A 56,307-nucleotide genomic window follows, 5' to 3' on the forward strand; every position below is an offset into this window, starting at 1 on the left:
TTTTCTTTATTTTTTTTGACAATTGTAAGCGCAATCGCTCAGGCTCGAGGAATGGCTGCATAGCATCCGCGACTGTTATTACGCTTGTATCACGATGCTCCAAGTTTGCCGATTCACACATGCCGGCCATCCACTATCAGCACATCGTAACTACCATTAAATAGCTTATTTTCCCACAACTCTTGAGCACGAATTTTTTCATGCGTCATTTTAAACAACTTCAAATAACCCTCAGTAGTTTGCCGCGACTCATGATGCATTCGCTTTTGTATGAAATCTATATCATCACCCAAATGCATTAGCCCATCTCCGATTAAAACCTGAAGACGCTGATATAGCTGGTAAGCAAAGGTTGCTCGCAACCAGTGGTAAGAAAAATCGTCAGGAAAACCTGCTGGTATGTTTTTTAGTAACTTACGCTTTATCGTCTCCGTCACCTGGCCTGTTTGAGGTGACTTAGTCATAAAATATCTAGGATCAGATTTTGCCATATAGTAGCTATTACATTGATCAGATAAAAATAGGTAAACGTCATCCTCCTCAAATGATTGATCAGGAAAGAGCGCTCGCAGTCCGGCCAAAAATATGGTTTGCCTCTTCTTCATCGTAGGGCTGCTGGCCAGCACCATCAATTCTTCAGCTAGCTCTTTGGGGAAATATAGAGTCTGTGCCTTATCGTTTTTCGTATCGATGCCAGTCGATGGTCCTGCGTGCAATTTATAGGCACCTTCCGACAACAGCTTGGTTTCTTCGAAAGCTTTTAAATGTTTTAGGCGCATCGTTAAAACTGTTTGCTTGCGCGCACCAGTCATCAAGGACGCGAGAAGTATCAATCTCTCAATCGTGGACCAAACAGCACCGCCATTAATTGTTTCTAATAGCAGACGAAGCTCAGTATTGGTAAGTGGCCTTAAGTCTTCGCCGCCGTCTCTAACATAACCAATTTGAATTGCATTACTAGAAGGCGTGCGTCGAGTCTGACTACGCTTCATAACGTCAATTACCCGGGCTCCCCGCTGGGTCTGAATAACGAACTTAACTTGCTTAACCGTATCCACTCGCCTTATATCGAGCTGATGCCAATATTGAGATACGTACTTGTAAAAGTGATATACCACCGAAGTATATTGATTTATTACGCCACCACTTCGCTTTCCCAAAATCACCATATTGTTGAAATATTTATAGGTCGGGCGAAGAGGGGGGCGCGAGCCAGAAAAGTCCAACCAATCCAAGTTATTGGTCTCACAGAACAGAAGGTAATCGAGTAATTTACTGCCACGACGCCGGACCTCATCAGTTCGCCGCTCTGAAGGGGATTTTTCGCGCATACACCATAGAAGGTATGAGTTTGCTTCATGCCAAGGCTTGCCATTCGGATGAAGCAGGAATGGAACGTGGTAGAGATCGTCCGTATCCTCAGCGCCTGCCTCATTAACCTTATACACAACCTCCGAAGTCCCCCCTTCAAGCATTGAGCAGACAGCGCCAGGGATTTCTCGCGTGTATAGATCGGCGAAAGCATCTCGCGCGAGGGAGATGATTATCAGACGGCCTTCAAGATTTGGATTGGTGTAAGACATTGCTCACCTCGAATATGGGTGAGTTAACGTTAAAGGTCGGGGCGTCGCGATGCATCCCAAGTCGTTGCAGATTGTCCATACCCCTTGATTTTCGGGGCGCACGCAACGAATTCGACAGGTATGTTTTTTATGCAAGCACCATCAACTCTGTCAATGGTGCTCGTTATGGGAGAGCTTTCTAGTGAAAAGCGTCAATCACTTTTTGTTAAGCGATTCGACCCAAGGGTCCAACTTATGGAATAGCTTCGGGTACCGCCCCTTCAAATCCTTCTTCACCTCGGCATAGGTACTCCGCCAGAAGTTCGCCAAATCCTGCGTCACCTGCACCGGCCGACGCGCTGGGGACAGCAGGTGCAGCTTCACCACCTGGCGTCCGCCGGCAATGCGCGGTGTATCCGCCAGCCCGAACAATTCCTGCAAACGCACCGCCAGAATCGGCGGCTGCTCGCTGTAGTCCAGCCGCACCGACGAACCCGACGGCACTTTCACATGCTGCGGCGCCAGTTCGTCCAGGCGCTGGGGCAGCGGCCAGGGCAGCAGGTTGTGCAGGAAGCTGGAGATATCCAGGCTGGCGAAGTGGCTCAGTCGCGAGACTTTGCCCAGGTAGGGCATCAGCCAGTGCTCGAGGCTGGCGAGCAACGTCTTGTCGCTGATGTCGGGCCATTCGCTGGTTTTACCGGCGTCCAACTGGCGTAGCAGCATGACGCGGGCCTGCCACTGGCGCAGCTCCGGCGTCCACGGCAGCAGTTCCAGGCCTTTGCGGCGCACCAGGTTGACCAGCGCCTGGCTGCGTGCGGATTCGTCGAGACCGGTCAACGGCTCACGGCTGAGCACCAATTCGCCGACTTTGCGTTGGCGTTCGGCGCGCAGCACGCCTTCGCGTTCATCCCAGTCCAACTGGTCGACGTTGCACACTTGTTCGGCGAGCACCGTGTCGAACAGCATCGGGTCAAAATCCGCCGCCAGGTAGATGCGTTCTTCACGCTGGCCCTGGCGACTGCCCAGGTCGGCGATGACCAGCCAGGGTTGCTTCATCAGGCTGTCAGCCTCGGCGAACACTGCAGCGCGGCCGTTGGCCAGGCGGTATTCGGCACCACCGGGGCGCCGTTGCTGGGCGACACGGTCCGGGTAGGCCAGGGCCAGCAAGGCACCGAGCCAGCGCGGGTGATCGGGGTCGGCAACGGGTTGAGCCGCCTGGCCTCTTAAGTAGCCACGATATTGTCGCGCCAGTTGCCTGGCCCGCTGCACGCCGCCTTGGGTGCCGCGTGCGCGCTCCTCGCCGGACAGAAGCGCCAGCCGACTGTGCAAATCCGCACCGCCACCGCGCAAGATATCGCGCTCTCCCAGCAAGGCGGCCACGTCGCATGCGGTCGTCGCCAACCCGAGATCTTGCCCCCGCAGCAACAAATGGGCGATACGCGGATGGGCCGGCAGCTCGGCCATCTTCTGCCCATGGGCGGTAAGCGTGTCGTCATTCAAGGCGCCGAGGCGCTGCAACAAATCCTGAGCCTGGGCATACGCAGCGGTCGGCGGCACATCCAGCCATACCAACTGCGCAGGCGTGACGCCCCAGCGCGCCAACTGCAGCGCCAGGCCGGCCAGGTCGGCCGCCAGAATTTCCGCACTGCCGTACGCGGCCAACCCTTCATGCTGGTCCTCGGACCACAAGCGATAACACACCCCAGGTTCCAGGCGCCCTGCCCGGCCGGCGCGCTGGGTGGCGCTGGCGCGGGAGATACGTTGGGTGTCGAGGCGGGTCATGCCGCTGCCGGGGTCGAAACGCGGCACCCGCGCCAACCCGGCATCGATCACCACGCGCACGCCGTTGATGGTCAGGCTGGTCTCGGCGATGTTGGTCGCCAGCACGACTTTACGTTTGCCCGCGGGCGCCGGGTCGATGGCGGCGCGCTGGGCGTTGAGGTCGAGCTCGCCATGCAACGGGCACAGCAGCACATCGGTGCGATCGCCCAAGGCATCGGCCAACTGCTGGTTGACCCGGCGAATCTCCGCCTGCCCCGGCAAGAACACCAGCACGCTGCCGGTTTCGTCATGCAGGGCTTCGAGGATCGTTTGCACCACACGCGGCTCGACGAATTCACCCGGCTGGTACGGCCGCCCCCAGCGCATCTGCACCGGGAACATGCGCCCTTCGCTGCGCAGGATCGGCGCGTCATCCAGCAGGCTGGCCAGGCGTTCGCCTTCGAGGGTGGCGGACATCAGCAGGATTTTCAGCGGTTGCTCATCGCGAAACAGCTCGCGGCCGTTCAGGCTCAGGGCCAGCGCCAGGTCGGCATCAAGGCTGCGTTCGTGGAATTCATCGAAGATCAGCAGGCCCACGCCGTCCAGCGCCGGGTCGTCCTGCAGGCGGCGGGTGAGGATGCCTTCGGTGACCACTTCGATGCGGGTGTTGGGGCCGACTTTGCTGTCCAGGCGGATGCGATAGCCGACGGTTTCACCGACCTTCTCGCCCAACTCGCTGGCCAAGCGTTCGGCCGCCGCACGGGCGGCGAGACGACGGGGTTCGAGCATCAGGATGGTCTGCCCGGCCAGCCATGGCTCATTCAACAACGCCAACGGCACACGGGTGGTTTTACCGGCGCCGGGCGGCGCTTCCAGCACGGCCTCATGGCGAATCGCCAAGGCGTCACGCAGGGCGGGTAAAACATCATCAATCGGCAACGAATTCATACTGGCTCCAAAGCAGAGCGGCGAGTATAACGGCGAACTGCCGAGTGCCGACGATGGTCTCAAGGCCATTGCCATAAGACCGTTGCTATATAGTCCCGTATCAACCGTGTTCAGGAGAGTTTCCATGCGTATCGCTTCCCGTGTCATCGGCGGTGTCCTCGCCGTCACCCTGCTGAGCCAACTGACGGCTTGCGGCTCAATTTTCTACCCCGACCGCCGTGGCCAGATCGACGGCAAGATCGACCCGACGATTGCCGTGCTCGATGCCGTGGGCCTGCTGTTTTATGTGATCCCTGGCCTGATCGCGTTTGGCGTGGACTTCGCTACCGGCGCAATCTATTTCGAACCGGGCAAGACCGCCCAGGTCGACCCGCAAAAACTCCACGAAGCCATTGGCGCCGACGGCAAGGTCGACAACGCCAAACTGCAAAGCATCATCCAGAAAGAAACCGGCCGCAGCCTGCCGCTCGACGACCCGCGCATGATCCAGTTCAAGGGCAGCGTGCAACAGCTTGCCAGCCTGGGCCTGCAACCCGCCGCTTAAGGACCGTCTATGACCATCAGCCCCGAACACGCCAGGCTCCTGCGCCTGGCCACCCGCGCGTCGGTGGGCGTGGCCTGTGCACTGATTATCACCAAGGCCATCGCCTGGTGGCTCAGCGGCTCGGTGAGCATGCTCGCCGGCTTGACCGACTCCCTGCTGGACGGCGTGACTTCGCTGCTGAACCTGGTCGCGGTGCATTACGCCCTGCGCCCGGCCGATGACGATCACCGTTACGGGCATGGCAAGGCCGAGTCGCTGTCGGGCATGGCCCAGGCGCTGTTTATCGGCGGCAGTGCGGTATTGATCGCGTTCCAGGCCTACGAGCGCCTGCAACATCCAGAGCCGGTGGGCGCGCCGTGGTTAAGCATTGGCGTGATCATCTTTTCCCTGGTACTGACGGTGGCGCTGTTGATGCTGCAACACCGGGTGATCCGCGAAACCGGCTCCAACGCCGTGCGTGCGGACTCGCTGCACTACCGCTCCGACTTGATGCTCAACGGCAGCATTCTCGTGGCACTGGTGCTGGCGGGCATGGGCTTTCATCAAGTCGACGCCTGGTTTGGCCTGGGCATCGCCGCCTACATTTTGTGGAGCGCGATCCAGATCGCCCGGGAAAGCTTTGCGGTGCTGATGGATGAAGAGCTGCCGCCGGACGTCAGCCAGCACATGCTGGAACTGGCCCGTGGCGTACCCGGGGTGTTGGGTGCGCATGATTTGCGCACGCGGATTTCCGGCAGCCACTGGTTTGTGCAACTGCACCTGGAACTGCCGGGTGAATTGACGCTGTCAGTGGCCCACGGCATCAGCGACCAGGCCGCCGATGCCATTCACAAAGCCTACCCGCGCGCCGAAGTGCTGGTGCACGCCGACCCGCGGGAAGTGGTCACGGGCAATAAAGCCTAGTACTGCACCTGATAACCGCGACTGCTCAGGCAGTTGCCCTGGGCCTGGCGGTAGGTTTGCACCACCGCCGGGTCGGGGGCGTAGGTCACTTGCTGCGGGTCGAAACCACTTTGCTGCACCGCCCAGCGATAACAGTCATAACCGTCCTGCTGCACCTGGGCTGGTGACTGGCCGTTGGCGGGATACGCCACCACGTCATAGCCATTACCTTGCGGCGCAGGCTGTGGCGACGGCACGGCGGTCGGCGGTTGCACCACCACGTACTGCTGGGAGCTGCTTTCGTAGGTGTAGTAAGAGCCCGCGGCGAGGAAGAACAGCGCACTGCCTATCCACACTTCACGCGCATAGTCCGGCAGGGAATGCACGCGGATGCCATACGGCGGCGTCACCACCACATAACGTGGGCCTTGCGGGCGGTACCAGTAGCCGCCCGAGTAGAAGTAATCCTGGCCACGGTAAGGCACGCGGTAATTATGATCGGGGAAGCGGTCGACCACGTAGCCGGGGCGATGTTGCGGGCCTGGGCCCCAGCCATTGCCGTGCCCGTCGGGGCGGCCTGGCCAGCGGTTGTCACCGGGGCGAGAGCCTGGGCCGCCGGCTTCCCAGTGCGAGTTGCCATCATTGCGTCGAGGGATGTCGCGGTAATAACCCTGCCGGGGTTCCTGGGTCTGGCGCACGGTGTCGGGGCGACTCTGGATCGGCAGGTTATTCGACGGTTGCGGTTGCGGCGGTTGCACCGGTCGCCCCTGCTCATTGCCTTGGGGGCGCCCCTGCCATTGGCCACCACCATTCTGGCCACCGCGATCAAAATGCTGATTCTGTGGGCGCGGCTGATTGTTTTCGGGCCGGGCCTGAGTGTTTTCCGGCCGTTGCGGGGCATTTTGCGGGCGCGGTGGGTTGTTCTGCGGACGCGGCTGTTCATTTCCACCAGGCCGACCGCCCTCCGGCCCTCTTTCATGCTGACCACCGCCGTCACCGCGCGGTGCGTTGTCACGCTCGTCAGCGACTGCCTGGGCGCCAACGGTGACCATCAGCAAACCTACACCTGCCAAACGCCAGATGCGCTTCATGCTATTCCTCACTGCGGATTAGGGCCTGTCCATGAGACTGGAAAAGCCAGGCCCGGTTCTCGCACAGGTTATCAGCAGGCAAAAGAAAAGGGGTGACCCGTCGGCCACCCCTTGAGAACTTCGTCCTGGCTCAACGCTTTTGACGTTGGCTCACCTCACGCCGTCTTGTGGACAGTGTGCAGCCTGGAGGCCGGCTCAACCCTGCTGGGGTGGCGGCCGCAGCAGGCCTGATTGGGCGAGCTGCTGTGGACTGTTGTCCAGGCGGTGATTCTGTTGATAAAGATACCCGCCTGCGCCCGACAGATGATTGCGAAGATTGCGTCAATAAACAGTGCTTGCGCAATTTTTAACCCTTCATGGATAATTCACCGCAATAGTTACGACAAAGGCCATCCCAATGAGCAAGCTTGACCGATACGACCTGAGTATTTTGGCGGAATTGCAGCGCGACGCGAGGATCTCCAACCAAGAGTTGGCCGAACGCATCGGCTTGTCGCCGTCGCCGTGCTCGCGCCGGGTCAAGCAGTTGGAGGACGACGGCTACATCTCCCGTCAGGTCGCCTTGCTCGACCGCAAGATGCTCGGGCTGAGCCTGACGGCTTACGTGCTGATCGGCATGGACCGCCACACCCCCGAGCGCTTCGAGAATTTTGAAGCGGCGATCCGCACCCTGCCGCAGGTGCTGGAGTGCAGCTTGGTGACGGGGATGGATGCTGACTATCAGTTGAAAGTGGTGGTGCCGGACATGGATCACTACCAGAAACTGCTGCTGGGGCATTTGACCCGCATTGAAGGCGTGACCAGCGTGCGTTCCAGCTTTGTGCTCAATCAGGTATTGAACAGCACCGAACTGCCCCTGACCCACCTGCGCACTTAAGATCGGTGAAGGTCAAATGTGGGAGGGGGCTTGCCCCCGATGGCTGAGTGTCAGTCAGTTATTTATCAACTGACCCACCGCTATCGGGGGCAAGCCCCCTCCCACATTTGGATTGCACTTCGATCCAGGTCAATGTTGCGTCTGTAACGCTGCCGTATACTTCCCGCCTGCCCTGTCGGAAAAATACCCCGTGAACAACATCGACCCCGCCCTCTTCGAAGAATGGATGATGACCGGCCTGGTCACGATCCTGATCATTTTCATGGGCTTTATCGTTTGGGACCTGGCGAAGAAGTCCAAGGCCGGGCGCTTTGGCTCGTTCATCCTGTTCTTCGTACTGGGCCTGGGCGTGGCCGCGTTCATCATCAAGAGCGTGGTGATCGGCCTGATCGAGTCCGGCGCTTTATAAGTGCGCCGGCACTTCTTTCCATTGGCCCTGATCCAGGCCATCGATTGTCCAATCGCCAATTCGTACACGCACCAGGCGCAACGTGGGCAGGCCCACGGCCGCCGTCATACGCCGCACCTGGCGGTTACGTCCTTCACGAATCACCAATTCCAACCAATGGGTCGGCACGCTTTTGCGAAAGCGCACGGGCGGGTTACGTGGCCATAACGCCGGTTCTTCCAACAGCCGCGCTTCGGCGGGCAAGGTCTTGCCGTCGTTAAGCGCTACGCCGTCGCGCAAGCGTTGCAGCTGCTCTTCGGTGGGCTCGCCTTCCACTTGCACCCAGTAGGTTTTCGCCAGTTTGTGCTTGGGGTCGGCAATCCGCGCTTGCAACTGGCCGTCGTTGGTCAGCAGCAACAGGCCTTCGCTGTCACGGTCCAGGCGGCCCGCCGGGTAGATACCGGGGATGTCGATAAAATCCTTGAGGGTCGCGCGCCCGCCTTCGTCGCTGAACTGGGTCAGCACATCGAACGGCTTATTGAACAGGATCAACTTCGGCTCGGCCGGTGGTGCCTTGGCGACACGCCGCGCAGCGGAATACGGGGGTTTCACACCAGGGCGGCGTGAATCGGGACGGGAGGGACGGGACATGGCAAAGGAACATCTAACGGTCAGGACCGACAATGCTAGTGGCCTGACCGTTAAATAACCATCCCAACCGCTTAGCGGAACGGCGGTTCGTCGAAGCTGCGCAGTTTGCGCGAGTGCAGCGAGTTAAGTTCGGTACGCAGCAAATCCACGGCCTCAATGCCGATCTTCAAGTGCTGGCTCACCGCACGCTCATAGAACGCGTTGGCCGAACCCGGCAGCTTGATTTCGCTGTGCAGCGGTTTGTCCGACACACACAGCAACGTGCCGTACGGCACCCGCAGGCGATAACCCTGGGCCGCGATGGTGCCGCTTTCCATGTCCACGGCGACGGCGCGGGACAGGTTGATCAGCGGGCGCTCCTGGGCCCAGCGCAGTTCCCAGTTACGGTCGTCGTAGGTCAATACGGTGCCGGTGCGCAGGCGTTTTTTCAGCTCTTCGCCTTTTTCGCCGGTGACATTGGCCGCCGCCTGCTGCAAGGCCATCTGCACTTCGGCCAAGGCCGGGATCGGGATATTCGGCGGCACCACCCGGTCGAGAATCCCGTCGCGGCGCATGTAGGCGTGGGCCAGTACGTAATCGCCGATAGTCTGGGATTGGCGCAGTCCGCCGCAGTGGCCGATCATCAGCCAGCAATGCGGGCGCAGCACCGCCAAGTGGTCGGTGATGTTCTTGGCGTTGGACGGGCCGACGCCGATATTCACCAGGGTCACACCGTGGCCATCAGTGGCTTGCAGGTGATAGGCCGGCATCTGGTAACGGTGCCACACCACGCCTGCGGCAATCGCCGACGCTTCGCCGTGGTCCATGGCCTTGTCGATCACCACGTTGCCCGGCAGCACCATGCGGATAAAGCGCGGGTCGCTGCGCAGTTGCTCCAGGCCATGCAGGATGAACTGGTCGACATAACGGTGGTAGTTGGTCAGCAGGATCCACGGCTGTACATGGCGCCAGTCACTGCCGGTGTAATGCACCAGGCGACGCAACGAGAAATCCACGCGGGCAGCATCGAACAGCGCCAGGGGCAGCGGGTCGGTGTTTTCCCAATCGTAGAGGCCATCGGCGATGCCATCGGTGGCGGCCGACAGGTCGGTGCTGGGGAACACACGCGCCAGGGTCGCAGCGGTCACGCCGGAGCCGGCCAGTTCGTCGCCCTGCTCCACCACGTACGGGTACGGGATGTTCTGCTGGCTGACGCCGACTTCCACCGTCACGGTGAAGTCGTGCATCAGCGGCACCAGTTGTTCCAGCAGGTACTTACGAAACGCTGCAGGATGGGTGACGGTGACGCTGTAGGTCCCCGGCAACTGGACCTTGGCATAGGCGCGGGTGGTCTGAGGGACTTCGCCGTGGCAGTGGTAGGTCAGGCGCAGTTCCGGGTAGCGAAACAGCGCACGTTGTGCGGCGTCGGGCTCGACGCGGTCTTTGAGGTATTGCTTGAGGGCTTGATTGAGCGCGCCGGTAGCACGCTCATGCAGAGCCGCCAGCCGATCGACGGCCTCTTCGGCGGTTTGAACGACAACAAAAGCTTCGGTCACGGTAAGCATCCTGTGTTCTGACTTGCAGGCCTTTATCTTGCCTGTATCCCGGCCGCACCGAAACACCAGAGTTGGAATGCAGTAAATGTGGGAGGGGGCTTGCCTCCGATAGCTGACTGTCAGCCAACACCTCTATCGCTGACAAACCGCTATCGGGGGCAAGCCCCCTCCCACATTTTTACCGCATTTACATCGATGGATTGGGGGTGGAGCGGGCGACGAGAGCCGCCACATCAACGCCTCGCGGTAAGGTGCCATACACCCGGCCGGACGACTCGCCCAACCGACTGGCGATAAACCCATCACTCACCGCCGCAATCCCCGCCTCGAGCAGCAACTTGGCCTGCAGCGCTACGGCAATGTCCTCGGTGAGCTGCCGCGCGCGGTATTGGATGTCCTGGGTGTCCATGAACGCCGACTTCAGCTGTTCGATATGCCGCGCCAACAGCCGGTCGCCATGCCCATCCCCCAACTCCACAAACAGCGCCTCCAACACACCCGGCTCTTTCGACAACGCCCGCAGCACGTCCAGGCACTGCACATTGCCGGAACCTTCCCACGTCGAATTCACCGGCGCCTCACGGTACAGACGCGGCAATATGCTGTCCTCGACATACCCGGCACCGCCCATGCACTCGGCGGCTTCGTTGATCATCGCCGGGGCGCGCTTGCAGATCCAATACTTGCCCACCGCTGTCACCAGGCGGGAAAACTTGGCTTCCTGCTCATCACCCAGGTGATCCAGCGCCCGCCCCATGCGCAGGCTCAAGGCCAGTGCGGCTTCGCTTTCCAGCGCCAGGTCGGCCAGCACGTTTTGCATCAGCGGTTGCTCGCTGAGCACGCGGCCACCCACGGAACGATGGGCACAATGATGGCTGGCCTGGGTCAGCGCCTGGCGCATCAGGGCGCTGGAGCCGACCATGCAATCAAAGCGGGTCATGGCGACCATCTCGATGATGGTCGGCACGCCACGACCTTCCTCGCCGATCATCCAGGCCAAGGCGCCACGGAACTCCACTTCGCTGGAGGCATTGGAGCAGTTGCCGAGCTTGTTTTTCAGGCGCTGGATATAGAACTCGTTGCGCGTGTCATCCGGGCGGTGCCGGGGCAGCAGGAAACAGGTGAGGCCCTTGTCGGTCTGGGCCAGCGTCAGGAAGGCATCGCACATCGGCGCCGAGCAAAACCACTTGTGGCCCACCAGTTCATACGCCTGGCCGGGGCCGCCCGCGCCTACGGGGTAAGCACGGGTGGTGTTGGCGCGCACGTCGGTGCCGCCTTGTTTCTCGGTCATGGCCATGCCGATGGTGGCACCGGCCTTATGGGCGATACCGACGTTGCGCGGGTCATAGTCGGTGCTGAGGATTTTCGGCAGCCAGGTCTTCGCAAGGTCCGGTTGCAGGCGCAGGGCCGGCACGCAGGCGAAGGTCATGGTCAGTGGGCAGCCGGTGCCCGCTTCGGCCTGGCTGTGCAGGTAGGTCATGGCGGCGCGGGCCACATGGGCGCCGGACTGCGGATGAGCCCACGGCAGCGACGGCAGGCCGTGCTCGACGGCCGTGCGCATCAGCTCGTGGTAAGCCGGGTGAAACTCCACCAGGTCGATGCGATGGCCATAACGGTCGTGGCTGCTGAACACCGGTTTGTTCTGGTTCGCCAGGAATCCGGCCTCCATCAGCGGCCCGCCGGCCAGCGCACCATACGCATCAATGCGCGCGTGTGCCCAGCCGGCGCCAAAGCGGCGCGACCATTCCTGCAGGGGCAAATCGATGCGGTACAGGTTGGTGCCGTCCAGGGACGGGGGCTGGTTGGTGACGTCGTGGGTTTCGGCGAACTGATGCAGGTTCATGACGGGCCTCCTGGAAAAGGCCACGTTTATTTGAGGCCTGAATTTCAGTTAAGCACCGTCATACGCCTTAAAACAGTGGCATACCCGCCGAATGTCCGGCGCTTTCGCCCTCTACCGTGCCCAGCAACCGCCGCGCCAACACCGCCTGCAAGGCCTCGAAACGTACGGGTTTGGCGAGGCGTTCGGAGACGCCGATGCCATGGCAGTGCTCGCGCTCCGACACATTCAGTGAGGTACTCAAGGCGATTACCGGCAACTCGCCACAGCCAGGCAGTGCACGGATCTGACAGCACAATGAGAAGCCACCTTCTGGAAGGTCCAACAACACCGCGTCGAAATTCCCACCCTGCAAGGCCGCCAGTGCATTCGGCCCACTGTCTACGGTTTTCACCCGATAGCCGAGCTTGAGCAGCATGCCGCGTACCACCAGTTGGCCGACGCTGTTGTCATCCACCAGCAGCACCGAGCAGTCCTGCGGGGCGCGCTGCTTATCCGGGACGGGGCTGGATTCGGCCGGCAGCAGGCTGACTTTCATTTCCAGCTGGAAGCGGCTGCCTTTGCTCGGTTCGGAATGATGAGTGAGGCGCCCGCCCAGCAACTCGATCAGCTGCCGACAAATGGCCAGGCCGATACCCAGGCCACCGTATTCGCGGGTGGTGGAACCATCGAGCTGGAAGAAACGCTGATACAGCGTAGCCTCGTCGAGGAAAGCGAAGCCAATACCGGTGTCGGTGACGATAAAGCTCAGGCGCAAGCCACCGTCACTGTGGGGCACGCCGACCACCCGCAGGCGAACCGAGCCTTCGTGGGTGAACTTGAACGCGTTATCGAGCAGGCAATCGAGGCATTGCAGCAGTTTGTCGGCGTCACCCAGCACACGGTCCGGCAGTTCGTCCGCCACGTCGATGGAAAACGCCAGGCCTTTGCTCTGTGCACTGGCGCTGAACTGCTGGCGCAAGGTGTCGAGCGTACCGCGCAGGCTGAACACCTGGGGCTGGGCATTCAGGCGTCCGGCCTGCAATTCGGTCAGGGTGAGAATGCCGTTGACCATGCGCATCATGTCCCGCGCCGAACCGGCGGCGGTTTGCTGGTACTGCGCCAGGTCCGCGTCCAGGGGCACGGTTTGCATCAGCTCAAGGGAGCCAATCACACCGTTCATGGGGGTGCGCAGTTCGTGGGTCAGGGTGGCGAGGAATTCATCCTTGAGCCGGTTGCTGCGGGCCAGTTGCGCGTTGAGCACCTCGAGCTTCTGGCTGGCATCGAAGAGGATCTGTGCCTGTTGTTCGCGCATGGCGTTGATGCGGTCGGCCAGGGCCAGGGACAACAGCGCCACTTCAATGGCGGAGCCGATCTGGCTGGCGTACATAGTCAGGAACACATTGGGCAGGTAGCCCAGCACCATCAGGGTATTCACCACCCCACCCAGCAGGAACGCCGACCAGGCGATGATGAAATAGCGCGCCACCCGCTGGCCGCAATACCAGGCCTTGATGGCGGCGACAAAGATGGTCACGGTAAACACCAATGCCAAACCGGTGGCCAGGCGCAGCGCCAGGGCGTAGCTGGTCATCAACGACAACAGCATCACTACGCCACCACCCGCCACCAGCGCCAGCAGCAGACGGTTGATCCAGCGACTGTGCTGGGCGGTGTGCAAAAAGCTGCGTGCAAACAAGCTGCCGAAGAGCGCTGCCGCACCGATCAGGAACGGCGTCGCGGCATTCGCCCACCAGGGGGTGTTCGGCCAGAAATACTCCACCGCCGCGCCATTCACCGACAGCTGATACATGCCGAACGAAGCGATATACAAGATGTAATAAAGGTAGCTGGTGTCGCGCACGCTGAGGTAGATGAACAGGTTGTAGACCAGCATCCCCAGCAACACGCCATAGATCAGGCCCAACACATACAGGCGCAGCGGTTGTTGTTCCAGGTAGGCCGTGCTGGACCAGAGCGTCAATGGCGCCTGGATCGAACCCTCGCTTTGCAGGCGCAGGTAGACGGTTTTTGTCTCGCCCGGCGTGAAGTCGACCTTGAACAGGTAGTTGTTCTGGCGAATCTCACGGGCGGAAAACGGCAGCGCATCCCCCGTGCGCCCGGCCAGGCGGTAGGTGCCGGTGCTGTCGGGCAGGTAGAGGTCGAGGTGGTCGAGCGGCGGGTACGCCAGCTCCAGCAACCAGGTGCGTTGCACGTCGGGGTTTTGGGCCAGGTAATGCAGATTGACCTTCAGCCAGAACACCGAGCGCGAGTAGCCGGCGTTCAGCGTGTCTTTATCGTGGGGTTTGAACTGCGTGGCGGCGGAAGGCGCGCTGACGTCGGCAATCGTGAGGGCGTCGGTCGGGTCTTCGAGCACTTGCATGGCTCGGCCCAGCGGCAGGCTTCGCGTGTCCTGGTTGAACTCGATGGCGCTGGCGAGCATCGGCAGCCCGCACAACAATAAAATCAGCAAATAGCGCATAGAGCCCCAGCGTGGCCTGTCCGGTTATGTCAAAAAGCCCCCCCATTCCTTTTGAGATGACGTACACCGGTCATACAGTTAGTCGTTTGGATCCACTCTAGCATAGCCATTAAAGGCTATTGGACACCATTGAAATAATTTTTTGAAAGGCTCTAGAACAAGCGTCCCAGACGGTTTTAACGGCCAGCACCGTGCCAAAAAAGCGCGGTAATCCGGACAAAATTCAACCATCGCCAGACGGCCCCGCCAAAAGCGTTTGGTGGTAAGCTCGCGCACCATGAATACCTACAGCTCTCGCCCCGTTGTCCTCTGTCTCTCCGGCCATGATCCCAGTGGTGGCGCCGGCTTGCAGGCAGATATCGAAGCCCTGCTCGCCCAGGGTTGCCATGCGGCCCCGGCCGTCACCGCCCTGACCGTGCAGAACACCGTCAATGTCAGCGATTTCCGCGTGCTCGACCGCGAGTGGGTACTGGCCCAGGCCAATGCCGTGCTCAGCGACTCGGACGTGGCGGCGGTCAAGCTGGGCATGCTCGGCTCCACCGCGATGGTCGACACCGTGGTCGAGCTGCTGCAGGCGCATCCGCATCTGCCGGTGGTGTGCGACCCGGTGCTGCGTGCCGGCGGCGGCGGCAGCCTGGGCAAGGACGAAGTCGGCTATGCGATGCGCGAGCGGCTGTTACCGCTGTCGCTGATTGCCACGCCGAACCTGCCCGAAGCGCGCATCCTCGCTGAACTGCCTGAAGGCACCGCGGACGAATGCGCCGAGAAGCTGCTGCCGTATATCAAGCACCTGCTGATCACCGGCGGCCACGGCGACGAGCACGAAGTGCACAACCGCTTATACAGCCGCGACGGCACGCGCCAGACCTTTACCTGCCAGCGCCTGCCCGGCAGCTATCATGGTTCGGGCTGCACGCTGGCCAGTGCATTGGCTGGTCGGATTGCCCACGGCGAAGGCTTGGTCAGCGCCGTGCAATCGGCACTCAACTACACTTGGCGCACCCTGCGTGACGCTGAACAACTCGGCCAGGGCCAGTTTGTACCGCGCCGGTTGCCGCTGGATTTCTGCTCTTAAAAGCACGAGGCCTGCCTGATGAAACTACGTGGCCTTTACGCCATTACCGACAGCCAACTGTTGGCCGGCAAATTCCTCGCCTACGTCGAAGCGGCGCTGGACGGTGGCGTGACCCTGCTGCAGTACCGCGACAAAAGCAGCGACGAAGCCCGCCGCCTGCGCGAAGCCGAAAAGCTGCGGGAGCTGTGCTCGCGCTACAAGACCCAACTGATCATCAACGACGACGCTGAACTGGCCGCGCGCCTCGGCGTCGGCGTGCACCTGGGCCAGACCGACGGCCCACTGACCCCGGCCCGCGCACTGCTGGGCTCCAAGGCCATTATCGGCTCGACCTGCCACAGCCAGATCGAACTGGCCGAGCAGGCCGCCAAGGAAGGCGCCAGCTACGTCGCCTTCGGCCGCTTCTTCAATTCCAACACCAAGCCCGGCGCTCCGGCTGCCACGGTCGAGATGCTGGCCCAGGCCCGTGCGCGCGTGCAGCTGCCAATCTGCGTAATCGGCGGCATCACCCTGGAGAACGCCGAACCGCTGGTGGCGCACGGCGCCGACTTGCTGGCGGTGGTGCACGGCCTGTTTGGCGCCGACAGTACGCAGGAAGTCACGCGCCGCGCTCGCGCGTTCAACGATCTGCTTAAAATTTCAGTTTAGAGAGCCCCCTCATGTCCCGTTCCGAAACGCTGTTTGCCAATGCCCAGAAACACATCCCCGGCGGTGTGAACTCCCCCGTGCGTGCGTTCAAGAGCGTCGGCGGCACGCCGCTGTTCTTCAAGCATGCCGAAGGCGCCTACGTCACCGACGAAGATGACAAACGCTACGTCGACTACGTCGGCTCCTGGGGCCCGATGATCCTCGGCCACAGCCACCCGGACGTGCTGGACGCGGTGCGCAAGCAGCTGGAACACGGCCTGTCATACGGTGCGCCGACCGCCATGGAAACCGAAATGGCGGACTTGGTGTGCGCCATCGTGCCGTCGATGGAAATGGTGCGCATGGTCAGCTCCGGCACCGAAGCCACCATGAGCGCGATCCGCCTGGCCCGTGGTTTCACCGGCCGCGACAGCATCATCAAGTTCGAAGGCTGCTACCACGGTCACTCCGACAGCCTGTTGGTGAAAGCCGGCTCCGGCCTGCTGACCCAGGGCGTGCCGAGCTCGGCCGGTGTCCCGGCGGCGTTTGCCAAACACACCCTGACAGTGCCGTTCAACGACATCGCCGCCGTCGAGCAGATGCTCAATGAAGTGGGCCAGGACGTGGCGTGCATCATCGTTGAGCCGGTGGCCGGCAATATGAACTGCGTACCGCCGGCGCCGGGTTTCCTCGAAGGCCTGCGCGAGCAGTGCGACAAGCACGGCGTGGTGCTGATTTTCGACGAAGTGATGACCGGTTTCCGTGTCGCCCTCGGCGGTGCCCAGGCTCACTACGGCGTCACGCCGGACCTGAGCACCTTCGGCAAGATCATCGGCGGCGGCATGCCGGTGGGCTGCTTCGGCGGTAAACGCGAGATCATGCAGCACATCGCGCCGCTGGGCCCGGTGTACCAGGCCGGCACCTTGTCCGGTAACCCGCTGGCGATGGCCGCCGGCCTGACCACCCTGCGCCTGATCAGCCGTCCAGGCTTCCACGCCGAGCTGACCGACTACACCACGCGCTTGCTCGACGGCCTGCAACAGCGCGCCGATGCCGCCGGTATCCCCTTTGTTACCACCCAGGCGGGCGGTATGTTCGGCCTGTACTTCAGCGGTGCCGACGATATCGTCACCTTTGATGACGTGATGGGCAGCGATGCCGACCTGTTCAAACGCTTCTTCCACCTGATGCTGGAAGGCGGCGTGTACCTGGCGCCGAGCGCCTTCGAGGCCGGCTTCACCTCAATCGCCCATGGCGATGCCGAGCTGAAACTGACCCTCGACGCCGCTGAACGCGCCTTCGCCGCACTGAAATAATTGGCCGCAAAAATCAGACACCGCCCAAACGGTGTCTGATTTGCTACTTTGCCTACAGAGCTTTCCGAGTTTTTTCGAGAAATTACCTGCAATCCGGCAGATAACTTGCCCAACCAGCAGAAAAACGAGTAAAGACTTTGTAAGCAGAGGCCTGCTTATTTCATAATGCGCGCTTATTGGATCCCACGAGGGTCCGCGTGCCCCGTCAGAGGTAAGTCGATTCCCATGAAACGCACCGGCCGCACCCTGGTTCTGGGCTGCCTGTTGCTCCTTCAGCCGCTGCTGGCACATGCACAAGCAGGCGGCAACTCGTTGTTAATCCCAGCGATGGGTCGCTGCACCCTCAATACCCAGCCAGACAGCCAGGCCGAATCCCTGAGCGCGTGCCAGAAACAGGCTGACGGCGGGGATGCGCAAGCGCAATACGAGTTGGGCGAGTACTTCCACGACAGCAAAAACCCTGCACGCGACCTCAACAAAGCCTTGAGCTACTTCGAGAAAGCGTCGTTGCAGGGCCATGCGCAAGCGCAATTCGAGCTGGGTAACATGTTCTTCAAAGGCGAAGGCGTACCGGCCAATAACGTCCAAGCGTATATCGTGCTGAAAATGGCGGCGGTCAACGGTGCGGAAGATGCGCTGGATACGGCCGACGAAGTGGCCGAGCACATGCAGCGCGATGAACTCGAAGTGGCGACCCAGGTACTCGGCCAGATTTTCCGTAATTACCTGCAGGAACTGCAGAGCGCGGATGGGCGTTCGCCCTTCTCCCCCCTGCCCTGATTATCAAGGCGACAACAGATACCCCTGCCGGTAAGCCTTCGTGCCTGCGACATGGGCAATCGTCATACCCGCAGTCGCCATTCGCCGCACGGACCTGACATACAAAAGCCCTTCACGCCTGCACGCAATGGGCGTCACGCGGTCGGTGATCGGATCGATAATCTCCGCCAGGACTTGCCCCGCCGCCAGGTAATCCCCCACCTTCGCGCAAAACACGATCAAGCCTCCCACCGGGCTCATCACCGGCTCAACGCCCGCCAGCGGTGTGGGCGGGCTGAGCAATGGCGGTAGCTGCGGCGCCTGGCCATCAATGGCACCGCGCTGAATCAGGTAGTTGATCAACGCCTGACAATCCTGACGCGCCAGCCCGTGGTCCACATCGGCAACACCGCGTAATTCCACGGTCACGGCGAACCCTGGCTCCGCAAAGCGCCCGGCAAAACGCGCCTGCATCTGCGCCCAAAACAACGTAAAGCACTCATCGAACGATTGCCCACCGGCTTCTTTTGCCAGAAAGCAGGCTCTAGCCCCCAGGTAGCGGGCCAAGGGCTCCACCTGTGGCCAGAAATCCGGTGAAAGATACAAGTGCTGTACGGCTTCGAAATCACAATGCAGGTCCAGCACGATATCGGCGTCACAGGCTAGCGCCTGCAGGGCCAAGCGCATGGATTGCAATGACGTCGCCGGCACTTGGCGGGTAAGCGTCTGCCTCAGGACCGAACGGATCAATTGCAGATTGCCGGCTGGCTCATCAGTCAACAGGCTTTGCACGCAATCACCGACCTGCTGGCTGACATCCACGAAGAACCGATTGAAGTTCTCCCGGCTGTCGTTATCGAAGCGTCCCTGCGGTACGTCCATCAACACTTGCTCCAACCCCAGCGGGTTGGCTATCGGCACCAGTACGACCGACCAGCGCAACAACCCGGCCGCCTCCAGATACGCGAGCTGCTGCTTGAGGTGCGATAAAACCAGCATCCCCGGCAGTTCATCGGCGTGCAGCGCCGCCTGGAGGTAGACCTTGCCCGCCGCATGGAGGGGGCCGTAATGAAAGCTATGGATCTGCCGCGCCGTACCCGGCACAGCCGCCAGTAATGCGTGCACTTGAGTCTGCATATCGGCCCCCTATCGGCCGGGATCAAGAAAGCGCAGCCAACGCCGTTCAGCCAGGCGGAACAGACCGACCAAGGCAAAGGTGATGCACAGGTAAAGGACTGCGGCGAGGCCAAATGATTGGAAGGTCAGGAAGGTAGCGGCGTTGGCATCCCGGGCCACTTTGAGGATGTCCGGCACCGTGGCCGTGAACGCCAACGTGGTGGAATGCAGCATGAAGATCACTTCATTGCTGTAATACGGCAATGAGCGGCGCAAGGCCGAGGGCATGATCAGGTGGACATAGAGCTTCCAGCCGTCAAACCCCAGGGATCGCGCGGCCTCGATTTCACCGCGCGGCATCGCACGAATGGCGCCCGCCAGTATTTCCGTGGTGTAGGCGCCGGTGTTAAGGGCGAACGCCAGCAGCGTGCAGTTCAGTGCTTCGCGGAAAAAACCATCCAGCAACGGCTGCTCACGCACCGCGGCAATACTGTAGATACCGGTGTAGAAGATCAGCAACTGGATATACAGCGGCGTGCCGCGAAACAGGTAGGTAAAGCTTTGTACCGGCCAGCGCAGCCAACGCCGGGACGACACCCTGGCAATGGACAACGGCAATGCCAGCAGCAGGCCGAAACACAGCGAGGCACTGGTCAGCCACAAGGTCATGGCCAGGCCGGTCAATTGTTGACCGTCGGAATAGAGGAATGGTCGCCAGTATTCCTGGATCAGCTCAATCATCATGATGCCTCCTGCACACCGGCGCCGTAGCGGCGCCCCAGCCAGCGCAATGCGGCGTTTGAAACACTGCTGAGCACCAAGTAGATCAACGCTGCGAGTAGCAAAAAGGCCAACAACTGCTGGCTGCTTTTGCCCGCCACTTGGGCCACTTTGACCAAGTCCGCCAAGCCGATGATCGACACCAACGCAGTGGCCTTGAGCAAAACCATCCAGTTATTGCCCAGCCCAGGCAGGGCGAAGCGCATCATTTGAGGGAATATTACGTGCACAAAACCCTGGCTGAAGGTCATCCCCAAGGCCTTGGCGGCCTGGTACTGGCCGCGGGGCACGGCCAGCAAGGCGCCGCGAAAGGTTTCTGTGAAATAGGCGCCGTAGATAAACCCCAGGGTCAGCACGCCAGCGCTGAAAGGGTCGATCTCGATGTAGACCCAGCCCGCCGCCTTTGTCAGACGACTCAAGCCTGTTTGCAGCCCGTAGAAGATCAACAACATCAACAGCAGGTCCGGTACCCCACGGATCAGGGTGGTGTAGAGCTGTGCGCAGATGCGCGAGGTCCTGACCTTGGACAACTTGGCGCCGGCCCCCAGCAAGCCGAAGACCAGCCCCAGCAGCAGTGACAGCAACGCCAGTTGCAGCGTGACCCAGACACCGCGCAATAACAGCGGCGCAAAACCGTCCAGGGTCGCGGCGAATTGCGTAAAAGTGGGTAGCATTTTGCGCCCTCGCCGGTCATTGGCCGCTGAACATGCTCACACCCGGGAAATACTGCTCTTGCAGCCGGGCATAAGTACCATCAGCGTGTAGCGCCGCCAGCCCTTTATCCAGCAGGGTTTTCAAGGCCTGATTGCCTTTGGCGATGCCGATGGCACTTTTGGAAGGCATCAGTTCGCTTTCAATCAACGGCCCCAGTACAAACTTCGCACCTTGGTCGGAGTGTAAAAAACCGCTCTGCGCCTGCTGGGCATCCTGCAGTGAAGCGTGCAAACGACCCGCCACCAGATCGGCATACACCTGCTCCTGATCGGCATAAGCCACGATCCTCATGCCTTGTTTGGCGAGCACTTGCCGGGCGTAGGCTTCCTGGGTGCTGCCCTGCAAATAGCCTACGGCCTTGCCCTTGGACAACTCGGTGCCTGGGCGGAACACCATGGCGGTGGGGCTGGAAAAAACCTCCGAGGAGAAATCGATCACCTTCTGTCGTGCGTCAGTGACCGTCATTGAAGCCAGGATCGCATCGATCTTGCCGGCGTTCAGGCTGGGGATCAGGCCGTCGAAGTCGCTTTCGACCCATTGGCAACGAACGTTGAGGTTACTGCAAATGGCAGTGCCTACATCAACTTCGAAACCTGTCAACGCTCCCTTACTGTCCTTGTAAGCAAACGGGGCGTAGTTGGGATCAACACCGAAACGTATTACCGTATATTCGTTGGCAAAGAGAGGCGTGTTTATAAACAGTGTGACGAATAACATCAGGAGTATTTTTTTCATTATTGTATTCCTCGCTATTAATGAAACAGCAGGACTGACTACACTTCGATAAAAGGAATCTCTCGACGTACAACTAAGGAATCAGCAGGCATATCAAACTCTCGTGCCATGCGATGCCCTGAATACACCGCTGCTGCAAGGGTGCCCGGCGCCACGCAGTCGCCGATCAACGTCAGCGTGGTGATACCGGCCGCGCGCATCTGTTCGGGGGCGTTATGCAACGCCTGATACAACGCTTGCTCGGGCGCTCGCGAGGTGACCAACAACAAGGACGCTGCGGGAATGAAGCGGGTTCGCTCGGTGTAGACACACCCGGCGATCACGCCTTCCGGCATGCCGCCGACCAGCGTGTGGGACGCGAGGATCGTGACATCCAACTCCAGCAGGCGACGCTGGATGCGATGCTGCTCAAGGGTGTTATGGGTCCAGGTCGCCACATCCGCCGCCGGCGTAACGAAGATCACCTCCACACCCCGCGCCACCAAATACTCGGCCAGCACGCTGCCCATGTAATAGTGATCATCGTCGAACAGCAGCACCGGTGACGGCGGCAACACACCGGCCATCACGTCGTCCGGCGTCAGCACGGGCAGGCACTCCAGGCCCGGTAACGGATGACGCAGGGCGCGTCCCAAGCCGTCCCGCCGCCAGTGTGAGCCGGTGGCGATAAACACGTGCTCGGCCGCGAAATCGAGCACGTCCTGGACTTGCAAGGGGCTTTCCCGATAAATCTCGACCGACGCCAGGCGGCTCAGGGCATCCAGTCGATAGTCGATAACCCGTGCCCAACTCGCCAGTCCGGGGAGGCGAGCCTCCAGCGCCACACGCCCACCCAGCGTGCGCAGGCTGTCGGTCAGCGCTACATCCATCCCCCTCGCTCCCAGTACCCGTGCGCACTCGAGCCCGGCGGGCCCGGCGCCGACCACCAGCGCGCGCCCAGGCTTATGCGCTCGCTGGACCGACTCGGGGTGCCAGCCGCGCCGCCACTCCTCGCCCATGGTCGGGTTCTGGGTGCAACGTAAAGGCGTGCTGGTGTGGTCGCTACTGACACACACATTGCAGCCTATGCACTCACGAATTTCCTCCGCGCGCCCCTCTTCAATCTTCTTCGGCAAAAAAGGATCGGCAATCGAAGGGCGGGCCGCGCCAATCAGGTCGAGTACGCCGCGGCGGACCAGGGAGACCATGGTGTCCGGCGAGGTAAACCGCCCAACACCGACCACCGGCTTGCGGGTCAGCGCCTTGAGCCCCAACAGGAAGGCCTCTTGGTACCCCTCCGGGGCAAAGCGCGACGTCATGCTGTCGTTGGACCAATCGGCGACATTCACATCCCATAAATCCGGCAAGTCCGCCAACATCGAGAAAATCTCAGCGCCTTCGCCCTCGCGACTCAAGCCACCCGCTGTCTGCTCATCCACCGCCAGGCGGACCGCCACAGCACACCGGTCTCCTACCGCATCGCGGGTGTCTTCAATCAGCTCGCGCAGCAGCCGCACGCGGTTCTCCAACACCCCGCCGTACTCATCGGTCCGCCGATTGTTGCGAGGCGTGAGGAAATGGAACGGCACGCTCAGGTCATGCCCGGCATACACATAAATGATGTCAAAACCTGCCTCCCGCGCCCGCAATGCGGCCGCGCGGTGCATGGCGCGCAACTGCTGGATATCGGCACGCGTCATGGCCCGCGCCTGTACGGGGTCGTAACCACGCACCGGCGTATGGGAGGGTGCCCAGGGGATTTCACGGCTGTAGCGGTTGGGGGCGGAGTAGCCATTGAACGCCAACTCGACACCGGCCAGCGAACCGTGCTGGTGGACCGCCTCACACATCCGCGCGAGTGCCGGGATGTCGCGTTCATCCCACAAGCGCGCCTCTATGTAGGGAGAGAACTCGCTCAGCGGGCTGATTTCACACTCCTCGGTACACACCACGCCCCACCCGCCTTCGGCTTTTACCCCACGCATGCGTGCCATGGCCGATGGATGCACATGGCCCATGCCATTGCAGTGGGGAACTTGATAAAAGCGATTGCGGGTGCGAACCGGGCCGATTTGTACCGGTTCAAACAGGATGTCATAGCGAGGATCGCGCACAGGGCTACTCCCGAACAGGTACGTTCGTAAATGACTGCGTGATTAAGAAACTCGGTGTTAACTAATGGCGAGATGTAACTGTGCTGAAGTAAGGGAAACTTCGAGGCGTTTTATTATTAATGCATCTATGACGCCCTCGGCGCACAGACGAAAACTGCTACTTTTCCAGCAGAATGTCCATGCACAACAGGAACATTTCAGAAGCGTCCTACAAATTTACAATGAACTTTACTTATCAGGCATCGGCATCGGAAACGGCATCACATTGCTGGTGCCCCGCGCCTCGCTGATCTTCGGCGTGCCCAGGCGCTCGACTTCATCGATGCGCACAATCGAATGCATCGGCACAAAACTGCGCACCACGCCTTCAAACTGAGCCTTGAGCTTCTCCTCGCCCGGGTCGACGACCAACTGGGTGCGCTCGCCAAAGACGAATTCTTCCACCTCCAGGAAACCCCACAGATCGCTCTGATAGATCTGCTTGGCGTACATTTCGAACACCTGGCCCTGGTTGAGGAAAATCACCTTATAGATTGGAGCTTCACGTTTGGTCATGGTGGGCGAGGAACACATGGGGGATATAAAAGAGGGCGCGAACTATAGCATGGCACCCGATGCACAGCGCTAGGAACCGATGGGCATGACCCCTATAATGCGCGGTTCTTTACCACCAGTTGACGATTCCCATGGCCAAGAAGCTTTACATCGAAACCCACGGTTGCCAGATGAACGAGTACGACAGCTCGCGCATGGTCGACTTGCTGGGTGAACACCAGGCCCTGGAAGTCACCGCCCGCGCCGAAGATGCCGACGTGATCCTGCTCAATACCTGCTCGATCCGCGAGCGGGCCCAGGACCGTGTGTACTCGCAGCTGGGCCGCTGGCGCGAATTGAAGCTGGCCAACCCGGACATGGTGATCGCCGTCGGCGGTTGCGTGGCCAGCCAGGAAGGCGCTGCGATCCGCGACCGCGCGCCCTATGTCGACGTGGTCTTCGGCCCGCAGACCCTGCACCGACTGCCGGAAATGATCGACGCCGCCCGTATCACCAAGCTGCCGCAGGTTGACGTCTCGTTCCCGGAAATCGAAAAGTTCGACCACTTGCCCGAGCCGCGTATCGACGGGCCGAGCGCCTATGTGTCGGTAATGGAAGGCTGCAGCAAGTACTGCACTTTCTGCGTGGTGCCCTACACCCGTGGCGAGGAAGTCAGCCGGCCATTTGACGACGTGCTGTCGGAAATCATCCACCTGGCCGAAAACGGCGTGCGCGAAGTGACCCTGCTGGGCCAGAACGTCAACGGCTATCGCGGCCTGACCCAGGACGGCCGCCTGGCCGACTTGGCGGAGCTGATCCGCGTGGTCGCAGCGGTGGACGGTATCGAGCGGATTCGCTACACCACCTCGCACCCGTTGGAATTCTCCGACAGCCTCATCCAAGCCCACGCCGAAGTGCCGGAACTGGTCAAGCACCTGCACTTGCCGGTGCAGTCGGGTTCGGACCGCATTTTGTCAGCGATGAAGCGCAACCACACCGCACTGGAATACAAATCCAAACTGCGCAAACTGCGCGCGGCGGTGCCGGGCATCTGCATCAGCTCGGACTTCATCGTCGGCTTCCCCGGTGAAACCGAGAAAGACTTCCAGCAGACCATGAAGCTGATCGAAGACGTCGGTTTCGACTTCTCCTACTCGTTCGTCTACAGCCAGCGCCCCGGCACCCCGGCGGCCGACCTGGTGGATGAAACCCCGGAAGCGCTGAAAAAAGAGCGTCTCAACGCCTTGCAACATCGCTTGAACCAGCAGGGTTTCGAGATCAGCCGACAAATGGTCGGTTCCACCCAGCGCATCCTGGTCACCGACTATTCGAAAAAAGACCCGGGTGAACTGCAGGGCCGTACCGAGAACAACCGAATCGTAAACTTCCGTTGCGACAATCCGACCCTGATCGGCCAGTTTGCCGATGTGCACATCGATGCGGCTCAGCCCCATTCGTTGCGTGGGTCGTTGTTGCAATAATGACCTGATTAACACCGAGTCAATGTGGGAGGGGGCTTGCCCCCGATGGCGGCGAATCAGATCACACATTTATTGCTGACACATCGCTATCGGGGGCAAGCCCCCTCCCACATTTGAACTGCATGGCATCAGGGTTAGATAAGTGCTTTCGTACCCGCGCCTCTGGCGTTATTCTCTATTTCACCTCAACAGCCAAAGGGCGGCTAAAAGCGACCTTGAACGCACCCATAGTAGAACCCCATCGTTTTCTCCTCGAGCCTTTTGAGGCTCGCCGTTTCGCCAACCTGTGCGGACAGTTCGACGAGCACCTGCGCCTGATCGAACAACGCCTGAGCATCGAGATCCGCAACCGCGGCAATCAGTTCGAGCTCATTGGTGAACCTCAACACACCACGTCCGCAGAAAACCTGCTGCGCCGTCTCTACCGCGAAACCAAAGGCAGTGAACTGTCGCCGGAAACGGTGCACCTGTACCTGCAGGAATCGGCAGTGGAAGACCTGGCCAACAACCCTGTGGCCGAAGCCAGCGTGGCCCTGCGTACCAAAAAAGGCATGATTCGCCCGCGCGGCTTGAATCAGCAGAAGTACGTCAAGGAAATCCTCGGCAACGACATCAACTTCGGCATCGGCCCCGCCGGTACCGGCAAGACCTACCTGGCCGTGGCCTGCGCGGTCGACGCACTGGAGCGCGAGCAAGTGCGCCGCATCTTGCTGGTGCGCCCGGCGGTCGAGGCGGGCGAAAAGCTCGGCTTCCTGCCCGGCGACCTGGCCCAGAAGATCGACCCGTACCTGCGCCCGCTCTACGACGCACTCTACGAGATGCTCGGCTTTGAATACGTGGCCAAGCTGATCGAGCGCCAGGTGATCGAGATCGCCCCGCTGGCCTACATGCGCGGGCGCACCCTGAACAACAGCTTCATCATCCTCGACGAAAGCCAGAACACCACGGTCGAGCAAATGAAGATGTTCCTCACCCGGATCGGTTTCGGCTCTACCGCCGTGATCACTGGCGACGTCACCCAGGTCGACCTGCCCAAGGGCACCAAGTCGGGCCTGGCCCAGGTGATCGAGGTGCTCAAGGACGTACCGGGCATCAGCTTCACGCACTTCATGCCCAAGGACGTGGTCCGCCATCCGCTGGTGCAGCGTATTGTCGAAGCCTACGAGCGCTTCGACCATCGCGACGATGCGCCGGCCAAGGACGTGCGCCGCGATGCTTGAGCTAGACCTGCAGCTGGCCACCGAAGCGCCCGCCCCCAGCGAAGCGCAGTTCCGTGAATGGTGCGCCCTGGCCCTGCGCCAGCGCACCGCCGACTCGGAACTGACCATTCGCCTGGTCGACGAGCCCGAGGGCCGCGAGCTGAACCACACCTGGCGCCAGAAGGATTACGCGACCAACGTGCTGTCCTTCCCCGCCGACGTGCCGGATGAACTGCTGGATATCCCGTTGCTGGGCGACCTGGTCATCTGTGTCGAGGTGGTGGAGCGCGAAGCGAAGGAACAGGGCAAGGAACTTGAGGCCCACTGGGCTCATCTAGTCATCCACGGCTGCTTGCATCTCTTGGGTTACGACCATATAGACGATGACGAAGCCGAGGAAATGGAAACACTGGAACAAACGTTGCTTGCAGAATTGGGTCATCCGGACCCGTATGCAGACGACGACGCTTAAAAACACTCAACTGTAACAATAAAGGATTCAGAGTAATCGCTATGAGCGAAGACCGATCGAGCAACGGGCAGAAGTCATGGCTGGGTAAACTGACCCAGGCTTTTGCCCACGAGCCGAAAAACCGCCAGGAGCTGCTTGAGCTGCTGCGCGAGGCCCATCAGAACAAGTTGCTGGACAGCGAAGCGCTGGCCATTGTCGAAGGCGCCATCCAGGTGGCTGACCTGCAAGTACGGGACATCATGGTCCCGCGCTCGCAGATGATCAGCATCAAGGCGACCCAGACTCCACGGGAATTCCTCCCGGCCGTGATCGACTCGGCGCACTCGCGCTACCCGGTGATCGGTGAAAGCCATGACGACGTCATGGGCGTCCTGCTGGCCAAGGACCTGCTGCCGCTGATCCTCAAGGAGAATGGCGACAGCTTCAACATCAAGGACCTGCTGCGTCCGGCCACCTTCGTGCCTGAGTCCAAGCGCCTGAATGTGCTGTTGCGCGAGTTCCGCGCCAACCACAATCACATGGCCATTGTGATCGACGAATACGGTGGCGTGGCGGGCCTGGTCACGATTGAAGACGTGCTGGAACAGATCGTCGGCGACATCGAAGACGAACACGACGTTGAAGAAGACAGCTACATCAAGCCACTGCCCAGCGGTGACTTCCTGATCAAGGCATTGACGCCGATCGAGAACTTCAACGAGTTCTTCGACAGCGAATTCTCCGACGACGAGTTCGACACCGTCGGCGGCTTGGTGATGAGTGCGTTTGGCCATCTGCCAAAACGTAACGAAACCACCGAAATCGGCGCTTATCGCTTCCGCATCCTGAATGCCGATAGCCGCCGGATTCACTTGATCCGCCTGACACCTATTGCTCGCTAAGGACTGAAATGCGCCGTCTCACCGCTCCCGGCTGGCCCGGTAATGTGCTGGCCGTGGTGGCCGGTGCTATCACTACACTGGCGCTGGCGCCGTTCGATCTGTGGCCATTTGCACTGGTAGCGGTCGGATTCTTCTATGTAGGGCTGCGTGAATTGAGCCCTCGGCAGGCGCTGGGCCGTGGCTGGTGCTTCGGTTTCGGCCTGTTTGGCGCCGGCACCAGCTGGATCTACTACAGCATCCACCACTTCGGCGGCGCTTCGGTGCTGCTGGCTGGCTTCTTGATGCTGCTGTTTACCGCCGCGATTGCCTGGTTCTTCGCCCTGCCCGCCTGGCTGTGGGCGCGCTGGTTGCGCCGCAATGAGGCGCCGTTGGCGGATGCGCTGACGTTTGCCGCGTTGTGGGTCGGCCAGGAAGCATTTCGCGGCTGGTTCCTTACCGGTTTCCCGTGGCTGTACTCCGGTTACAGCCAACTCGACGGCCCCCTCACTGGCCTGGCGCCCGTGGGCGGCATGTGGCTGATTTCCTTTGCCTTGGCGCTCACCGCAGCGCTGCTGTGCAACCTGCCGCGCCTGTTGGCCACTAAGCGCAACGCGTTTATTGGCGCAGGCCTGGTGTTGCTGGTAGCGCCCTGGGCGATCGGCCTGGCACTCAAGCATCACGCCTGGACCAGCCCGTCTGGCGCGCCGCTGAGCGTGGCGGCCATTCAGGGCAATGTCGAACAAAGCATGAAATGGGACCCGAAGCAGCTCAACGCGCAGCTCGCGCTGTATCGCGACATGAGCTTCAGTTCCAAGCGTGTCGATTTGCTGGTGTGGCCGGAAACAGCGGTGCCGGTGCTCAAGGAGTCCGTAGAGGGCTACCTGGGCATGATGGGCAAGTTCGCCGCCGACCGGCACACCGCGCTGATCACCGGCGTACCGATCCGCCAGGAAGTGCACCACCAGAAGCGCTACTTCAACGGCATCACCGTGGTCGGCGAAGGCGACGGTACCTACTTGAAACAGAAGCTGGTGCCCTTTGGTGAATACGTGCCGCTGCAGGACATGCTGCGCGGCCTGATTGCCTTCTTCGACCTGCCGATGTCGGACTTCGCGCGCGGCCCGTCCGACCAGGCGATGCTCCAGGCCAAGGGCTATCAGATTGCGCCGTTCATTTGCTACGAAGTGGTGTACCCGGAATTCGCTGCCGGGCTGTCAGCCCAGAGCGATTTGCTGCTGACCATCAGCAACGACACCTGGTTCGGCCGCTCGATCGGTCCCCTGCAGCACCTGCAAATGGCGCAGATGCGTGCGCTGGAAGCCGGACGCTGGATGATCCGTGCCACCAACAACGGCGTGACCGGCCTGATCAACCCTTTTGGGCAGATCACCGCGCAAATCCCGCAATTCGAGCGAGGCATCCTCTACGGAGAAGTCGTGCCAATGCACAACCTCACGCCGTACCTGCAATGGCGTTCATGGCCGTTGATCATCGTGTGCCTGGGGTTGTTTGGTTGGGCATTGCTGGCGGGCCGGATGGCCAAAACCGTCTGACAGAATCAAATCGAGCTTAATGTGGGAGGGGGCTTGCTCCCGATAGCGGAATGTCAGTCGGTACCTCCGATACTGATACACCGCGATCGGGAGCAAGCCCCCTCCCACATTTGGATTTGCGGTGTTATCGGTAAAACAACCGGTAGCCTATCTGCCCCACCGCTTCATTGATCAACTGCCCGCTCTGCCACACCGACTTGAACTCCGGCATCCACCCGCCCAGCGGCCTGGCGTTGTCCACGCCCAGGAAACCCACGGGTGCCGGCACCACGGTAAAGCCGGCCTTCTCAAAGCTCCACACCGAACGCGGCATATGCCAGGCTTGAGTAACGACCACCACGCGCTTGATACCCTCGGGCAGTAGGATCTCGGCGCTCATCTGCGCATTTTCCCAGGTCGTACGGCTGCGCTCTTCTTTCCAGCGCACCGTCACGCCAAAGTCATCCTGCATCGACACCGCCATCAACGCCGCCTCACTGGGCGGCGTGCCGTAATGCAGGCCGCCGGTGGTCAGCACCGGCAGCCCGGACGCCTTGGCCAATCGTGCGGCATAACGCTGGCGCTCCAGGCCGATACCCGTGGGCTGGTCGGTGCCCCAGGCCGGATCACCGCGTTCACGCCCCGAGCCCAAGACCACGATGGCATCGGCGCGCTGGGCCAGGGTCGACCAGTCCTCACGGGCCAACGGCGGCTCGCTTTCCAGCGCCCGTGCGCCCCATTCCACCGCCACCGGCAGGCTGATCAGCCACATGCCCCCCAAACCCAGGGCGAAGCAGCCAGCCGCCAAGCGCGGGCGGCTGCGACGAAACCACCAGGCAAACGCCAGCAGCAGCAAGAAAATGCCGGGCGGCAGCAGCAGTTGTTTGATGAAATAACGAATAGGCATCGGGCATCTCCATAGATGCCCGAAGCCTAAGGTGTAACGGGGTTTAGCGACAATCTTTACAGTGAAATGGCGGTGATGCCGTTCAGGGGGGCAATGAATTACTTGTAGCGGGCGGACCGGAGCTTTTCCGGGCCACGACCGGCCGACAAGTCCTTGAGCCACACCACCTTGGCTGAATGCGTAGGCTCCTTGATGGGTGGGGTTGCCACCCAAGGAGGCGCGCTGCACCCATTGCGTTCCAGATAAGCCTTGATCAGTTCCAGCTCCGCACGGCTCAAACCGCGCAGTTCCAACTCGACAGGTCGTTCATCACGCAATCGGCCCGCCGTCCTCGCTGCATCCAATGCACGACCCAATCGGTCGATCAGTCCTTCGTAGATATCCGGTTTCGATACGATTCGCTGCGATTCAACCATCCCCTCACCTCATTGAAGATATGACTCACTCCCCAATAAACAGCGTAGCCCCCGTGGCTGTACCTGCCTGGCGCCGCGACAGACGGCCCTGCCTGCGCAATCAGGGTTTCCCTCGATAGAGTGGGGTCATGTATGCTACGGCGCTTCCTGTAACTCCACTTCCCGCAGGGTTTGGGCACGGACGCGCCGCTTTTTGGTGTCGATCAACCCGAGCCATGCACCGAAGAGGATTAGGCCACCCCTATTCAGTTCAAAAGTAGCCATGCACGAACAATATCAGCCCCGTGAAATAGAAAATGCCGCCCAAACCTTCTGGGACGAGCAGAAGTCCTTTGAAGTCAGTGAACAGCCAGGCAAGGAGACTTTCTATTGCCTATCGATGTTCCCTTACCCCAGCGGCAAGCTGCACATGGGGCACGTGCGCAACTACACCATCGGTGACGTGATTTCGCGCTACCAGCGCATGCAAGGCAAGAACGTCCTGCAACCCATGGGTTGGGATGCCTTCGGCATGCCGGCGGAAAACGCCGCGATGAAAAACAACGTGGCCCCCGCCAAGTGGACCTACGAAAACATCGCCTACATGAAGAACCAGCTGCGCAGCCTGGGCCTGGCGGTGGATTGGTCCCGCGAAGTGACCACCTGCAAGCCGGACTACTACCGCTGGGAACAATGGCTGTTCACTCGCCTGTTCGAAAAAGGCGTGATCTACAAAAAAAGCGGCACCGTGAACTGGGACCCGATCGACCAGACCGTCCTGGCCAACGAGCAAGTGATCGACGGGCGCGGCTGGCGTTCCGGCGCGCTGATCGAAAAGCGCGAAATCCCGATGTACTACTTCAAGATCACCGCCTACGCGGATGAACTCTTGTCGAGCCTTGACGACCTGCCGGGCTGGCCCGAGCAGGTCAAGACCATGCAACGCAACTGGATCGGCAAGTCCAAGGGCATGGAAGTGCAGTTCCCGTACAACGTCGACTCGATCGGCGAAGCGGGCGCACTCAAAGTCTTCACCACCCGTCCGGATACCTTGATGGGCGCGACCTACGTCGCCGTGGCCGCCGAACACCCGCTGGCCACCCAGGCCGCCCAGAACAACCCTGAGCTGCAAGCGTTCATCGCCGAATGCAAAGGCGGTAGCGTGGCCGAAGCCGACGTCGCCACCCAGGAGAAAAAAGGCCTGCCGACCGGGCTGTTCGTCGAGCACCCACTCACCGGTGAAAAGCTGCCGGTCTGGGTCGCCAACTACGTGCTGATGCACTACGGCGATGGCGCAGTCATGGCTGTGCCGGCCCACGACGAGCGCGATTTCGAATTCGCCACTAAGTACAGCCTGCCGATCAAATCCGTGGTGCGCACCAGCTCGGGCGACACCAACCCGGCCCCGTGGCAAGACGCCTACGGCGAGCACGGTGAGCTGATCAATTCCGGCGAGTTTGACGGCCTGGACTTCCAGGGCGCCTTCGACGCCATCGAAGTCGCACTTATCAAGAAAAACCTCGGCGCCTCGCGCACCCAGTTCCGCCTGCGCGACTGGGGCATCAGCCGCCAGCGCTACTGGGGCTGCCCGATCCCAATCATCCACTGCGAAAGCTGTGGCGACGTGCCGGTACCGGAAGACCAATTGCCGGTCATCCTGCCGGAAGACGTAGTGCCGGACGGCGCTGGCTCGCCATTGGCGCGCATGCCCGAGTTCTACGAATGCAGCTGCCCGAAATGCGGCCAGCCTGCCAAGCGTGAAACCGACACCATGGACACCTTCGTCGAGTCCTCGTGGTACTACGCCCGCTACGCCTCGCCGCACTATGAAGGTGGCCTGGTGGAAAAATCCGCGGCCGACCATTGGTTGCCGGTGGACCAGTACATTGGTGGTATCGAACACGCCATCCTTCACCTGCTGTACGCGCGTTTCTTCCACAAGCTGATGCGCGACGAAGGCCTGGTGAGTTCCAATGAGCCGTTCAAGAACCTGCTGACCCAGGGCATGGTAGTCGCCGAGACTTACTATCGCCGTGAAGCCAATGGTGCGTACACCTGGTTCAACCCGGCCGACGTCGAGCTCGAGCGCGACAGCAAAGCCAAGGTCATCAGCGCCAAACTGATCGCCGACGGCCTGCCGGTGGAAATCGGCGGCACCGAGAAGATGGCCAAGTCGAAGAACAACGGCGTCGACCCACAGTCGATGATCGATCAGTTCGGCGCCGACACCTGCCGCCTGTTCATGATGTTCGCCTCGCCGCCCGACATGAGCGCCGAATGGTCCGACTCCGGCGTCGAAGGCTCGCACCGCTTCCTCAAGCGCGTCTGGCGCCTGGCGCACGCCCACATCAGCCAGGGCCTGCCAGGCAAACTGGACGTGGCCGCATTGAGCGACGAGCAGAAACTCATTCGCCGCAGCATCCACCTGGCCATCAAGCAAGCCAGCCAGGACGTGGGCCAGAACCACAAATTCAACACCGCCATCGCCCAAGTGATGACGCTGATGAACGTGCTGGAAAAAGCGCCACAAGCCACTGAACAGGATCGTGCGCTGGTGCAGGAAGGCCTGGAAACGGTCACCCTGCTGCTGGCCCCGATCACGCCGCACATCAGCCACGACCTGTGGAACCGCCTGGGCCACAGCGACGCCGTCATTGATGCGCGCTGGCCGGTGCAGGATGACAGCGCCCTGGTACAGGACACGCTGCAACTGGTGATCCAGGTCAACGGCAAACTGCGCGGCCAGATCGATATGCCGGCCACCGCCAGCCGCGAAGACGTCGAGGCGGCTGCCCGCGTCAACGAAAACGTGCTGCGCTTTACCGAAGGCCTGACGATCCGCAAAGTGATCGTCGTGCCTGGCAAACTGGTCAATATCGTCGCTAGCTAATCGGATCGGGTGCGGGGCTTGAGCCCTGCGCCGAACAAAGCCTTCAGGGCCTCGATAAGGCCCACATGGTTTCAAGGGGAGCAACAAAATGATCAAACGCAATTTGCTGGTGATGGGCCTTGCCGTGCTGTTGAGCGCTTGCGGCTTCCAGCTGCGCGGCACCGGCACCACTGACCTGACAATCAAGGAATTGGACGTCAGCGCCCGCGACGCCTACAGCCAGACAGTCACGCAACTGCGTCAGGTCCTGGAAAACAGCGGCGTTCACGTCTACACCGGCGCGACCTACAAGTTGTTCCTGGTCAATGAAAAAGAAACCCAGCGCAACCTGAGCTACGCCAGCGCCGGGCGTGCGTCCGATATCGAACTGAGCACCCAGCTCAACTTTGAAATCCAGGGCCGCGACCATCTGCCCTTGATGGCTGACAACATCCAAGTGCAGAAAATCGTCAGCCACGACGGCAACAACCTCGTGGGTTCGGATTCCGAAATCATCCAGGTGCGCAAGGAAATGCGTCGTGAGCTGGTGCAGCGCATGGTCCTGCGCCTGTCGATGATCACCCCGGAACAACTCGAGACCTTGCAGCAACGCGCTGACGACAAGGCCAAGGCGGATGCCGACGCACTGAAAGCCGCGCAAGAGTATGAAAACAACACGCCGAAACAATCGCCTGTTGAAGTACCTGTCGAGTAAGCCAGACGGGGCGCTTCAAACGCCCCGTTCACCCTGCCTATGAAACTCGCCCCCGCCCAACTCGCCAAACACCTGCAAGGTGGCCTCGCGCCTGTCTACATCGTCAGCGGTGATGACCCGCTGCTGTGCCAGGAAGCCGCCGACGCGATTCGCACCGCCGCGCGCCAGCAAGGTTTCGATGAACGCCAGGTGTTCAGCGCCGACGCCAGTTTCGACTGGGGCACGTTGCTGCAAGCTGGCGCGAGCATGTCGCTGTTTGCCGAAAAACGCCTGCTGGAACTGCGCTTGCCGTCGGGCAAGCCGGGTGACAAGGGCGCGGCCGCCTTCATTGAATACTGCTCACGGCCTGCCGAAGACACGGTCTTGCTGATCAGCCTGCCCAAGCTTGACGGCAGCGCGCAGAAAACCAAATGGGGCAAGGCCCTGGTGGAAGGGGCGCAAACCCAGTTCATCCAGATATGGCCAGTGGACAGCAACCAGTTGCCGCAGTGGATTCGCCAACGCCTGTCTCAGTCAGGGCTGTCGGCCACCCAGGACGCAGTGGAACTGATCGCCGCCCGAGTCGAAGGCAACTTGCTTGCCGCCGCCCAGGAAATCGAAAAGCTCAAGCTGATGGCCGAAGACGGGCAGATTACCGTCGAGACCGTCCAGGGCGCCGTCGCGGATAGCGCGCGCTTTGATGTGTTCGGACTGGTGGACGCGATCCTCAATGGCGAACCCGCCCACGCCCTGCGCATGCTGGAAGGCCTGCGCGGTGAAGGCGTCGAGCCACCGGTGATTCTCTGGGCCCTGGCCCGGGAGTTGCGGGTGCTGGCCAATATCGCCCTGCAATACAGCCAGGGCACGCCGCTGGACAAAGCCTTCAGCCAGGCCAAACCGCCGGTGTGGGACAAGCGCAAACCCTTGATGAGCAAAGCCCTGCAACGGCATTCGGCGCAACGCTGGGCGCAGCTTTTGCTTGAAGCGCAACGCATTGATGCGCAGATCAAGGGCCAGGCGGCCGGTTCGCCGTGGATGAGCCTCAGCCGTTTGTCGCTGTTGATGGCCGGCCAGCGCCTGACACTTCCCGCCGAATAACCCCTCTCTCAAATCACTGAAAATCCACTGTGGGAGGGGGCTTGCCCCGATAGCGGTGTATCAGTCAAAGATGTATTACTGACACTCCCTCATCGGGGGCAAGCCCCTCCCACATTTTGATTGCATTTACATTTCCACAAATGTGCTGGGCTTTACAGGCAAGCAACTTCGGCAGATGATTCGCACCGTTTCCCCCCTCCAAGAGAGAAGTAACCATGAGCAAAAAGCCATCCAAGCATGGCCCCAACAAGGCCAAATCCATCATCGCCCAGCCACTGTTCCGCAGCCGTCAGGAACGCGCCGGCAAGGGCAAAGGCAGCTACCGCCGCGAAGCCTTCCAGTCTAATAGCTGGGAGGCTTCTTACTTTCTGGCTGCCTGAAGGCAAGCGCCCCTCTGGCATGATAAGGTCTGCACCTGATTTGTAATCCCTGGACCTGTGCATGCCCTCTAGTCTTTCCCGTCGTTGGCACCTGCGCCAACTGATCGCTGCCTCCAGCCTCATTCTGCTTGTCGCCTGCGCCGAGAAACCCACCGCCGCCGACGCTCAACCGCTGCCCAAGCTCCAGACCGCACCCGTGGTAGCGCCCGCTGTCGTGGCCCCGCTGGCTGTGGATAACCTCGATATCCAACCGACCCAGACCTTTGCCGAATGGCAGGCGGCCTTTCGTGTGCAAGCCCTGCAGGCCGGCATCACCGCCGCCGTGTTCGACAATGCCTTCGCCAACGTCACCCCTGACATGGCGGTGATCCGCGCCGACCGCAGCCAGCCGGAATTTTCCCGCCCGGTATGGGAATACCTCGACGGCGCCCTGTCTCCCGTGCGCGTGCGTAATGGCCAGGCATTGCTGATCAAGTACGCCGACATCCTGCAAAGCATCGAGCAACGTTATGGTGTCGACCGCCAGGCGCTGGTGTCGGTGTGGGGCATGGAAAGCAATTTCGGCCAGTTCCAGGGCAATAACTCAGTGATCCGCTCCCTGGCGACCCTGGCCTACGAAGGCCGTCGCCCCGCGTTTGCACAAACGCAGTTGCTGGCAGCGCTGCAGATCATCCAGCACGGCGATATCCAGGCCGATCAGATGAAAGGCTCCTGGGCCGGGGCCATGGGCCAGACGCAATTTATCCCCACTACCTACAACACCCACGCCGTGGACTTCGATGGCGACGGTCGCCGCGATATCTGGAACAGCCCGGCCGATGCCCTCGCCTCCACCGCGCACTACCTGCAAAGCTCCGGCTGGCAGAAAGGCCAGCCGTGGGGCATGGAAGTGAAACAGCTGCCGACAAACTTCGATTACGCCCTGGCCGATGGCGGCACCCGCAAGACGGTGGCTGAATGGCTGAAGCTGGGCATCCAGCTGCCGCCAGGCGCGAGCATGCCGCCCAATGTCGACCAACTGTCCGCCGCCTTGCTGTTGCCGGCGGGTTATCGCGGCCCGGCGTTCCTGGTGCTGGATAACTTCCGCGCAATCCTCAAGTACAACAACTCGTCGTCCTACGCACTGGCGGTGGGACTGCTGTCGGAGCGTTTCGGTGGCGGGGGTGTGATTCGCGGCGATTGGCCGAAGGATGAGCTGCCACTGAGCCGCTCACAGCGTATCGACTTGCAGACGGCGCTGAGTGCCAACGGCTATGACGCAGGCAACCCGGACGGGATTATCGGCGCCAATACGCGCAAGGCGATTCGTGCGGCGCAGCAAGCGCTGGGCTGGCCGGCGGATGGGTATCCGACGGTGAAGTTGCTCGAGTCACTGCAAAACCGCTAGATCTGCCTAGGGCGACTAATGCTATCGGGAGCAAGCCCCCTCCCACATTTGACCGCATTCCAAAGGATGTACGCGGCCCAAATGTGGGAGGGGGCTTGCTCCCGATAGCGTTTTGGCAGACGACAACAGCTTCAGGCTCTGAACACCACATCCTGCTCCAACACCACCCGCTGCTCCCCCGCATCCAACCTCACCAACGCGCCCATCGGCAACGTCAGGTTCGGATCACAATGCCCACTGCGCCAGCCCGACAATACCGGAATGCATAACGGCGCAAAGGTCTGCTTGAGCAGCCGCTCCAGCGCAGCCTTGTCCACACCCGCCACATCCCCCACCAGCACACCCGCAACGTGTGCCAGCTTGCCCGCCAGACGCAGATGCGTCAGCAGCCGGTCGATGCGGTAGATCGGCTCGTTGACGTCTTCAATAAACAGGATGATGCCTTCTGCGTCGATTTCGTAAGGCGTGCCCATGACTGCCGCGATCATCGACAGGTTGCCACCCAGCAAGCGCCCGCAGGCGATGCCAGGCTCGATCGTGGTCAACGGGTAGGCCACCGGGTGCACCAACTCGCTGCCGGCGCCCAACTGACCGCGCAACAGGCTGAACAGTGACGACTCCGTGGGGGGTTGCTTGTCGCCCAACAGGTCGGCATTGAGCATCGGGCCGTGGAAGGTCACGAAACCCGCATAACGGCTGATTGCCAGGTGCAGCGCGGTGATGTCGCTGTAACCTACGAATGGCTTGGGGTTGGCGCGCAGCAGGTCAAAGTCCACGCTATCGAGCAGACGCGGGGTGCCGTAGCCGCCGCGCAGACAGAAGATGGCATCGATTTCAGCGTCGGCGAAGGCGGCATGCAGGTCACGCAGGCGCACTGCATCGCTGCCAGCAAGGTAGCCGTCGCGTTCATAGACGCCGGGGAAGATTCGCAGGTCGTAGCCACGGGTACGCATCCATTGGCCGGCCTTTTCAACGTCCAGCGTGGCGGGGCCAGCGGGGGCGATCAAGGCGATGGTGCCTTCGGCACGCAATGCAGGTACGGCAGCAGTCATCCGCAGTTCTTCCTGAAATAACGCCAAACAAAATGTGGGAGGGGGGGGCGAGTTTACTTAAGATTGGATGGGGCTGCTTCGCAGCCCAGCGCGGGGCAAGCCCGCTCACCACAGCAAGCCCGCTCACCACAGCAAGCCCTCTCACCACAGCAGGCCCGCTCACCACAGCGAGCCCGTTCAACACAGCAAGCCCCCTCTCACATTGAGGCGGCGGTGCGGCTTACGAAACCAGGCTCGCCTTGACCAGCTTGGCCTGCTCGTCCGCATGGTACGAGGAACGTACCAGCGGGCCCGACGCGACGTTCTTGAAGCCCATCTTGTAACCTTCCTCGGCGAACCAGGCGAAGGTGTCCGGGTGCACGAAACGCTGCACCGGCAAGTGACTGCGCGACGGTTGCAGGTACTGGCCCAGGGTCAGCATGTCAATGTCGTGTTCGCGCATGCGCTTCATGACTTCGATCACTTCTTCGTCGGTCTCGCCAAGGCCCAGCATCAGGCCGGATTTGGTCGGGATGTGCGGCATCATCTGCTTGAATTTCTGCAGCAGGGTCAGCGACCACTGGTAGTCCGAACCCGGGCGCGCGGCCTTGTACAGGCGTGGCACGGTTTCCAGGTTGTGGTTGAACACATCCGGCGGCTCGGCGGCGGTGATTTCCAGCGCTACGTCCATACGGCCACGGTAGTCCGGCACCAGGGTTTCAAGCATCACGTTCGGCGACAGCTTGCGGATTTCGCGGATGCAGTCGGCAAAGTGCTGGGCACCGCCGTCACGCAGGTCGTCGCGGTCGACCGAGGTGATCACCACGTACTTGAGTTTCAGGTCGGCGATGGCGATGGCCAGGCTTTCCGGCTCGTTGACGTCCAGTGGCTTCGGACGGCCGTGGCCGACGTCGCAGAACGGGCAACGACGGGTGCAGATGTCACCCATGATCATGAAGGTTGCGGTGCCGCCGGAGAAGCATTCGCCCAGGTTCGGGCAGGAGGCTTCTTCGCACACGCTGTGCAGCTTGTGTTTACGCAGCAGCGCCTTGATACGGTCGACTTCCGGCGAAACCGGGATGCGCACGCGGATCCAGTCAGGCTTCTTCGGCAGTTCGGTGGTCGGAATGATCTTCACCGGGATGCGTGCAACCTTCTCGGCGCCACGCAGCTTCACGCCGGCTTCCACCTTGGCACGCGGGGCCGGGGCCGGACGCTCGGTGATGTCCAGCGTCGGGATCATGGTTTGCACTGCATCAGTAGTCATAATCAGTCGATTCCGCCCATAAGGGTCGTCTGCTCAGCATAGTCGAGGTGTTTGACGAGCTGCGCACGCAGCCGGGCACTAACCTCGGCAAATTTAATCGGTGTGGCGTGGTCGCTCAGTTGCGTCATCGCCAACCCGGCATAGCCACACGGGTTGATCCGCCGGAACGGTGCCAGGTCCATGTCCACATTCAGCGCCAGGCCATGAAAGGAGCAACCGTGGCGAATGCGAAGCCCCAGGGAAGCGATTTTCGCGCCGTCCACGTACACACCGGGCGCATCGGGCTTGGCCGCGGCGGTCACGCCGTAACTGGCCAACAACTCGATAAGACAAGCCTCCATGCGGCTCACTAGGTCACGCACGCCAAACCCAAGCTTGCGCACGTCCAGCAGCAGGTAAGCCACCAGTTGACCGGGACCATGGTAAGTCACTTGACCCCCTCGGTCGACCTGCACCACCGGAATATCACCCGGCAGCAACAGATGCTCGGCCTTGCCGGCCTGGCCCTGGGTGAAGACCGGCGGGTGTTCCACCAGCCAGATTTCATCTTCAGCCGACGTGCCGCGTTCATTCGTGAACCGCTGCATGGCGTGCCAGACGGGCTCATAGTCCATCCGGCCGAGCTCGCGAAAGCCCAGGACTTGAGACATCACAACACCATGTGCACGAAGCCGGTGGCCCGCAGTTCGCTGTTGATGTTGTAGAGCTGGTCTTGATCAGTCGCAACGATGTGCAACTGGATCGTGGTGTATTTGCCGGTAGAGCTGGAGCGCTCATCCACGCGCTGATCGTTGATCGTCGCGTGCTTACGCACGATCTCGAGAATCAGGTCTTTACGGCCGACACCGGTATCGCTGATCACCTTGATGGGATAGTCCACCACCGGGAATTCGATTTTTGGCGCCTTTACTTCTTTATCGGTCATGGCGTAACGGCCTCGTAAGCGTAAGCCGTGGCGACGGGCAAAGCCCCGTGTCGGATCAACACGGGGCTTTGCAGGTGCACACTATCAGTTGAACAAGCTGTAGAAGAATAGACGGATGCTATCCCAGACGCGGCGGAAGATACCACCTTCGTCGACGGCGTCCAGTGCGATCAGGTCGGCACTGTGAACCACTTTGTCGTCCAGCTTCACTTCAACCTTGCCGATCACATCACCCTTGGCGATTGGGGCAACCAACTGCGGGTTCATGGTCATGCTGGCTGCGAGCTTTTTCAGCTGGCCTTTAGGCATGGTCAGGGTCAGGTCTTCAGCCAGGCCGGCTTTGACTTGGGAGGTAGCGCCTTTCCACACTGGCGCGGTCGCCAGCTCAGCACCCTTCTGATAGAAGGTCTGGGTTTCGAAGAAACGGAAACCGTAGGTCAGCAGTTTTTGCGTCTCGGCCGCACGGGCCTGCTCGCTGTTAGTACCGAAGACCACGGCGATCAGACGTTGGCCGTCACGTACAGCGGACGACACCATGCAGTAGCCGGCTTCGTCGGTGTGGCCGGTTTTCAGGCCATCGACGGTCTTGTCGCGCCACAGCAACAGGTTGCGGTTAGGCTGCTTGATGTTGTTCCAGAAGAATTCCTTCTGGGAGTAGATCGCGTAGTGCACCGGATCGACGCGGATGATCGCGCGCGCCAGGATCGCCATGTCGTGAGCCGACGAGTAGTGCTCTGGGTTCGGCAGACCGGTCGGGTTCATGAAGTGGCTGTTGGTCATGCCCAGGTCGGCCACGGTTTTGTTCATCATGTCGGCGAACGCGTCTTCGCTGCCAGCGATGTGCTCGGCCAGGGCGACGCTGGCGTCGTTACCGGACTGGATGATGATGCCGTGCAGCAGGTCGCTCACAGTGACCTGCGAACCTACCTTGATGAACATCCGCGAACCGCCGGTACGCCAGGCGTTTTCGCTGACGGTGACCGGGTCGTTCTCGCCGATCTGGCCGCGACGGATTTCCAGGGTCGCGATGTAGGCCGTCATCAGTTTGGTCAGGCTGGCCGGCGGCAGGCGCTGGTCACCGTTGCTCTCGACCAGCACGTTGCCGCTGGCAGCGTCCATGAGGACCCAGGACTTGGCAGCCAGTTGCGGTGAAGCCGGCACCATTTCAACCGCCCAGGCGGCCGGGGTGATGATCAGCGAGATAAGCAGGCACGTGCGTTTGGCTAAGGTGGTGATGTTCATCCGTCTCTCGAAATTGCTTATGGAAACTTGCCCTCGCGGGCAAAACTTATTCAGACAGCCCGCTTCCAGACTGTCACGTGTTCGGTTGCCCGCTCACCCCTTGCCCCCGGGTTTTTATTGTTCAACGAGCCAACAACCTGGGCCCAGGCCCGCGCACGGGCTTGAACCATCAATCTTTTATTATTCGGCAGTGACCACGCTGGGTTGCCCCAGGTTGGCCATGCGCACGCTGTTCTGTACTTGGGCGACTTCGCTCGGCGAGCCTATCGGGCCCATCCGCACACGGTGCAACGTCTGTTGATTACGCACGATGGAGCTGATGAAGACCGGCGCGTTGACCATACCGCTGAGCTTGGACCTTAACAGTTCTGCCGCATCCGGGTTGGCGAAAGCGCCGACCTGCAGGTATTGCCCGCCAGCCATCGAAGCGCCCGGCGCGGCATGGGGTACGACCACCGTGTCAGGCGCATGCTGTGCCGGTGGCGGCGTCCACTGCTCGATCTTGCCGGTTGAGGCGGTCACTTGCGGCTGCTGGGTTTGCGGTTCGTTAAGCATCAACGGCGCCGGTTTGCCGCGCTGAGCCCAATACTGCGCGGGGTCGATACCTTCGACCTTAACGCGCGCGGTACCGGTTTCGGCGTAACCGAGTTTCTTCGCGGCGGCGTAGGACAAGTCGATGATGCGGTCCGAATAGAACGGCCCACGGTCGTTGACGCGCAGGATCACCGTGCGGTTGTTGTCCAGGTTGGTCACCCGTACATAGCTGGGCAGCGGCAAGGTCTTATGGGCCGCGCTCATGCCGTACAGGTCATACACTTCGCCGTTGGCGGTGTTCTGGCCATGAAACTTGGTGCCGTACCAGGATGCCGTACCCGACTGAACGTAAGTCTTGGAGTCCTGCAACGGGAAGTAGCTCTTACCCAGTACGGTATAGGGGTTGGCCTTGTACGGGCCGGTGTGCAGGGTTGGCGTGGCATCCGGGATCTTCGACACGTCGACGTCCCACCACGGCGCGCCGTCTTTGTGCGCGCGGTTGATGTCCAGGCCCGGCTGGGAACGGACGACCGTGCCGCCGGACTTCGGCGCCGGACCACGGCTGGTGGAACAACTGACGACCAGCAAGGACAACGCGGCGAACGCCACCAGCTTGAGCGGTTGTTTGAACGGCGATGCCCGCATTACTTGTTGCCCCGTGCTTGGACCAGCATGTCTGACAGCTGATGCACGGCCATGGCGTACATCACACTGCGGTTATAACGCGTGATTGCGTAGAAATTCTTCAGGCCCATCCAGTATTCCGGGCCGTTTTCGCCGTCGAGGCGGAACGCGGTCACTGGCATATCATCAGGCAGCGCATTCTGACTCGACCAGCCCAACGCCCGCAACTCCCCGACCGTCTTGGCCGGCTCGATGCCCTGGGTAAGCCCTTCGTCGGCGCGATCGCCGGTGACATCGGCGCGAATCACCACCGGTTCGCCGCCGACCCAGCCGTGGCGCTTGAAGTAGCTGGCCACGCTGCCGATGGCGTCGTCGGGATTGCTCCAGATATTGATGTGCCCGTCACCGTCAAAGTCCACGGCATAGGCGCGAAAGCTGCTCGGCATGAACTGCGGCAAGCCCATCGCACCGGCGTAGGAGCCTTTGAGGGTCAGTGGGTCGACCTGTTCTTCGCGGGCCAGCAGCAGGAATTCGCGCAGCTCCTTGCGGAAGAAGTCGGCGCGGGGGGGGTAATCGAAGCCCAGGGTCGACAAAGCGTCGATCACCCGGTAACTGCCGGTATTGCGCCCGTAAAAGGTTTCAATGCCGATGATCGCAACGATCACCTGGGCCGGCACGCCGTATTCCTGTTCGGCGCGCGCCAATACCGCTTCGTGCTGGCGCCAGAAGTCCACGCCACGCGCCACGCGGGCGTCGGTCAGGAACATCGGACGGTATTCCTTCCACTGCTTCACACGTTCGGCAGGGCGGGAAATGGCATCAAGGATCGCCTGCTTTTTCTGGGCTTCGCGGAACACGCCCATCAGCTGTTCACCGGCAAAACCATAGTCGCGGGTCATTTCACCGACGAACTCGGCGACCTGGGGTGAACCATCGTAGTCACCGGCCTGCGCCTCTTGCGTTGCGCCCAGCAGCCCAATCAGGCCCATCCAGGACGCATGCCGAGTCGCCCAGCCGCGCATTACTTGCATTGACATCTTCACCTTATTCAAACCTGTGCGATCCATTTGCGATGCGTATGAATCGACATCAAAACACCAAACGCTGACAGCAATGTCACCAGCGAAGTTCCGCCGTAGCTAATGAACGGCAACGGCACCCCCACCACCGGCAGCAGGCCACTGACCATACCGATGTTGACGAAAACGTAAACAAAAAACGTCATGGTCAGCGCGCCGGCCAGCAATTTGCCGAACAGCGTCTGCGCCTGCGCAGTGATTACCAGGCCGCGACCGATCAGCAGCAAATAGATCAGCAACAGCGCGCAAATGCCTACCAGGCCAAACTCTTCGCCCAATACCGCAATAATGAAGTCGGTGTGGCTCTCGGGCAAAAAGTCCAGGTGCGACTGGGTGCCCAGTAACCAACCTTTACCAAATACGCCGCCGGAACCGATGGCCGCCTTCGACTGGATGATGTTCCAGCCGGTGCCCAGCGGGTCGCTTTCGGGGTCGAGGAAGGTCAGGATCCGCTGCTTCTGGTAGTCGTGCATAAAGAAGAACCACATGGCCACGGCCACGGGCACGGCGGCGGCCAGCACGCTGAGGATCCAGCGCCAGCGCAAACCGCCCATGAACAGCACGAACGCACCGCCGGCCAGGATCAGCAGCGAGGTACCGAGGTCCGGCTGGCGCACGATGAGGATAAACGGCACGCCGATCAGGATCAGGCTGATCCCCACGTGCTTGAGCTGCGGTGGCAAGGTGCGTTTGGACAAGTACCAGGCGATGGTCGCCGGCATCAGAATCTTCATGAATTCCGACGGCTGGAAGCGAATCACCCCCGGAATGTTGATCCAGCGGGTCGCGCCCATGGCGTTGTGGCCCATCACGTCCACGACCACCAGCAGTAACACGCCCGCTACATAACCGAGCGGCACCCAGCGCGCCATGAAGCGCGGCTCCAGCTGGGCGATCACCACCATCGACAGCAGCCCCAGGCCGAACGACGACGCTTGCTTGATCAGCAGGTCCCAGTTCTTGCCACTGGCCGAATACAACACGAACAGGCTGCCGGCCGCCAGGGTCAGCAGCAGGATCAGCAACGGGCCGTCAATGTGCATGCGCTGCAACAACGTCGCGCGGCGACGCATCACGTCCTCACTGGAGAGGATGCGGTCAAAATTACTCTTCACTGGCCGTAACCTCGGTGCTTGAAGGGGGGCCGCCATATTCGGGCTTGAGCCTGCCGTCGTCGGCCAACAGCCAGGCGTCCATCACTTGGCGCACCACGGGCGCGGCGACGCCAGAACCGGACTCGCCGTTCTCGACCATCACCGCCACCACGATCTTCGGGTCGTCCGCCGGCGCAAAACCGACGAACAGGGCATGGTCGCGGTGACGTTCCTGGACCTTGGAGCGGTCGTATTTTTCGCCCTGCTTGATTGCCACCACCTGGGCGGTACCGCTCTTGCCGGCGATACGGTATTGCGCGCCGATCGCTGCCTTGCGCGCGGTACCACGGGCGCCGTGCATGACTTGCTGCATGCCGTGGTTGACCTTGGTCCAGTCGGACGGGTCGCGCAGCACGATGTCCGGGATCGGGTTTTCATCCAAAGGCTTTTCGCCTTCGATGGTCCTGGCCAGGTGCGGGCGGTTCCAAATGCCTTTGTTCGCCACCAGCGCGGTAGCCTGGGCCAGCTGCAACGGTGTTGCCTGCATATAGCCCTGGCCGATGCCGAGGATCAGCGTTTCGCCTGGGAACCAGGCCTGGCGACGGGTCGCGCGCTTCCACTCCCGCGACGGCATCAGGCCTGGGGATTCTTCGAACATGTCCAGGGAGACTTTCTGGCCGAGGCCGAACTTACCCATGTAGGCGGACAAACGGTCGATACCCAGCTTATGGGCCAGGTCGTAAAAATAGGTGTCGTTGGAGCGCATGATCGCGGTGTCCAAATCGACATAGCCGTCACCGGTGCGGTTCCAGTTACGGTATTTGTGATCGTAGTTGGGCAGCATGTAGTAGCCCGGGTCGAACACGCGGCTGGAGGCCGTGACCACCCCCGCGTCCAACCCCGCAATTGCCACGGCCGGTTTGATCGTCGACCCCGGCGGATACAGGCCGCGCAGTACGCGGTTGAACAACGGGCGGTCGATGGAATCGCGCAACTCGGCGTAAGCCTTGAAGCTGATGCCCGTGACAAACAGGTTGGGGTCAAAGCTTGGCTGGCTGACCATCGCCAGCACTTCGCCGGTCTTCGGGTCCAGCGCGACCACCGCACCCCGTCGCCCGCCCAACGCCATCTCTGCCGCTTCCTGCAGCTTGATGTCCAGGCTCAACACGATGTCCTTGCCCGGTACCGGGTCGGTGCGCTTGAGCACCCGCAGCACGCGGCCGCGGGCGTTGGTCTCGACTTCCTCGTAACCCACCTGGCCGTGCAGCTCGGGCTCGTAGAAACGCTCGATGCCGGTTTTGCCGATGTGATGGGTGCCGCTGTAATTGACCGGGTCGAGGGTTTTCAGCTCTTTCTCGTTGATCCGCCCCATGTAGCCGACGGAGTGGGCAAAGTGCGGCCCTTGTGGGTAATGCCGTACCAACTGCGCCACCACTTCCACGCCCGGCAGACGGAACTGGTTCACCGCGATCCGCGCGATCTGCTCTTCGGTCAGCTCAAACAGGATGGGCACCGGTTCGAAAGGTCGGCGCCCCTGCTTCATGCGTTTTTCGAAGATCACCCGGTCTTCCGGCGTCAGTTGCAGCACCTCGACGATCACGTCGAGGACCTGCGCCCAGTCGCCGGAGCGCTCGCGGGTCATGCTCAGGCTGAAGCTGGGCCGGTTATCCGCGACCACCACGCCATTACGGTCGAAAATCAGCCCACGGGTGGGCGGAATCGGCTGCACATGCACCCGGTTGTTTTCGGACAGCGTGGAGTGATAGTCGTACTGGATCACCTGCAGGAAATACAGGCGCGCAATCAACACCCCGATCAACCCCACCACCAAAAAAGCACCGAACACGACCCGAGCGCGTACCAGACGTGCGTCTTTCTCGTGGTCCTTGATGCGGATCGGTTGGGTCATCGGGAGGGGCGCAGATTATTTGTGGTAAGGGTGCCCGGACAGAACTGTCCAGGCGCGATACAGCTGTTCACCGATCAGGATCCTTACCAACGGGTGCGGCAGCGTCAGCGCCGACAGCGACCAACGCTGGTCCGCCCGCGCACAGACTTCCGGCGCCAGCCCTTCGGGGCCGCCGACCATGAAGTTGACCGTACGCGAATCCAGGCGCCAGCGATCCAGCTCCACCGCCAGTTGCTCGGTGCTCCAGGGCTTGCCGTGCACTTCAAGGGTGACGATGCGCTCGTTAGGGCCGACCTTGGCCAGCATGGCTTCGCCTTCCTGACGGATAAAGCGCGCCACGTCGGCATTCTTGCCCCGGGTATTGAGCGGTATTTCCACCAGTTCAAGCGAAAGCTCAGCGGGCAGACGCTTGGCATACTCGTGCCAGCCTTCTTCCACCCACTTGGGCATGCGTGAACCGACAGCGATCAGACGCAGGCGCACAGCCGTTCCTTATTCCTGGTCTTTGTTGAGCTTGTCGAAGTGCGCGTGGCCCACTTCCGGGCTGTGGTGCTTGCCATCGGCGGCACGGCTCTGCTCGGCGCCTTTCCACAGACGCTCCAGGTCATAGAACTGGCGAGCGTTGGAAGTCATCATGTGAACGATCACGTCGTCCATGTCCAGCAGCACCCAGTCGCTGTCGCCCTTGCCTTCTTCACCCAGCGGCTTCACGCCTTGGGCTTTGACGGCTTCGCGGACCTTGTCGAGCATCGCGCCGATCTGGCGGTTCGAGGTACCGGTGGCGATGATCATGTAGTCGGTGATGCTCTGCTTGTCGCGCACGTCCAGCACCTGGATGTCCTGGGCCTTCACGTCTTCCAGGGCCGCCACGGCGACTTTTACCAGCTCTTCGCCAGCCAGCTCAGGGCCAACATGGGCTTCAACTGGCAGCGGGGCGCTTTTGAAGGTGCCTTTGCGCTTAACTTTGCTTACGTCTTTGTTCGTCATATAAAACTCGTTTTGCTCGTATGTTCGGGCGCTCGCTGTACGACGGTGCGTACGTTCAAGCGCGCCTTTTCAGTTCGACGCACGGTAAAGCCCGTGCGCATCGATGTAGGCCAGGACCGCGTCAGGCACCAGGAAACGTACCGACTTCCCGCTGGCCAGCAGTTGACGGATCTGGGTGGCGGACACCGCAAGCGGGGTCTGCCAGACGAATGCAATATTCCCGTTCGGCCCGGTCAGGGCCAAGGGGTCACTTACCGACCGCGCGGCCAGCAGGTTGCGCAAGGCATCCGGCGGTTCGCTGTCGGCATCCGGGCGTTGCAAAACCAGGATGTGGCAATGCTGGAGGAGTTCCTCCCAGCGATGCCAAGAGGGCAGGCCGCAAAATGCGTCCCAGCCCAAAAGCAGAAACAACTGGTCATCCGCGGCCAACTCGGCGCGCATCAGCTCCAGGGTGTCAACAGTGTAGGACGGTTTATCGCGCTTGAGCTCGCGGTCGTCCACCACCAGCGGTGCGATGCCCTGCACCGCCAACCGCACCATTTCCAGGCGCTGCTGCGGCGACACCTGCGGTGTATCGCGATGGGGCGGCCGGGCGTTGGGCATCACGCGCAACTCATCCAGCGCGAGGGCATCCGCGACTTCCAGGGCACTGCGCAAATGGCCGATGTGCACGGGGTCGAAGGTACCGCCGAGCAGCCCGATGCGTTTAGCCATCAAGTGCGCACATGACCGTCGCCGAACACCACGTACTTCTCGCTGGTCAGGCCTTCCAGGCCAACCGGGCCGCGTGCATGGAGCTTGTCGGTGGAAATACCGATCTCCGCGCCCAGGCCATACTCGAAGCCGTCGGCAAAACGCGTGGAGGCGTTGATCATCACCGAAGCGGAATCCACTTCGTTGAGGAAGCGCCGCGCATCGCTGAAATGCTCGGAAACGATGGCGTCAGTGTGCTTGGAGCCATAGGTGTTGATGTGTTCGATGGCCTCGTCCAGGTCGTCGACAATCTTGATCGACAGGATCGGTGCCGTGTATTCGGTGTACCAGTCCAGCTCGGTCGCCTCGATCACGTCCGCCCCCAGCAGCGCACGGGTGCGCTCACAACCCCGCAGTTCCACGCCCTTGTCGCGGTAGATGGCAGCCAGCGGCGGCAGCACGCGATCGGCAATGCCGACGTGCACCAGCAGGGTTTCCATGGTGTTGCACGGGGCGTAGCGGTGAGTCTTGGCGTTGTCGGCGATGCGGATCGCCTTGTCGATATCGGCGGCAATGTCGATGAACACGTGGCATACACCGTCCAGGTGCTTGATAACCGGCACCTTGGCATCACGGCTGACGCGTTCGATCAGGCTCTTGCCACCGCGCGGCACGATCACGTCGACGAATTCCGGCATGGTGATCAGCGCACCCACGGCGGCGCGGTCGGTGGTTTCCACCACTTGCACCACTTCGGCGGGCAACTCGGCCACGGCCAGGCCCTGTTGAATGCAGACGGCAATGGCACGGTTGGAATTGATCGCCTCGGAACCGCCACGCAGGATGGTGGCGTTACCGGACTTGAGGCACAGGCTCGCGGCGTCGATGGTCACGTTCGGACGCGACTCGTAAATGATGCCGATCACGCCCAGGGGCACACGCATCTTGCCGACCTGGATGCCGGACGGCAGGTAACGCATGTCGCGGATTTCACCGATGGGGTCAGGCAGCTTGGCCACCTGACGCAGGCCTTCGATCATGTCGTCGATGCGTGCCGGGGTCAGCGCCAGGCGGTCCAGCAAGGCCGGCTCCAGGCCATTGGCGCGGCCGTTGGCCAGGTCCTGTTCGTTGGCGGCGGTGAGCTCGGAGCGCGAAGCATCCAGAGCGTCGGCGGCGGCCAGCAAGGCACGGTTCTTCTGCGCGGTGCTCGCACGGGCGATCAGCCGCGAGGCCTGACGGGCAGCGCGACCCAGGCGGGTCATGTAGTCAAGAACGGACTCAGTCATGGTCAGGGAGTCTTGGCAAAGAGGAAAGCGGCAGATTATAGCTGTGACGCCGCCCGACTGACAGCGGTGAGGGGCGGATGGTCGAAATGAACTGTAAAAACTTGGGGTTCAGCGGTAATTAAGGTGGGAGTTGTTATGATTCGGTCACATTTAGCCGTATTTACCCCTGACCGCCATGCCCAGCTCATCGCCCCAACGCCCCGCCAGCGCCCTGCCCGACCGCTTCTTTGATCGGGACGCGCAAATCCTCGCGCAAGCATTGCTCGGAAAAGTCATCCGCCATCGTGTCGGCGAAATCTGGCTTTCGGCGCGAATTATTGAAACCGAAGCGTATTACGTGGCCGAAAAAGGCAGTCACGCTTCATTGGGCTACACAGAAAAGCGTAAGGCTTTGTTTCTGGATGGTGGCCACATCTACATGTACTACGCCCGTGGCGGCGACTCCCTGAACTTCAGCGCCCATGGGCCGGGCAATGCCGTGCTGATCAAATCAGCGTATCCATGGGTCGACGACGTGTCCGGCCCGGCCAGCCTGGCGCAGATGCTGCTGAACAACCCGAACGCCGATGGCAGCCCGCGCGCCGCGCAAAAGCTGTGCGCCGGCCAGACACTGCTGTGCAAAGCCCTGGGGTTGAAGGTACCGATGTGGGACGCCAAGCGCTTCGATCAGGCGTTGCTCTACGTTGAAGACGTGGGCCAGACCCCGACGCAGATCATACAAACCACCCGCCTGGGCATCCCCAGCGGCCGCGATGAACACCTGATGTACCGCTTCGTCGATGCAGGCTATGCGCCATATTGCACACGGAACCCGCTGCGCCGGGGTCAGGTCGAAGGCCGCGACTACGTTTTGATTTGAATGGATCCAGACGGCTGCAACACAGCAGATCAAGTTATGTATTACATAGAGGGAGTGACGTTGTATGGGCCAATGGCTCGATAGCATTACCGGCTGGCTGACCCTGAACCCCGAATGGCTGGCGGTCGCGGTGTTTATCGTCGCCTGTGTGGAGTGCCTGGCCATTGCCGGGCTGATCGTGCCGGGCACGGTTTTATTGTTTGCGATTGCGGCGCTGGCCGGCAGCGGCGCGCTGTCATTGAGCGAAACCCTGCTGGTGGGCTTCCTGGGGGGGCTACTCGGTGACGGGGTTTCCTATTACCTGGGCCGACATTTCCATCAGAACATCCGGCGCCTGCCCGGCCTGCGCCATCACCCCGAATGGATGAACGGCGCTGAAACCTACTTCCACAAATACGGCATCGCCAGCCTGCTGGTCGGACGCTTCATCGGTCCGCTGCGCCCCATGCTGCCGATGGTGGCCGGGATGTGCGACATGCCGTTTCCGCGCTTCGCGGTGGTGAGTATTGTGGCCGCGGCGGGCTGGTCGGTCGCCTATCTGCTGCCGGGCTGGGCGACTGGCGCCGCCTTCCGCCTGCCGTTGCCCGAAGGTTTCTGGCCCGAGGCGGCGGTGGTGGCTGCGTGCCTTGCTGTGTTGATTGGGCTCAGCCTGAACAGCAGCTTGCGCGGCCATCGTCGCGCCACCTTGTGGGTCGGCTGCGCCAGCCTGACGTTGTTGATCGCCGTGTTTATCGGCTATCACTCGCTGGACAATTTTGACCAGGGCCTGAGCGCCCTCGTGCAAGAGCATCGTAGCCCGTGGCTCGACGAAGTCATGGTGCGGATCACCCAGCTGGGTGAGTTCAAGAAAATGTTTTTCGCCAGCGCCGTGTTCACCGGCCTGCTGTTACTGGCGCGGCAATGGCGTCATGCCGTGTTCGTCGGCGCCACGTTGGCCGGGTCTGCTGTCATCAATACGGGAACCAAGCTGTTTTTCGCCCGTGGCCGCCCGGAAATCCTTACAGACCCACTGACCAGCTTCAGCATGCCCAGTGGCCATGCGTCGGGCGCGTTCGCGTTTTTCCTGGCGTTGGCGGTATTGGCCGGTCGTGGACAACCCATCCGGCTGCGCCTGACCTGGATGCTGCTGGGCTGCATTCCCGCGGCGTTCATTGCGCTGTCGCGGGTCTATCTCGGCGCCCATTGGCCCACCGACATCCTGGCCGGCACGCTGCTGGCGATGACGGTGTGTGCGTTCAGCCTGGGCGCCAGCGAGTATCGAAGCCCGCTGCCGGCCATGTCGCAGAAGACCTGGTGGCTGCTGTTACCGGCGCTGATCGCGGTGCTGAGCTTCATCGCGCTCACCGGCACCCCTCACGCCCTGCTCAGGTATGCCTACTGACCCTTGGCCGGGCCGATCCAATCGACGGAGGCGGCTCGGCGCTCAACGCAGCGTTCACGCCGCTCCAGCAACATCTCATCGGCAATTTCCGCCGCGCGCTCGGCGATGTACTCCGGGCCGCGGTTTGCCTCTTGCTGGATCAGTTGCGCGGTCACGCTGATGAGAAACCCGTCCCAGACCGCCTGCTCCGAGTGCGCTAGCCGAATCATGTTCATCCCCTGACCCTGAGTGTGTGATCGGAGACTATTTCAGGCCCCGCGCACGGGACAACGAAGGAACGTCTGATAACAACGCCGGATATTTCCGAAGTCAGTTGAACAGCTCACCCTGCAACTCATCCAGTAACATCTGGATCGCATCCAGCCGCTGCTGCGGGTCGTCGAGTTGCAGCAGGTCGATCTTGTCGGCCTCGGTGAAGGGCAGCAGATACGCCAGCTGGTTGCCCAAGGCTTGCTGCCCTTCGGCGCGGGCGTCCATGTCCAGCGAGGCCACCATCGGGTGCTCGGCCAATGCCTGCAGCAGCGCCAGCAGGTCGGCATCCTCTTCTTCCAGCGGCTGGTCCGGCAGATCTTCGAGCCATTGCACGTCGGCCACCAGCAATTGGTCCTTCTGCACGCCGGCGTCACGTACCCGGAACCGGCGACCGCCTTCCACGCGAATGCCCAGGAGGCCGTTGTCCTGCTGCTTGAAGTCGCGAATCAGCGCTTCACAGCCGATCAGCGCGTAGCCGTCCGGGGCCATGCCTACCTCCTTGCCGTCGAGGATGCACACCACGCCGAAGCTTTCGCCTTTTTTCATGCAGCGGCTGATCATGTCCAGGTAGCGCGCCTCGAACAATTGCAGGTCGAGGGTGCAGCCAGGGAACAGCACGGTATTGAGCGGGAACAGCGCCAGACTCATAAAGGTTTCCTTAAACCCGGTTTAAACGATCACCGACACGGCCAGCGGCAGGAACACTGCCGTGGCCACGCCCATCAGACTCATGGCCAGCGCTGCAAAGGCGCCGCACTCTTCGCTTTCCTGCAAGGCCACCGAGGTGCCGACAGCATGGGCGGTCATGCCCAGCGCCATGCCGCGCGCTTCCGGGCTGTGCACGCCCAACCGTGACAAATACGCCGGGCCGATCATCGCACCCACCACCCCGGTGATCAGCACAAACACCGCCGCCAGCGCCGCCACACCCCCGATCTGCTCGGCCACCAGCATGGCAATCGGCGAGGTCACCGACTTGGGCGCCATGGTCATCAGCATCATGTGTTCGGCGCCAAACCACCTACCCAGCACGACACAGAGCCCGGTAGCCAGCACCCCGCCTACCACCAGCGTAGTAAAAATCGGCCAGAACAATTGGCGGATGCGCCGCAGGTTCAAATAAAGCGGTACGGCCAGGGCCACCGTCGCCGGGCCCAGCAGGATGCCCATGATTTCGGTGCTCTTGCGGTACTCGGCGTAGCTCAGGCCACAGGTCAGCAACACGCCGATCACCAGCAGCATGGACACCAGCACCGGCTGCAGGAAGATCCAGCGGGTTTTCTCGAAACCTGCGAGTACCACTTGATAAGCACCGAGGGTGATGCCGATGCCAAACAACGGATGGTGGATCACCGCCGTCCACGCGCCCTGCCAGTCGAAGGTCATTGATCCTTCTCCTTGCGCTTGACCATCTGTTGCATCAGCACGCCGACAAAGCCCATGGCGATCACCAGCGACAGCACCAGCGCGCCGACGATGGCCCAGAAATCAGCGGCGATGTCCTTGGCATACACCATGACCCCCACCGCCGGCGGCACCAGCAGTAACGGCAGGTACCGCAACAGGCTGCTGGCCGCCAGGCTCAATGGCTCGCCGACTTCACCTCGCCAGACCAGAAAGCCCAGCATCAGCAGCAAACCGATGATCGGCCCCGGCAGCACCGGCAACAGCAAATGGTTGATTGCGGTGCCGATCAGTTGAAACAGCACCAGCCAGGTCAGGCCACGTAACAGCATCCGTTCTTCCCCCTCAAGACTCGCCCGCATTATAAACATGCCCGCCCTATGCACCGGCATTCGCCAAAAGCATGGTGGGTTGACCGGGCTGATTGGCCATGATGATCTACATTGGTTCTCTGTAACCCATAAAAACCCGACGTTGTGCACCGCATGATGAACCAAGGAGAGACGCAATGCCCTATGTACCCGTAGCGCAGCTCAAAGACTATGTCGGCAAGGAACTGGGACGTTCCGAGTGGCTCACCATCGACCAGGCGCGTATCAACTTGTTCGCCGAGGCCACGGGCGACCACCAGTTCATCCATGTCGACCCGGTCAAGGCCGCGCAGACTCCGTTTGGCAGCACCATCGCCCACGGTTTCCTGTCGCTGTCGCTGATGCCCAAGTTGATGGAAGACATCCTGATCATGCCTGAAGGCCTGAAGATGGCGGTCAACTACGGTCTGGACAGCGTGCGCTTTATCCAGCCGGTGAAGGTCAACTCCAAGGTGCGCCTGAACGTGACCCTCACCGACGTCACCGAGAAAAAGCCTGGCCAGTGGCTGTTCAAGGCCACCGCCACCCTGGAAATCGAAGGGCAGGAAAAACCGGCTTACATTGCTGAGTCGTTGTCGCTCTGCTTCGTGTAAGCCTTCCCTGTGGTGAGGGATAAAACCTCACCACAGTGTATGTAAATTTATGTATGTAACTCGCAGCTGCGGCATACTCGGCGCTCAATTACCCGGATCCCGCTATGCGCCCACTCGCTCCCCTCGCCCTTGCCCTGTTGCTCACCGCTTGCGGAGATGGCGAATCGCTGTTGCCGCCCGATGCGCGCCTGCCCGACGGCGGACGCTACCGGGGCGATGTGGTCAATGGCTTGCTGCAAGGCCAGGGGCGCGTGGACTACCCCAACGGCAGTTGGTACGCCGGCCAGTTCGACAAAGGCCAATGGCACGGCCAGGGCGAGTGGCATGGCAGCAATGGCGAAGTCTATAAAGGCCAGTTCCAGCAGGGTTTGTTCGATGGCCAGGGCAGCCTGACCACCGCGGGCAGCCACTATGTGGGCGGCTTCAAGAATGGCCGGCGCAACGGCGAAGGCACCCTCAAAGAGGGGCAAATGACCTATCGCGGCGAATTCAAGGACGACCAGTATTCGGGCCTCGGTCGCCTGGAACTGGCTGACGGCAGTCAGTATCAAGGCCAGTTCGCCCACGGCAAACCGAATGGCGAAGGCCAGCGCAACGACGACAGCGGCAACCAGTTCAGCGGCCATTTCGTCGATGGCCAACTGGAAGGCAACGGTACGTTCAACAGTGCCGACGGCGATATCTATGTCGGTCAGTTCAAACAGAACCAGCTCAACGGCAAGGGCCGCTATGAGAACGCCGACGGCGACGTGTGGATCGGCCAGTTCAAGGAGGGCGCGCTCAGCGGCAAAGGCGAATTGATCGGCGTCGACGGCAGCCACTATGTCGGCCAGTTCAGTGATTGGCGCTTTACCGGTGAGGGCCGCCTGAACCTGTCCGACGGCAGTTTCTATATCGGTGGTTTCGACAGCGACAGCTATCAAGGCAAAGGCACCCTTGTCCTTACTGACGGCACCGTACACGCCGGCACCTGGGTCAATGGCATGCGCGTGCGCGACGCCGACGGAAAACTGTTGCCCGACCCTCTGGAAATCGGCGTGCTAGCCCAGGGCCACCTTCTGGATGCGGCCCTTGCCGCCGTGCCCGCCTCCACCCCCGCCGTAGAGCTCTATACCCTGGCCGTGGCCGGCGACGGTAAACAAAGCGTGTTCCTGCGCGAAGCCGACTACGTCAGTAACCTGCTCGCCACCCGGTTCGGCGCGCGTGGGCAGAT

General features: G+C 61.2%; 55 protein-coding genes (2 of these 55 running past the window's edge). 22 read left to right on the plus strand and 33 right to left on the minus strand.

Annotated elements, in window-relative coordinates; translation table 11 throughout:
* From ACI512_RS31280 to hrpB, 3 genes are all read right to left on the minus strand, one after another.
* Positions 1–121 carry the 5' portion of a hypothetical protein gene (locus ACI512_RS31280; protein WP_405121504.1) on the minus strand. The gene continues 1,805 nt to the left of window position 1, outside the view, so the window shows 121 of its 1,926 coding nt (coding positions 1–121); the start codon lies at positions 119–121; its stop codon lies beyond the left edge, outside the window.
* On the minus strand, positions 114–1,583 hold the full coding sequence (locus tag ACI512_RS31285) for a site-specific integrase (RefSeq protein WP_405121506.1): 1,470 nt from the start codon (positions 1,581–1,583) through the stop codon (positions 114–116). The genes ACI512_RS31280 and ACI512_RS31285 overlap by 8 nt, the downstream gene beginning before the upstream one ends.
* Before the next feature lie 195 nt (positions 1,584–1,778).
* Entirely contained in the window at positions 1,779–4,271 is a 2,493-nt protein-coding gene (gene hrpB / locus ACI512_RS31290; protein ID WP_405121508.1) for an ATP-dependent helicase HrpB, read from the minus strand.
* Positions 4,272–4,395: 124 nt separating this feature from the next.
* Between hrpB and ACI512_RS31295 the strand changes: the two genes are divergently transcribed.
* Together ACI512_RS31295 and ACI512_RS31300 are read left to right on the plus strand one after the other, a co-directional pair.
* The gene (locus ACI512_RS31295; RefSeq protein ID WP_010206751.1) at positions 4,396–4,815 is read left to right on the plus strand and encodes a hypothetical protein; all 420 of its coding nucleotides are present in this window, start codon (positions 4,396–4,398) and stop codon (positions 4,813–4,815) included.
* A gap of 9 nt (positions 4,816–4,824) precedes the next feature.
* The gene (locus ACI512_RS31300) at positions 4,825–5,718 is read left to right on the plus strand and encodes a cation diffusion facilitator family transporter (RefSeq protein WP_236381013.1); all 894 of its coding nucleotides are present in this window, start codon (positions 4,825–4,827) and stop codon (positions 5,716–5,718) included.
* Here ACI512_RS31300 and ACI512_RS31305 read toward each other — a convergent pair.
* Complete coding sequence (locus ACI512_RS31305) at positions 5,715–6,788, minus strand: DUF6515 family protein (RefSeq protein ID WP_231810345.1); 1,074 nt, start codon at positions 6,786–6,788, stop codon at positions 5,715–5,717. The two genes, ACI512_RS31300 and ACI512_RS31305, sit on opposite strands and share 4 nt — an antisense overlap.
* A gap of 397 nt (positions 6,789–7,185) precedes the next feature.
* On the opposite strand from ACI512_RS31305, the gene ACI512_RS31310 reads away from it, so the two are divergent.
* Both ACI512_RS31310 and ACI512_RS31315 read left to right on the plus strand, forming a co-directional pair.
* A complete protein-coding gene (locus ACI512_RS31310) occupies positions 7,186–7,665 on the plus strand; it encodes an Lrp/AsnC family transcriptional regulator (protein ID WP_003176264.1) in 480 nt (159 codons plus the stop codon).
* 199 nt (positions 7,666–7,864) lie between these two features.
* Positions 7,865–8,074, plus strand: coding sequence for a DUF2788 domain-containing protein (locus tag ACI512_RS31315; protein ID WP_025999909.1), 210 nt, complete (start codon positions 7,865–7,867; stop codon positions 8,072–8,074).
* On the opposite strand, the gene ACI512_RS31320 is transcribed toward ACI512_RS31315, so the two are convergent.
* From ACI512_RS31320 to ACI512_RS31335, 4 genes are all read right to left on the minus strand, one after another.
* Positions 8,069–8,704, minus strand: a complete 636-nt coding sequence (locus ACI512_RS31320) for a pseudouridine synthase (protein WP_236381012.1) — start codon at positions 8,702–8,704, stop codon at positions 8,069–8,071. The genes ACI512_RS31315 and ACI512_RS31320 overlap by 6 nt on opposite strands.
* A 71-nt stretch (positions 8,705–8,775) precedes the next feature.
* On the minus strand, positions 8,776–10,248 hold the full coding sequence (amn, locus tag ACI512_RS31325) for an AMP nucleosidase (RefSeq protein WP_162471075.1): 1,473 nt from the start codon (positions 10,246–10,248) through the stop codon (positions 8,776–8,778).
* A gap of 178 nt (positions 10,249–10,426) precedes the next feature.
* Positions 10,427–12,082, minus strand: coding sequence for an acyl-CoA dehydrogenase family protein (locus ACI512_RS31330; protein ID WP_236381011.1), 1,656 nt, complete (start codon positions 12,080–12,082; stop codon positions 10,427–10,429).
* A gap of 67 nt (positions 12,083–12,149) precedes the next feature.
* Positions 12,150–14,540: a hybrid sensor histidine kinase/response regulator gene (locus tag ACI512_RS31335; RefSeq protein ID WP_236381010.1), complete on the minus strand. Its 2,391-nt coding sequence runs from the start codon at positions 14,538–14,540 to the stop codon at positions 12,150–12,152.
* A gap of 277 nt (positions 14,541–14,817) precedes the next feature.
* Between ACI512_RS31335 and ACI512_RS31340 the strand changes: the two genes are divergently transcribed.
* The 4 genes from ACI512_RS31340 to ACI512_RS31355 all read left to right on the plus strand — a co-directional run bounded on the left by ACI512_RS31340 (position 14,818) and on the right by ACI512_RS31355 (position 18,338).
* Positions 14,818–15,615, plus strand: a complete 798-nt coding sequence (locus ACI512_RS31340) for a hydroxymethylpyrimidine/phosphomethylpyrimidine kinase (protein ID WP_064052959.1) — start codon at positions 14,818–14,820, stop codon at positions 15,613–15,615.
* Between the two features lie 18 nt (positions 15,616–15,633).
* Positions 15,634–16,263: a thiamine phosphate synthase gene (thiE, locus tag ACI512_RS31345; RefSeq protein ID WP_015886046.1), complete on the plus strand. Its 630-nt coding sequence runs from the start codon at positions 15,634–15,636 to the stop codon at positions 16,261–16,263.
* Positions 16,264–16,274: 11 nt separating this feature from the next.
* Positions 16,275–17,558, plus strand: coding sequence for a glutamate-1-semialdehyde 2,1-aminomutase (gene hemL, locus ACI512_RS31350; RefSeq protein ID WP_236381008.1), 1,284 nt, complete (start codon positions 16,275–16,277; stop codon positions 17,556–17,558).
* Positions 17,559–17,783: 225 nt separating this feature from the next.
* A complete protein-coding gene (locus ACI512_RS31355; protein ID WP_015886048.1) occupies positions 17,784–18,338 on the plus strand; it encodes a tetratricopeptide repeat protein in 555 nt (184 codons plus the stop codon).
* A gap of 3 nt (positions 18,339–18,341) precedes the next feature.
* Here the strand turns inward: ACI512_RS31355 and ACI512_RS31360 are convergent, their stop codons facing one another.
* The 6 genes from ACI512_RS31360 to ACI512_RS31385 form a co-directional block, all read right to left on the minus strand.
* The gene (locus tag ACI512_RS31360) at positions 18,342–19,454 is read right to left on the minus strand and encodes a succinylglutamate desuccinylase/aspartoacylase family protein (RefSeq protein ID WP_231809681.1); all 1,113 of its coding nucleotides are present in this window, start codon (positions 19,452–19,454) and stop codon (positions 18,342–18,344) included.
* Between the two features lie 9 nt (positions 19,455–19,463).
* Entirely contained in the window at positions 19,464–20,174 is a 711-nt protein-coding gene (locus ACI512_RS31365) for an ABC transporter permease (RefSeq protein WP_236381015.1), read from the minus strand.
* Positions 20,174–20,887, minus strand: a complete 714-nt coding sequence (locus ACI512_RS31370) for an ABC transporter permease (RefSeq protein ID WP_064052962.1) — start codon at positions 20,885–20,887, stop codon at positions 20,174–20,176. Before ACI512_RS31370 ends, ACI512_RS31365 begins: the two co-directional genes overlap by 1 nt.
* A gap of 16 nt (positions 20,888–20,903) precedes the next feature.
* Positions 20,904–21,662 carry a transporter substrate-binding domain-containing protein gene (locus ACI512_RS31375; RefSeq protein ID WP_231809680.1) on the minus strand — a complete coding sequence of 253 codons (759 nt, stop codon included), beginning with the start codon at positions 21,660–21,662 and terminating at the stop codon, positions 20,904–20,906.
* Between the two features lie 38 nt (positions 21,663–21,700).
* Positions 21,701–23,755 carry an FAD-dependent oxidoreductase gene (locus ACI512_RS31380; protein ID WP_236381006.1) on the minus strand — a complete coding sequence of 685 codons (2,055 nt, stop codon included), beginning with the start codon at positions 23,753–23,755 and terminating at the stop codon, positions 21,701–21,703.
* Between the two features lie 228 nt (positions 23,756–23,983).
* Complete coding sequence (locus ACI512_RS31385) at positions 23,984–24,310, minus strand: DUF1820 family protein (RefSeq protein WP_064052965.1); 327 nt, start codon at positions 24,308–24,310, stop codon at positions 23,984–23,986.
* Between the two features lie 131 nt (positions 24,311–24,441).
* Between ACI512_RS31385 and miaB the strand changes: the two genes are divergently transcribed.
* The 5 genes from miaB (at position 24,442) to lnt (ending at position 29,854) form a co-directional block, all read left to right on the plus strand.
* On the plus strand, positions 24,442–25,770 hold the full coding sequence (gene miaB / locus ACI512_RS31390; RefSeq protein ID WP_015886049.1) for a tRNA (N6-isopentenyl adenosine(37)-C2)-methylthiotransferase MiaB: 1,329 nt from the start codon (positions 24,442–24,444) through the stop codon (positions 25,768–25,770).
* A 215-nt stretch (positions 25,771–25,985) separates the two neighbouring features.
* On the plus strand, positions 25,986–26,990 hold the full coding sequence (locus tag ACI512_RS31395) for a PhoH family protein (RefSeq protein ID WP_015886050.1): 1,005 nt from the start codon (positions 25,986–25,988) through the stop codon (positions 26,988–26,990).
* On the plus strand, positions 26,983–27,441 hold the full coding sequence (gene ybeY, locus ACI512_RS31400) for an rRNA maturation RNase YbeY (RefSeq protein ID WP_046036575.1): 459 nt from the start codon (positions 26,983–26,985) through the stop codon (positions 27,439–27,441). The genes ACI512_RS31395 and ybeY overlap by 8 nt, the downstream gene beginning before the upstream one ends.
* 41 nt (positions 27,442–27,482) lie before the next feature.
* Positions 27,483–28,322 (plus strand): HlyC/CorC family transporter, encoded by an 840-nt coding sequence (locus ACI512_RS31405; protein ID WP_010206772.1) that lies wholly within the window; start codon positions 27,483–27,485, stop codon positions 28,320–28,322.
* A gap of 8 nt (positions 28,323–28,330) precedes the next feature.
* Positions 28,331–29,854: an apolipoprotein N-acyltransferase gene (gene lnt, locus ACI512_RS31410; protein ID WP_236382873.1), complete on the plus strand. Its 1,524-nt coding sequence runs from the start codon at positions 28,331–28,333 to the stop codon at positions 29,852–29,854.
* 124 nt (positions 29,855–29,978) lie between these two features.
* Here lnt and ACI512_RS31415 read toward each other — a convergent pair whose 3' ends face one another.
* Entirely contained in the window at positions 29,979–30,740 is a 762-nt protein-coding gene (locus ACI512_RS31415; RefSeq protein ID WP_064052968.1) for a YdcF family protein, read from the minus strand.
* Positions 30,741–30,838: 98 nt separating this feature from the next.
* On the minus strand, positions 30,839–31,156 hold the full coding sequence (locus tag ACI512_RS31420) for a hypothetical protein (protein ID WP_064052969.1): 318 nt from the start codon (positions 31,154–31,156) through the stop codon (positions 30,839–30,841).
* A 262-nt stretch (positions 31,157–31,418) separates the two neighbouring features.
* On the opposite strand from ACI512_RS31420, the gene leuS reads away from it, so the two are divergent.
* From leuS to ACI512_RS31445, 5 genes are all read left to right on the plus strand, one after another.
* Positions 31,419–34,025 (plus strand): leucine--tRNA ligase, encoded by a 2,607-nt coding sequence (gene leuS / locus ACI512_RS31425; RefSeq protein ID WP_236382871.1) that lies wholly within the window; start codon positions 31,419–31,421, stop codon positions 34,023–34,025.
* A gap of 88 nt (positions 34,026–34,113) precedes the next feature.
* Positions 34,114–34,719: an LPS assembly lipoprotein LptE gene (lptE, locus tag ACI512_RS31430; RefSeq protein ID WP_064052971.1), complete on the plus strand. Its 606-nt coding sequence runs from the start codon at positions 34,114–34,116 to the stop codon at positions 34,717–34,719.
* Between the two features lie 39 nt (positions 34,720–34,758).
* Positions 34,759–35,796, plus strand: a complete 1,038-nt coding sequence (gene holA, locus ACI512_RS31435; RefSeq protein ID WP_064052972.1) for a DNA polymerase III subunit delta — start codon at positions 34,759–34,761, stop codon at positions 35,794–35,796.
* Between the two features lie 215 nt (positions 35,797–36,011).
* Positions 36,012–36,176 (plus strand): alternative ribosome rescue factor ArfA, encoded by a 165-nt coding sequence (arfA, locus tag ACI512_RS31440; RefSeq protein WP_003176285.1) that lies wholly within the window; start codon positions 36,012–36,014, stop codon positions 36,174–36,176.
* Positions 36,177–36,237: 61 nt separating this feature from the next.
* Positions 36,238–37,563, plus strand: a complete 1,326-nt coding sequence (locus ACI512_RS31445) for a lytic murein transglycosylase (RefSeq protein WP_236382842.1) — start codon at positions 36,238–36,240, stop codon at positions 37,561–37,563.
* 131 nt (positions 37,564–37,694) lie between these two features.
* Here ACI512_RS31445 and ACI512_RS31450 read toward each other — a convergent pair whose 3' ends face one another.
* The 13 genes from ACI512_RS31450 to ACI512_RS31510 form a co-directional block, all read right to left on the minus strand.
* The gene (locus ACI512_RS31450; protein ID WP_236382839.1) at positions 37,695–38,615 is read right to left on the minus strand and encodes an LD-carboxypeptidase; all 921 of its coding nucleotides are present in this window, start codon (positions 38,613–38,615) and stop codon (positions 37,695–37,697) included.
* Between the two features lie 220 nt (positions 38,616–38,835).
* On the minus strand, positions 38,836–39,837 hold the full coding sequence (gene lipA, locus ACI512_RS31455) for a lipoyl synthase (protein WP_057444888.1): 1,002 nt from the start codon (positions 39,835–39,837) through the stop codon (positions 38,836–38,838).
* A 26-nt stretch (positions 39,838–39,863) separates the two neighbouring features.
* Entirely contained in the window at positions 39,864–40,511 is a 648-nt protein-coding gene (gene lipB, locus ACI512_RS31460; RefSeq protein WP_236378308.1) for a lipoyl(octanoyl) transferase LipB, read from the minus strand.
* Positions 40,511–40,786 carry a DUF493 domain-containing protein gene (locus ACI512_RS31465; RefSeq protein ID WP_015886061.1) on the minus strand — a complete coding sequence of 92 codons (276 nt, stop codon included), beginning with the start codon at positions 40,784–40,786 and terminating at the stop codon, positions 40,511–40,513. Before ACI512_RS31465 ends, lipB begins: the two co-directional genes overlap by 1 nt.
* Before the next feature lie 84 nt (positions 40,787–40,870).
* On the minus strand, positions 40,871–42,028 hold the full coding sequence (locus ACI512_RS31470; protein ID WP_015886062.1) for a D-alanyl-D-alanine carboxypeptidase family protein: 1,158 nt from the start codon (positions 42,026–42,028) through the stop codon (positions 40,871–40,873).
* A 180-nt stretch (positions 42,029–42,208) separates the two neighbouring features.
* Entirely contained in the window at positions 42,209–43,207 is a 999-nt protein-coding gene (locus tag ACI512_RS31475; protein WP_231808219.1) for a septal ring lytic transglycosylase RlpA family protein, read from the minus strand.
* Positions 43,207–44,217, minus strand: a complete 1,011-nt coding sequence (gene mltB, locus ACI512_RS31480) for a lytic murein transglycosylase B (RefSeq protein ID WP_015886064.1) — start codon at positions 44,215–44,217, stop codon at positions 43,207–43,209. Before mltB ends, ACI512_RS31475 begins: the two co-directional genes overlap by 1 nt.
* Before the next feature lie 17 nt (positions 44,218–44,234).
* Positions 44,235–45,338, minus strand: a complete 1,104-nt coding sequence (gene rodA / locus ACI512_RS31485) for a rod shape-determining protein RodA (protein WP_015886065.1) — start codon at positions 45,336–45,338, stop codon at positions 44,235–44,237.
* 31 nt (positions 45,339–45,369) lie between these two features.
* Positions 45,370–47,268 carry a penicillin-binding protein 2 gene (gene mrdA, locus ACI512_RS31490; RefSeq protein ID WP_015886066.1) on the minus strand — a complete coding sequence of 633 codons (1,899 nt, stop codon included), beginning with the start codon at positions 47,266–47,268 and terminating at the stop codon, positions 45,370–45,372.
* A gap of 15 nt (positions 47,269–47,283) precedes the next feature.
* Positions 47,284–47,751, minus strand: a complete 468-nt coding sequence (rlmH, locus tag ACI512_RS31495; protein ID WP_003176297.1) for a 23S rRNA (pseudouridine(1915)-N(3))-methyltransferase RlmH — start codon at positions 47,749–47,751, stop codon at positions 47,284–47,286.
* 9 nt (positions 47,752–47,760) lie between these two features.
* Complete coding sequence (gene rsfS, locus ACI512_RS31500; protein WP_003237041.1) at positions 47,761–48,255, minus strand: ribosome silencing factor; 495 nt, start codon at positions 48,253–48,255, stop codon at positions 47,761–47,763.
* A 69-nt stretch (positions 48,256–48,324) separates the two neighbouring features.
* Complete coding sequence (gene nadD, locus ACI512_RS31505; RefSeq protein WP_043205958.1) at positions 48,325–48,969, minus strand: nicotinate-nucleotide adenylyltransferase; 645 nt, start codon at positions 48,967–48,969, stop codon at positions 48,325–48,327.
* On the minus strand, positions 48,969–50,234 hold the full coding sequence (locus tag ACI512_RS31510; RefSeq protein ID WP_231808217.1) for a glutamate-5-semialdehyde dehydrogenase: 1,266 nt from the start codon (positions 50,232–50,234) through the stop codon (positions 48,969–48,971). Before ACI512_RS31510 ends, nadD begins: the two co-directional genes overlap by 1 nt.
* Positions 50,235–50,409: 175 nt before the next feature.
* On the opposite strand from ACI512_RS31510, the gene ACI512_RS31515 reads away from it, so the two are divergent.
* A complete protein-coding gene (locus ACI512_RS31515) occupies positions 50,410–51,093 on the plus strand; it encodes a DNA-3-methyladenine glycosylase (protein ID WP_015886069.1) in 684 nt (227 codons plus the stop codon).
* Between the two features lie 64 nt (positions 51,094–51,157).
* On the plus strand, positions 51,158–52,474 hold the full coding sequence (locus ACI512_RS31520; protein WP_015886070.1) for a bifunctional DedA family/phosphatase PAP2 family protein: 1,317 nt from the start codon (positions 51,158–51,160) through the stop codon (positions 52,472–52,474).
* Here ACI512_RS31520 and ACI512_RS31525 read toward each other — a convergent pair.
* From ACI512_RS31525 to ACI512_RS31540, 4 genes are all read right to left on the minus strand, one after another.
* Complete coding sequence (locus ACI512_RS31525; RefSeq protein WP_093544366.1) at positions 52,468–52,683, minus strand: hypothetical protein; 216 nt, start codon at positions 52,681–52,683, stop codon at positions 52,468–52,470. The two genes, ACI512_RS31520 and ACI512_RS31525, sit on opposite strands and share 7 nt — an antisense overlap.
* 100 nt (positions 52,684–52,783) lie before the next feature.
* Positions 52,784–53,374, minus strand: coding sequence for an LON peptidase substrate-binding domain-containing protein (locus ACI512_RS31530; RefSeq protein ID WP_015886072.1), 591 nt, complete (start codon positions 53,372–53,374; stop codon positions 52,784–52,786).
* Positions 53,375–53,395: 21 nt separating this feature from the next.
* A complete protein-coding gene (locus tag ACI512_RS31535) occupies positions 53,396–54,112 on the minus strand; it encodes an LrgB family protein (protein WP_015886073.1) in 717 nt (238 codons plus the stop codon).
* Positions 54,109–54,462, minus strand: a complete 354-nt coding sequence (locus tag ACI512_RS31540) for a CidA/LrgA family protein (protein ID WP_015886074.1) — start codon at positions 54,460–54,462, stop codon at positions 54,109–54,111. Before ACI512_RS31540 ends, ACI512_RS31535 begins: the two co-directional genes overlap by 4 nt.
* 176 nt (positions 54,463–54,638) lie before the next feature.
* Between ACI512_RS31540 and ACI512_RS31545 the strand changes: the two genes are divergently transcribed.
* Together ACI512_RS31545 and ACI512_RS31550 are read left to right on the plus strand one after the other, a co-directional pair.
* Positions 54,639–55,094, plus strand: a complete 456-nt coding sequence (locus ACI512_RS31545; protein ID WP_003194496.1) for a MaoC family dehydratase — start codon at positions 54,639–54,641, stop codon at positions 55,092–55,094.
* A 104-nt stretch (positions 55,095–55,198) separates the two neighbouring features.
* Positions 55,199–56,307: the 5' portion of a C13 family peptidase gene (locus tag ACI512_RS31550; protein WP_064052197.1), read on the plus strand. Its footprint extends 610 nt past the window's final position; only the first 1,109 of its 1,719 coding nucleotides appear in the window; its start codon is at positions 55,199–55,201; its stop codon lies off the right edge, out of view.

The organism is Pseudomonas petroselini, assembly GCF_045037875.1.
Classification (GTDB): domain Bacteria; phylum Pseudomonadota; class Gammaproteobacteria; order Pseudomonadales; family Pseudomonadaceae; genus Aquipseudomonas; species Aquipseudomonas petroselini.

Coding starts and splice junctions, on each gene's coding strand:
- nadD (WP_043205958.1), bottom strand. CDS start 48,969: ATGGCTAAACGCATCGGGCTGCTCGGCGGTACCTTCGACCCCGTGCAC.
- ACI512_RS31320 (WP_236381012.1), bottom strand. CDS start 8,704: ATGTCCCGTCCCTCCCGTCCCGATTCACGCCGCCCTGGTGTGAAACCC.
- ACI512_RS31470 (WP_015886062.1), bottom strand. CDS start 42,028: ATGAACATCACCACCTTAGCCAAACGCACGTGCCTGCTTATCTCGCTG.
- ACI512_RS31305 (WP_231810345.1), bottom strand. CDS start 6,788: ATGAAGCGCATCTGGCGTTTGGCAGGTGTAGGTTTGCTGATGGTCACC.
- ACI512_RS31300 (WP_236381013.1), top strand. CDS start 4,825: ATGACCATCAGCCCCGAACACGCCAGGCTCCTGCGCCTGGCCACCCGC.
- ACI512_RS31370 (WP_064052962.1), bottom strand. CDS start 20,887: ATGCTACCCACTTTTACGCAATTCGCCGCGACCCTGGACGGTTTTGCG.
- thiE (WP_015886046.1), top strand. CDS start 15,634: ATGAAACTACGTGGCCTTTACGCCATTACCGACAGCCAACTGTTGGCC.
- miaB (WP_015886049.1), top strand. CDS start 24,442: ATGGCCAAGAAGCTTTACATCGAAACCCACGGTTGCCAGATGAACGAG.
- ACI512_RS31405 (WP_010206772.1), top strand. CDS start 27,483: ATGAGCGAAGACCGATCGAGCAACGGGCAGAAGTCATGGCTGGGTAAA.
- ACI512_RS31355 (WP_015886048.1), top strand. CDS start 17,784: ATGAAACGCACCGGCCGCACCCTGGTTCTGGGCTGCCTGTTGCTCCTT.
- ACI512_RS31540 (WP_015886074.1), bottom strand. CDS start 54,462: ATGCTGTTACGTGGCCTGACCTGGCTGGTGCTGTTTCAACTGATCGGC.
- lnt (WP_236382873.1), top strand. CDS start 28,331: ATGCGCCGTCTCACCGCTCCCGGCTGGCCCGGTAATGTGCTGGCCGTG.
- ACI512_RS31335 (WP_236381010.1), bottom strand. CDS start 14,540: ATGCGCTATTTGCTGATTTTATTGTTGTGCGGGCTGCCGATGCTCGCC.
- ACI512_RS31465 (WP_015886061.1), bottom strand. CDS start 40,786: ATGACCGATAAAGAAGTAAAGGCGCCAAAAATCGAATTCCCGGTGGTG.
- ACI512_RS31445 (WP_236382842.1), top strand. CDS start 36,238: ATGCCCTCTAGTCTTTCCCGTCGTTGGCACCTGCGCCAACTGATCGCT.
- ACI512_RS31545 (WP_003194496.1), top strand. CDS start 54,639: ATGCCCTATGTACCCGTAGCGCAGCTCAAAGACTATGTCGGCAAGGAA.
- ACI512_RS31385 (WP_064052965.1), bottom strand. CDS start 24,310: ATGACCAAACGTGAAGCTCCAATCTATAAGGTGATTTTCCTCAACCAG.
- ACI512_RS31310 (WP_003176264.1), top strand. CDS start 7,186: ATGAGCAAGCTTGACCGATACGACCTGAGTATTTTGGCGGAATTGCAG.
- ACI512_RS31520 (WP_015886070.1), top strand. CDS start 51,158: ATGGGCCAATGGCTCGATAGCATTACCGGCTGGCTGACCCTGAACCCC.
- holA (WP_064052972.1), top strand. CDS start 34,759: ATGAAACTCGCCCCCGCCCAACTCGCCAAACACCTGCAAGGTGGCCTC.
- hemL (WP_236381008.1), top strand. CDS start 16,275: ATGTCCCGTTCCGAAACGCTGTTTGCCAATGCCCAGAAACACATCCCC.
- ACI512_RS31295 (WP_010206751.1), top strand. CDS start 4,396: ATGCGTATCGCTTCCCGTGTCATCGGCGGTGTCCTCGCCGTCACCCTG.
- ACI512_RS31330 (WP_236381011.1), bottom strand. CDS start 12,082: ATGAACCTGCATCAGTTCGCCGAAACCCACGACGTCACCAACCAGCCC.
- ACI512_RS31510 (WP_231808217.1), bottom strand. CDS start 50,234: ATGACTGAGTCCGTTCTTGACTACATGACCCGCCTGGGTCGCGCTGCC.
- arfA (WP_003176285.1), top strand. CDS start 36,012: ATGAGCAAAAAGCCATCCAAGCATGGCCCCAACAAGGCCAAATCCATC.
- ACI512_RS31515 (WP_015886069.1), top strand. CDS start 50,410: ATGCCCAGCTCATCGCCCCAACGCCCCGCCAGCGCCCTGCCCGACCGC.
- ACI512_RS31365 (WP_236381015.1), bottom strand. CDS start 20,174: ATGATTGAGCTGATCCAGGAATACTGGCGACCATTCCTCTATTCCGAC.
- mrdA (WP_015886066.1), bottom strand. CDS start 47,268: ATGACCCAACCGATCCGCATCAAGGACCACGAGAAAGACGCACGTCTG.
- lptE (WP_064052971.1), top strand. CDS start 34,114: ATGATCAAACGCAATTTGCTGGTGATGGGCCTTGCCGTGCTGTTGAGC.
- ACI512_RS31360 (WP_231809681.1), bottom strand. CDS start 19,454: ATGCAGACTCAAGTGCACGCATTACTGGCGGCTGTGCCGGGTACGGCG.
- ACI512_RS31285 (WP_405121506.1), bottom strand. CDS start 1,583: ATGTCTTACACCAATCCAAATCTTGAAGGCCGTCTGATAATCATCTCC.
- ACI512_RS31535 (WP_015886073.1), bottom strand. CDS start 54,112: ATGACCTTCGACTGGCAGGGCGCGTGGACGGCGGTGATCCACCATCCG.
- leuS (WP_236382871.1), top strand. CDS start 31,419: ATGCACGAACAATATCAGCCCCGTGAAATAGAAAATGCCGCCCAAACC.
- mltB (WP_015886064.1), bottom strand. CDS start 44,217: ATGCAAGTAATGCGCGGCTGGGCGACTCGGCATGCGTCCTGGATGGGC.
- ACI512_RS31340 (WP_064052959.1), top strand. CDS start 14,818: ATGAATACCTACAGCTCTCGCCCCGTTGTCCTCTGTCTCTCCGGCCAT.
- rsfS (WP_003237041.1), bottom strand. CDS start 48,255: ATGACGAACAAAGACGTAAGCAAAGTTAAGCGCAAAGGCACCTTCAAA.
- ACI512_RS31420 (WP_064052969.1), bottom strand. CDS start 31,156: ATGGTTGAATCGCAGCGAATCGTATCGAAACCGGATATCTACGAAGGA.
- ACI512_RS31525 (WP_093544366.1), bottom strand. CDS start 52,683: ATGATTCGGCTAGCGCACTCGGAGCAGGCGGTCTGGGACGGGTTTCTC.
- ACI512_RS31450 (WP_236382839.1), bottom strand. CDS start 38,615: ATGACTGCTGCCGTACCTGCATTGCGTGCCGAAGGCACCATCGCCTTG.
- ACI512_RS31530 (WP_015886072.1), bottom strand. CDS start 53,374: ATGAGTCTGGCGCTGTTCCCGCTCAATACCGTGCTGTTCCCTGGCTGC.
- rodA (WP_015886065.1), bottom strand. CDS start 45,338: ATGCGTCGCCGCGCGACGTTGTTGCAGCGCATGCACATTGACGGCCCG.
- ACI512_RS31415 (WP_064052968.1), bottom strand. CDS start 30,740: ATGCCTATTCGTTATTTCATCAAACAACTGCTGCTGCCGCCCGGCATT.
- amn (WP_162471075.1), bottom strand. CDS start 10,248: ATGCTTACCGTGACCGAAGCTTTTGTTGTCGTTCAAACCGCCGAAGAG.
- hrpB (WP_405121508.1), bottom strand. CDS start 4,271: ATGAATTCGTTGCCGATTGATGATGTTTTACCCGCCCTGCGTGACGCC.
- ACI512_RS31375 (WP_231809680.1), bottom strand. CDS start 21,662: ATGAAAAAAATACTCCTGATGTTATTCGTCACACTGTTTATAAACACG.
- lipB (WP_236378308.1), bottom strand. CDS start 40,511: ATGTCTCAAGTCCTGGGCTTTCGCGAGCTCGGCCGGATGGACTATGAG.
- lipA (WP_057444888.1), bottom strand. CDS start 39,837: ATGATCCCGACGCTGGACATCACCGAGCGTCCGGCCCCGGCCCCGCGT.
- ACI512_RS31475 (WP_231808219.1), bottom strand. CDS start 43,207: ATGCGGGCATCGCCGTTCAAACAACCGCTCAAGCTGGTGGCGTTCGCC.
- ybeY (WP_046036575.1), top strand. CDS start 26,983: ATGCTTGAGCTAGACCTGCAGCTGGCCACCGAAGCGCCCGCCCCCAGC.